This window comes from Ensifer sp. EB106-05-01-XG146, from assembly GCF_058791875.1.
Window position 1 is genome coordinate 2,168,452 of record NZ_JBYTDX010000001.1, and the last position, 53,147, is coordinate 2,221,598.

The 53,147-nt window shown below is 64.0% G+C and carries 60 protein-coding genes and 1 pseudogene (2 of these 61 only partly in view); 31 read left to right on the top strand and 30 right to left on the bottom strand.

Annotated features, from left to right (window positions below; translation table 11 throughout):
* Nucleotides 1–308, bottom strand: the 5' portion of a protein-coding gene (locus AC3WVQ_RS10800; protein ID WP_060516178.1) for a DUF1272 domain-containing protein. It extends 7 nt beyond the left edge of the window; 308 of the gene's 315 nt are visible here — the first part of the coding sequence; the start codon lies at nt 306–308; its stop codon lies off the left edge, out of view.
* Between the two features lie 70 nt (nt 309–378).
* Here AC3WVQ_RS10800 and AC3WVQ_RS10805 point away from each other — a divergent pair, with 70 nt between their 5' ends.
* Nucleotides 379–1,365, top strand: coding sequence for a GlxA family transcriptional regulator (locus AC3WVQ_RS10805; RefSeq protein WP_110818669.1), 987 nt, complete (start codon nt 379–381; stop codon nt 1,363–1,365).
* Nucleotides 1,366–1,384: 19 nt separating this feature from the next.
* Here AC3WVQ_RS10805 and AC3WVQ_RS10810 read toward each other — a convergent pair whose 3' ends face one another.
* Together AC3WVQ_RS10810 and AC3WVQ_RS10815 are read right to left on the bottom strand one after the other, a co-directional pair.
* The gene (locus AC3WVQ_RS10810; RefSeq protein WP_090294239.1) at nt 1,385–1,978 is read right to left on the bottom strand and encodes an isochorismatase family protein; all 594 of its coding nucleotides are present in this window, start codon (nt 1,976–1,978) and stop codon (nt 1,385–1,387) included.
* Between the two features lie 6 nt (nt 1,979–1,984).
* Complete coding sequence (locus tag AC3WVQ_RS10815; RefSeq protein WP_043622517.1) at nt 1,985–2,449, bottom strand: Lrp/AsnC family transcriptional regulator; 465 nt, start codon at nt 2,447–2,449, stop codon at nt 1,985–1,987.
* A 189-nt stretch (nt 2,450–2,638) separates the two neighbouring features.
* Between AC3WVQ_RS10815 and AC3WVQ_RS10820 the strand changes: the two genes are divergently transcribed.
* A complete protein-coding gene (locus AC3WVQ_RS10820) occupies nt 2,639–3,358 on the top strand; it encodes an aspartate/glutamate racemase family protein (protein ID WP_090294241.1) in 720 nt (239 codons plus the stop codon).
* Between the two features lie 62 nt (nt 3,359–3,420).
* Here the strand turns inward: AC3WVQ_RS10820 and AC3WVQ_RS10825 are convergent, their stop codons facing one another.
* The 4 genes from AC3WVQ_RS10825 to AC3WVQ_RS10840 form a co-directional block, all read right to left on the bottom strand.
* On the bottom strand, nt 3,421–4,311 hold the full coding sequence (locus tag AC3WVQ_RS10825; RefSeq protein ID WP_090294243.1) for a GrpB family protein: 891 nt from the start codon (nt 4,309–4,311) through the stop codon (nt 3,421–3,423).
* Nucleotides 4,312–4,704, bottom strand: coding sequence for a VOC family protein (locus AC3WVQ_RS10830; protein ID WP_090294244.1), 393 nt, complete (start codon nt 4,702–4,704; stop codon nt 4,312–4,314).
* Between the two features lie 52 nt (nt 4,705–4,756).
* Complete coding sequence (locus AC3WVQ_RS10835) at nt 4,757–6,037, bottom strand: FAD-dependent oxidoreductase (protein ID WP_492382718.1); 1,281 nt, start codon at nt 6,035–6,037, stop codon at nt 4,757–4,759.
* A gap of 431 nt (nt 6,038–6,468) precedes the next feature.
* On the bottom strand, nt 6,469–6,873 hold the full coding sequence (locus AC3WVQ_RS10840) for a winged helix-turn-helix transcriptional regulator (RefSeq protein ID WP_060605391.1): 405 nt from the start codon (nt 6,871–6,873) through the stop codon (nt 6,469–6,471).
* Nucleotides 6,874–7,073: 200 nt separating this feature from the next.
* Between AC3WVQ_RS10840 and AC3WVQ_RS10845 the strand changes: the two genes are divergently transcribed.
* The gene (locus tag AC3WVQ_RS10845) at nt 7,074–7,958 is read left to right on the top strand and encodes an SDR family oxidoreductase (protein ID WP_060516005.1); all 885 of its coding nucleotides are present in this window, start codon (nt 7,074–7,076) and stop codon (nt 7,956–7,958) included.
* A 207-nt stretch (nt 7,959–8,165) separates the two neighbouring features.
* The gene (locus AC3WVQ_RS10850) at nt 8,166–8,549 is read left to right on the top strand and encodes a VOC family protein (protein ID WP_034792755.1); all 384 of its coding nucleotides are present in this window, start codon (nt 8,166–8,168) and stop codon (nt 8,547–8,549) included.
* Between the two features lie 108 nt (nt 8,550–8,657).
* On the opposite strand, the gene AC3WVQ_RS10855 is transcribed toward AC3WVQ_RS10850, so the two are convergent.
* The 3 genes from AC3WVQ_RS10855 to AC3WVQ_RS10865 form a co-directional block, all read right to left on the bottom strand.
* Nucleotides 8,658–9,872 (bottom strand): multidrug effflux MFS transporter, encoded by a 1,215-nt coding sequence (locus AC3WVQ_RS10855; RefSeq protein WP_090294248.1) that lies wholly within the window; start codon nt 9,870–9,872, stop codon nt 8,658–8,660.
* 99 nt (nt 9,873–9,971) lie between these two features.
* Entirely contained in the window at nt 9,972–10,604 is a 633-nt protein-coding gene (locus tag AC3WVQ_RS10860) for a histidine phosphatase family protein (protein WP_090294249.1), read from the bottom strand.
* Nucleotides 10,605–10,616: 12 nt separating this feature from the next.
* A complete protein-coding gene (locus AC3WVQ_RS10865; protein ID WP_492382719.1) occupies nt 10,617–11,369 on the bottom strand; it encodes a pyridoxine 5'-phosphate synthase in 753 nt (250 codons plus the stop codon).
* A 473-nt stretch (nt 11,370–11,842) separates the two neighbouring features.
* On the opposite strand from AC3WVQ_RS10865, the gene AC3WVQ_RS10870 reads away from it, so the two are divergent.
* From AC3WVQ_RS10870 to AC3WVQ_RS10880, 3 genes are all read left to right on the top strand, one after another.
* Nucleotides 11,843–12,955 (top strand): hypothetical protein, encoded by a 1,113-nt coding sequence (locus tag AC3WVQ_RS10870; RefSeq protein ID WP_034792748.1) that lies wholly within the window; start codon nt 11,843–11,845, stop codon nt 12,953–12,955.
* Nucleotides 12,956–13,352: 397 nt separating this feature from the next.
* Nucleotides 13,353–14,027 carry a MerR family transcriptional regulator gene (locus tag AC3WVQ_RS10875; RefSeq protein ID WP_034792747.1) on the top strand — a complete coding sequence of 225 codons (675 nt, stop codon included), beginning with the start codon at nt 13,353–13,355 and terminating at the stop codon, nt 14,025–14,027.
* Between the two features lie 253 nt (nt 14,028–14,280).
* A complete protein-coding gene (locus AC3WVQ_RS10880) occupies nt 14,281–14,955 on the top strand; it encodes a spermine/spermidine synthase domain-containing protein (RefSeq protein WP_060605403.1) in 675 nt (224 codons plus the stop codon).
* Between the two features lie 20 nt (nt 14,956–14,975).
* Here the strand turns inward: AC3WVQ_RS10880 and AC3WVQ_RS10885 are convergent, their stop codons facing one another.
* Together AC3WVQ_RS10885 and AC3WVQ_RS10890 are read right to left on the bottom strand one after the other, a co-directional pair.
* Nucleotides 14,976–15,335 carry a VOC family protein gene (locus tag AC3WVQ_RS10885; protein ID WP_090294251.1) on the bottom strand — a complete coding sequence of 120 codons (360 nt, stop codon included), beginning with the start codon at nt 15,333–15,335 and terminating at the stop codon, nt 14,976–14,978.
* 38 nt (nt 15,336–15,373) lie between these two features.
* Nucleotides 15,374–16,501, bottom strand: a complete 1,128-nt coding sequence (locus AC3WVQ_RS10890; RefSeq protein ID WP_034792744.1) for an ATP-dependent DNA helicase — start codon at nt 16,499–16,501, stop codon at nt 15,374–15,376.
* 451 nt (nt 16,502–16,952) lie between these two features.
* Here AC3WVQ_RS10890 and AC3WVQ_RS10895 point away from each other — a divergent pair, with 451 nt between their 5' ends.
* Complete coding sequence (locus AC3WVQ_RS10895) at nt 16,953–17,993, top strand: AbrB family transcriptional regulator (RefSeq protein ID WP_371273166.1); 1,041 nt, start codon at nt 16,953–16,955, stop codon at nt 17,991–17,993.
* Nucleotides 17,994–18,039: 46 nt separating this feature from the next.
* Nucleotides 18,040–18,462, top strand: a complete 423-nt coding sequence (locus tag AC3WVQ_RS10900; RefSeq protein WP_090294255.1) for a hypothetical protein — start codon at nt 18,040–18,042, stop codon at nt 18,460–18,462.
* Between the two features lie 38 nt (nt 18,463–18,500).
* Here the strand turns inward: AC3WVQ_RS10900 and AC3WVQ_RS10905 are convergent, their stop codons facing one another.
* On the bottom strand, nt 18,501–19,391 hold the full coding sequence (locus AC3WVQ_RS10905; RefSeq protein ID WP_090294257.1) for a LysR family transcriptional regulator: 891 nt from the start codon (nt 19,389–19,391) through the stop codon (nt 18,501–18,503).
* A gap of 97 nt (nt 19,392–19,488) precedes the next feature.
* Here AC3WVQ_RS10905 and AC3WVQ_RS10910 point away from each other — a divergent pair, with 97 nt between their 5' ends.
* The 4 genes from AC3WVQ_RS10910 to AC3WVQ_RS10925 all read left to right on the top strand — a co-directional run bounded on the left by AC3WVQ_RS10910 (nt 19,489) and on the right by AC3WVQ_RS10925 (nt 22,471).
* Nucleotides 19,489–20,472: a quinone oxidoreductase family protein gene (locus tag AC3WVQ_RS10910; RefSeq protein WP_090294258.1), complete on the top strand. Its 984-nt coding sequence runs from the start codon at nt 19,489–19,491 to the stop codon at nt 20,470–20,472.
* Between the two features lie 256 nt (nt 20,473–20,728).
* Nucleotides 20,729–21,106, top strand: coding sequence for a COG4315 family predicted lipoprotein (locus AC3WVQ_RS10915; protein ID WP_034792736.1), 378 nt, complete (start codon nt 20,729–20,731; stop codon nt 21,104–21,106).
* Entirely contained in the window at nt 21,090–21,641 is a 552-nt protein-coding gene (locus tag AC3WVQ_RS10920) for an RNA polymerase sigma factor (RefSeq protein WP_090294260.1), read from the top strand. The genes AC3WVQ_RS10915 and AC3WVQ_RS10920 overlap by 17 nt, the downstream gene beginning before the upstream one ends.
* On the top strand, nt 21,638–22,471 hold the full coding sequence (locus AC3WVQ_RS10925; protein ID WP_090294262.1) for an anti-sigma factor family protein: 834 nt from the start codon (nt 21,638–21,640) through the stop codon (nt 22,469–22,471). The genes AC3WVQ_RS10920 and AC3WVQ_RS10925 overlap by 4 nt, the downstream gene beginning before the upstream one ends.
* A 145-nt stretch (nt 22,472–22,616) precedes the next feature.
* On the opposite strand, the gene AC3WVQ_RS10930 is transcribed toward AC3WVQ_RS10925, so the two are convergent.
* Nucleotides 22,617–23,252: a TetR/AcrR family transcriptional regulator gene (locus tag AC3WVQ_RS10930; protein WP_492382720.1), complete on the bottom strand. Its 636-nt coding sequence runs from the start codon at nt 23,250–23,252 to the stop codon at nt 22,617–22,619.
* A 90-nt stretch (nt 23,253–23,342) separates the two neighbouring features.
* Here AC3WVQ_RS10930 and AC3WVQ_RS10935 point away from each other — a divergent pair, with 90 nt between their 5' ends.
* The 3 genes from AC3WVQ_RS10935 to AC3WVQ_RS10945 all read left to right on the top strand — a co-directional run bounded on the left by AC3WVQ_RS10935 (nt 23,343) and on the right by AC3WVQ_RS10945 (nt 26,631).
* Nucleotides 23,343–23,996: an O-methyltransferase gene (locus AC3WVQ_RS10935; RefSeq protein ID WP_060515991.1), complete on the top strand. Its 654-nt coding sequence runs from the start codon at nt 23,343–23,345 to the stop codon at nt 23,994–23,996.
* 71 nt (nt 23,997–24,067) lie between these two features.
* Nucleotides 24,068–24,961 carry an SDR family oxidoreductase gene (locus tag AC3WVQ_RS10940; RefSeq protein WP_090294264.1) on the top strand — a complete coding sequence of 298 codons (894 nt, stop codon included), beginning with the start codon at nt 24,068–24,070 and terminating at the stop codon, nt 24,959–24,961.
* Between the two features lie 200 nt (nt 24,962–25,161).
* Complete coding sequence (locus tag AC3WVQ_RS10945) at nt 25,162–26,631, top strand: MltF family protein (protein ID WP_060515989.1); 1,470 nt, start codon at nt 25,162–25,164, stop codon at nt 26,629–26,631.
* 54 nt (nt 26,632–26,685) lie between these two features.
* Here AC3WVQ_RS10945 and AC3WVQ_RS10950 read toward each other — a convergent pair whose 3' ends face one another.
* The 3 genes from AC3WVQ_RS10950 to nthA are packed head-to-tail and all read right to left on the bottom strand — an operon-like array spanning nt 26,686 to nt 28,338.
* Nucleotides 26,686–27,075: a nitrile hydratase accessory protein gene (locus tag AC3WVQ_RS10950; protein ID WP_090294265.1), complete on the bottom strand. Its 390-nt coding sequence runs from the start codon at nt 27,073–27,075 to the stop codon at nt 26,686–26,688.
* Nucleotides 27,044–27,703 carry a nitrile hydratase subunit beta gene (gene nthB / locus AC3WVQ_RS10955; protein ID WP_090294267.1) on the bottom strand — a complete coding sequence of 220 codons (660 nt, stop codon included), beginning with the start codon at nt 27,701–27,703 and terminating at the stop codon, nt 27,044–27,046. The genes AC3WVQ_RS10950 and nthB overlap by 32 nt, the downstream gene beginning before the upstream one ends.
* Nucleotides 27,700–28,338, bottom strand: a complete 639-nt coding sequence (nthA, locus tag AC3WVQ_RS10960; protein WP_090294269.1) for a nitrile hydratase subunit alpha — start codon at nt 28,336–28,338, stop codon at nt 27,700–27,702. Before nthA ends, nthB begins: the two co-directional genes overlap by 4 nt.
* Before the next feature lie 236 nt (nt 28,339–28,574).
* Here nthA and AC3WVQ_RS10965 point away from each other — a divergent pair.
* Nucleotides 28,575–28,721 (top strand): annotated as a pseudogene (locus AC3WVQ_RS10965) (DoxX-like family protein); the annotation flags it as partial.
* A gap of 2 nt (nt 28,722–28,723) precedes the next feature.
* Complete coding sequence (locus tag AC3WVQ_RS10970) at nt 28,724–29,200, top strand: DUF2269 family protein (protein ID WP_090294456.1); 477 nt, start codon at nt 28,724–28,726, stop codon at nt 29,198–29,200.
* Here AC3WVQ_RS10970 and AC3WVQ_RS10975 read toward each other — a convergent pair.
* On the bottom strand, nt 29,192–29,785 hold the full coding sequence (locus tag AC3WVQ_RS10975; RefSeq protein ID WP_090294271.1) for a LysE family translocator: 594 nt from the start codon (nt 29,783–29,785) through the stop codon (nt 29,192–29,194). The two genes, AC3WVQ_RS10970 and AC3WVQ_RS10975, sit on opposite strands and share 9 nt — an antisense overlap.
* A 543-nt stretch (nt 29,786–30,328) precedes the next feature.
* On the opposite strand from AC3WVQ_RS10975, the gene AC3WVQ_RS10980 reads away from it, so the two are divergent.
* Entirely contained in the window at nt 30,329–30,568 is a 240-nt protein-coding gene (locus AC3WVQ_RS10980) for a hypothetical protein (protein WP_127889203.1), read from the top strand.
* Nucleotides 30,569–30,655: 87 nt separating this feature from the next.
* Here AC3WVQ_RS10980 and AC3WVQ_RS10985 read toward each other — a convergent pair whose 3' ends face one another.
* The gene (locus AC3WVQ_RS10985; RefSeq protein ID WP_210187430.1) at nt 30,656–31,558 is read right to left on the bottom strand and encodes an MBL fold metallo-hydrolase; all 903 of its coding nucleotides are present in this window, start codon (nt 31,556–31,558) and stop codon (nt 30,656–30,658) included.
* A gap of 122 nt (nt 31,559–31,680) precedes the next feature.
* Here AC3WVQ_RS10985 and AC3WVQ_RS10990 point away from each other — a divergent pair, with 122 nt between their 5' ends.
* Nucleotides 31,681–32,589, top strand: a complete 909-nt coding sequence (locus tag AC3WVQ_RS10990) for a LysR family transcriptional regulator (protein WP_090294273.1) — start codon at nt 31,681–31,683, stop codon at nt 32,587–32,589.
* Between the two features lie 171 nt (nt 32,590–32,760).
* Nucleotides 32,761–33,606, top strand: a complete 846-nt coding sequence (locus tag AC3WVQ_RS10995) for an aldo/keto reductase (protein WP_090294459.1) — start codon at nt 32,761–32,763, stop codon at nt 33,604–33,606.
* Nucleotides 33,607–33,739: 133 nt separating this feature from the next.
* Here the strand turns inward: AC3WVQ_RS10995 and AC3WVQ_RS11000 are convergent, their stop codons facing one another.
* Complete coding sequence (locus AC3WVQ_RS11000; protein ID WP_090294274.1) at nt 33,740–34,489, bottom strand: glucose 1-dehydrogenase; 750 nt, start codon at nt 34,487–34,489, stop codon at nt 33,740–33,742.
* A gap of 94 nt (nt 34,490–34,583) precedes the next feature.
* Here AC3WVQ_RS11000 and AC3WVQ_RS11005 point away from each other — a divergent pair, with 94 nt between their 5' ends.
* On the top strand, nt 34,584–35,480 hold the full coding sequence (locus AC3WVQ_RS11005) for a LysR family transcriptional regulator (protein WP_090294276.1): 897 nt from the start codon (nt 34,584–34,586) through the stop codon (nt 35,478–35,480).
* A 159-nt stretch (nt 35,481–35,639) separates the two neighbouring features.
* On the opposite strand, the gene AC3WVQ_RS11010 is transcribed toward AC3WVQ_RS11005, so the two are convergent.
* The 3 genes from AC3WVQ_RS11010 to AC3WVQ_RS11020 all read right to left on the bottom strand — a co-directional run bounded on the left by AC3WVQ_RS11010 (nt 35,640) and on the right by AC3WVQ_RS11020 (nt 39,494).
* Nucleotides 35,640–36,671, bottom strand: a complete 1,032-nt coding sequence (locus tag AC3WVQ_RS11010; RefSeq protein ID WP_492382721.1) for an NADP-dependent oxidoreductase — start codon at nt 36,669–36,671, stop codon at nt 35,640–35,642.
* 449 nt (nt 36,672–37,120) lie between these two features.
* Nucleotides 37,121–37,693: an acetolactate synthase small subunit gene (ilvN, locus tag AC3WVQ_RS11015; protein ID WP_034792687.1), complete on the bottom strand. Its 573-nt coding sequence runs from the start codon at nt 37,691–37,693 to the stop codon at nt 37,121–37,123.
* Nucleotides 37,694–37,715: 22 nt separating this feature from the next.
* A complete protein-coding gene (locus AC3WVQ_RS11020; RefSeq protein ID WP_034792684.1) occupies nt 37,716–39,494 on the bottom strand; it encodes an acetolactate synthase 3 large subunit in 1,779 nt (592 codons plus the stop codon).
* Nucleotides 39,495–40,018: 524 nt separating this feature from the next.
* Between AC3WVQ_RS11020 and AC3WVQ_RS11025 the strand changes: the two genes are divergently transcribed.
* The gene (locus tag AC3WVQ_RS11025; RefSeq protein ID WP_210207567.1) at nt 40,019–41,392 is read left to right on the top strand and encodes an MATE family efflux transporter; all 1,374 of its coding nucleotides are present in this window, start codon (nt 40,019–40,021) and stop codon (nt 41,390–41,392) included.
* Nucleotides 41,393–41,438: 46 nt separating this feature from the next.
* Here AC3WVQ_RS11025 and AC3WVQ_RS11030 read toward each other — a convergent pair whose 3' ends face one another.
* On the bottom strand, nt 41,439–41,807 hold the full coding sequence (locus tag AC3WVQ_RS11030) for a hypothetical protein (RefSeq protein WP_090294279.1): 369 nt from the start codon (nt 41,805–41,807) through the stop codon (nt 41,439–41,441).
* A 398-nt stretch (nt 41,808–42,205) separates the two neighbouring features.
* On the bottom strand, nt 42,206–42,832 hold the full coding sequence (locus AC3WVQ_RS11035; protein ID WP_090294281.1) for a TetR/AcrR family transcriptional regulator: 627 nt from the start codon (nt 42,830–42,832) through the stop codon (nt 42,206–42,208).
* Between the two features lie 116 nt (nt 42,833–42,948).
* On the opposite strand from AC3WVQ_RS11035, the gene AC3WVQ_RS11040 reads away from it, so the two are divergent.
* Nucleotides 42,949–43,560: a class I SAM-dependent methyltransferase gene (locus tag AC3WVQ_RS11040; RefSeq protein WP_090294282.1), complete on the top strand. Its 612-nt coding sequence runs from the start codon at nt 42,949–42,951 to the stop codon at nt 43,558–43,560.
* A 24-nt stretch (nt 43,561–43,584) separates the two neighbouring features.
* Nucleotides 43,585–44,595 carry an NAD-dependent epimerase/dehydratase family protein gene (locus tag AC3WVQ_RS11045; protein WP_110818672.1) on the top strand — a complete coding sequence of 337 codons (1,011 nt, stop codon included), beginning with the start codon at nt 43,585–43,587 and terminating at the stop codon, nt 44,593–44,595.
* An 18-nt stretch (nt 44,596–44,613) separates the two neighbouring features.
* On the opposite strand, the gene cax is transcribed toward AC3WVQ_RS11045, so the two are convergent.
* On the bottom strand, nt 44,614–45,708 hold the full coding sequence (gene cax / locus AC3WVQ_RS11050; protein ID WP_034792668.1) for a calcium/proton exchanger: 1,095 nt from the start codon (nt 45,706–45,708) through the stop codon (nt 44,614–44,616).
* Nucleotides 45,709–45,872: 164 nt separating this feature from the next.
* A complete protein-coding gene (locus AC3WVQ_RS11055) occupies nt 45,873–46,340 on the bottom strand; it encodes an Lrp/AsnC family transcriptional regulator (RefSeq protein ID WP_090294285.1) in 468 nt (155 codons plus the stop codon).
* A 107-nt stretch (nt 46,341–46,447) separates the two neighbouring features.
* Here AC3WVQ_RS11055 and AC3WVQ_RS11060 point away from each other — a divergent pair, with 107 nt between their 5' ends.
* From AC3WVQ_RS11060 to AC3WVQ_RS11075, 4 genes are all read left to right on the top strand, one after another.
* Nucleotides 46,448–46,996: an RBBP9/YdeN family alpha/beta hydrolase gene (locus tag AC3WVQ_RS11060; protein WP_090294286.1), complete on the top strand. Its 549-nt coding sequence runs from the start codon at nt 46,448–46,450 to the stop codon at nt 46,994–46,996.
* A gap of 126 nt (nt 46,997–47,122) precedes the next feature.
* On the top strand, nt 47,123–47,641 hold the full coding sequence (locus AC3WVQ_RS11065) for an ABZJ_00895 family protein (RefSeq protein ID WP_034792648.1): 519 nt from the start codon (nt 47,123–47,125) through the stop codon (nt 47,639–47,641).
* Nucleotides 47,642–47,776: 135 nt separating this feature from the next.
* The gene (locus AC3WVQ_RS11070) at nt 47,777–49,804 is read left to right on the top strand and encodes an ATP-binding protein (protein ID WP_089043633.1); all 2,028 of its coding nucleotides are present in this window, start codon (nt 47,777–47,779) and stop codon (nt 49,802–49,804) included.
* A gap of 352 nt (nt 49,805–50,156) precedes the next feature.
* Complete coding sequence (locus AC3WVQ_RS11075) at nt 50,157–50,852, top strand: class I SAM-dependent methyltransferase (RefSeq protein WP_492382722.1); 696 nt, start codon at nt 50,157–50,159, stop codon at nt 50,850–50,852.
* Nucleotides 50,853–50,897: 45 nt separating this feature from the next.
* Here AC3WVQ_RS11075 and AC3WVQ_RS11080 read toward each other — a convergent pair whose 3' ends face one another.
* The gene (locus tag AC3WVQ_RS11080) at nt 50,898–51,311 is read right to left on the bottom strand and encodes a winged helix-turn-helix transcriptional regulator (RefSeq protein WP_244546700.1); all 414 of its coding nucleotides are present in this window, start codon (nt 51,309–51,311) and stop codon (nt 50,898–50,900) included.
* 157 nt (nt 51,312–51,468) lie between these two features.
* Here AC3WVQ_RS11080 and AC3WVQ_RS11085 point away from each other — a divergent pair, with 157 nt between their 5' ends.
* Nucleotides 51,469–51,870: an MAPEG family protein gene (locus AC3WVQ_RS11085; RefSeq protein WP_090294289.1), complete on the top strand. Its 402-nt coding sequence runs from the start codon at nt 51,469–51,471 to the stop codon at nt 51,868–51,870.
* A gap of 30 nt (nt 51,871–51,900) precedes the next feature.
* Here AC3WVQ_RS11085 and AC3WVQ_RS11090 read toward each other — a convergent pair whose 3' ends face one another.
* Nucleotides 51,901–52,188 (bottom strand): hypothetical protein, encoded by a 288-nt coding sequence (locus tag AC3WVQ_RS11090; RefSeq protein WP_090294291.1) that lies wholly within the window; start codon nt 52,186–52,188, stop codon nt 51,901–51,903.
* Nucleotides 52,189–52,361: 173 nt separating this feature from the next.
* Between AC3WVQ_RS11090 and AC3WVQ_RS11095 the strand changes: the two genes are divergently transcribed.
* On the top strand, nt 52,362–52,763 hold the full coding sequence (locus AC3WVQ_RS11095) for a VOC family protein (protein WP_060515969.1): 402 nt from the start codon (nt 52,362–52,364) through the stop codon (nt 52,761–52,763).
* A gap of 19 nt (nt 52,764–52,782) precedes the next feature.
* Here the strand turns inward: AC3WVQ_RS11095 and miaA are convergent, their stop codons facing one another.
* Nucleotides 52,783–53,147, bottom strand: the 3' portion of a protein-coding gene (gene miaA / locus AC3WVQ_RS11100; RefSeq protein WP_034792634.1) for a tRNA (adenosine(37)-N6)-dimethylallyltransferase MiaA. Its footprint extends 547 nt past the window's final position; only the last 365 of its 912 coding nucleotides appear in the window; its start codon lies beyond the right edge, outside the window — the gene reads right to left on this strand; it ends in the stop codon at nt 52,783–52,785.

Here is a 53,147-nt window from a genome sequence, read left to right on the forward strand (position 1 = left end):
TCGTTCGGCGCGAGATGCCGGATCCGCGCTACATGCGCCGCAATATCCTTAGCCGTAAACGGTGAATGGCGACGTACGTCGCTGGCGGGATCAAAGCCGAGACCCAACCGCTTTTCCGGGCGAAAGGACTGCTGGGGCCGGATCGGCCTTGGCGCAAATCCGCCGCCGCAGGTCGGGCAGACATTGTGAAGCACCGTTTCCACGCAGCTTGCGCAATAGGTGCATTCGTAAGAGCAGATGCGCGCGTCCGCGGACGCCGGCGGCAGGTCGCGGTCGCACAGTTCGCAGTTCGGTCTGAGTTCAAGCATGGTCGGCTCCATCGGTTGCGGATGATGTCCCCGCTTGCTCCCATGAAAAGCCTTTGGCATAAATGACAATATGCCCTCGTTTTATGCCAACCCCGAGAATGCCGCGCGAACCGTCGCGATCGTGCTCTTCGATCGCACCAAGCTGATCGATGTGACCGGCCCGCTGCAGGTCTTCAACGACACCCGCACCGCGTCGGGCTCCCGGGCCTATTCCATCGCGCTGGTCTCTGAGTTCGGCGGCCCGGTCGCAACGGACACAGGCGTTGCGCTCGATACCCGTCCGTTCTCCGATTGCACCGCGCCCGACACCCTGCTCGTCTCGGGCGGGCAAAGCGCGCTCGAAGCGGCGAATTCGGAAGGGCTGCAAGCATTCCTGGCGGCCATGGCCGGCCGATGTCGGCGCCTCGGCTCCATCTGCCTCGGCGCCTTCATTCTCGCGCGCGGCGGCCATCTTGATGGGCGGCGCGCAACGACCCATTGGGAAGATTGCGCCCAGCTGCAGCAGGATTTCCCAGATATCGACGTGCGCGAGGATTCGATCTACGAGCAGGATCGCGGCATCTGGACCTCCGCCGGCGTGACCGCCGGCATCGACATGGCGCTTGCGATGGTCGAAGAGGACCTCGGCCGCAGCGAGGCCCTGCGGCTCGCGCGCTCCCTGGTGCTCTACGTCAAGCGCACGGGCGGCCAGCGCCAGTTCAGCGCCGCCCTGCACCAGCAGATGACGAGCCGAGGCGACCGCTTCGATGCGCTGGTGGCCGAGATCCGCTCCGATCTGGCAGCCGACCTCTCCGTGCCGCGGCTTGCGGACATGGCGCGCATGAGCGAGCGGAATTTCTCCCGCCTGTTTACGCAGGAGGTGGGCGCAAGCCCGGCGCAATTCGTCGAGGAACTGCGGGTCGATGCGGCCTGCGAGGCGCTCCAGCGCGGGGACGTGCCCGTCTCGCAAGCGCCGTTTCTCTTCGGCTTCGGCAACGCCGAGCGCATGCGCCGCGCCTTTCAGCGCCGCAAGGGCATCGCGCCCTCGGACTATGCGGCACGCTTCGGCCCGCCCTGACGGACGCCCCCGGAAGAGCTTACGAGGACGACGCGGCCGCGAAGGCGATGTCTTCCACCGCATCCGTGAGCACGATCTCGTCACCGAGCGACCATTCGGCCGCGCGTGCGGCGAGACGCGCAGGCACCATCGGCGAGCGGCCAGGACCGGGCGGCACGTCATAGGTGGCGTGTGCGTCATTGGCGAGGATCACGGTGAAGTCCTTAGCCATGGCCGTGCGGGCTGTCGCCGCCAGGCACATTTCCGAAAGCATGCCGCAGATCGCGATCGTCTCGACCTTGCGCGCCCGGAGCTGGTCTTCGAGATCGGTGCCGTCGAAGCCGTCGTCGTGCCGTTTGCGCACGACCACCTCGCCTGACTTGGCGGCAAAGAACAACTGCCAGCCATCGGTCTCCGGTTCGTCGACAGCGCCCTTGGGCCCATCGTTCTGCAGGAAGATCACCGGCACGCCGGCCGAACGCGCCTTCTGCAGAAGCAGGCCAACGGCCCGTTGCAGATCGACATGGCCGGGCACGGCTTCAGGCCCGGAAATAAAGGCCCGCTGCACATCGACAATCACCAGCGCATCGGCAACGTCGCCACCGACCGCCTTGCTCACAGCGTCATTCGTCATTTCGCCTCACACCGCATAATCGACCGGCACCGCCGTGCCGCTCTTCAGGATTTCCATCGAGATCGAGGCGGAGACGTCGAAGAGTTCGACCTTGCGCACGATCTGCTTGTAGACCACGTCGTAGTGCTCGACACGCGGCAGCACGACCTTGACGATATAGTCATGATTTCCCGTCAGACGATGGGCCTCGACGATTTCGGGGATGTCGCTGATCGCCCGGCGGAAGGTTTCGATCCATTCGTCCGAGTGGTGCGCCGTCTTGATCAAGGCAAACACGGTCGTCGGCACGCCCATGCGCTCGCGGTCGAGCACGACGATGCGCCTGGCGATGTAACCCGCCTCCTCCAGCCGCTGGATGCGGCGCGAACAGGCCGAAAGCGACAGGTTCACCCGCTCCGCCAATTCGCCGACGGCCACACTCGCATCCTGCTGCAGCAGCGCCAGCAGCTTCCTGTCTCTATCGTCGAGCACGCCGATCCCTCCCATGATCAGAAATTCATACGCTACATAATTGCACATTCACTCCAACATGCGCAAACCATTCGCGCGCATGGCCGCTTTTGCTCCCATCAAAGCGAACCATTGCCGCCGACCCTGCGGCATAGTTCAGCCCATCAAACGACGGTCGCCACGGACGGCGGCGGTAGCGGACAGAGAGGAATGGTTATGCGCAAGATCGGTCTTATCGGCGGCATGAGCTTCGAAAGCTCGGCGGTCTACTATCGCATGGTCAACGAGGCCGTTCGCGACCACCTGGGCGGGCTGCATTCGGCCGAGGTGCTTTTGCATTCCGTCGACTTCCAGTCGATCGTCGACCTGCAGAAGGCCGGCCGCTGGGAAGACGCTGCCAAGCGGCTTGCCGATGTCGCCCAGGGCCTCGAAGCGGCCGGTGCGGACTGCGTGCTGATCTGCACCAACACCATGCACCTGATCGCCGATCAGGTTCAGGCAGCAATCGACATCCCCCTCATCAACATCATCGACGAGACGGCAGCGCGCCTGAAGGCCGCAGGCAGCCGCCGGCCGCTGCTGCTTGCCACCCGCTACACCATGGAGCACGGCTTTTATGCCGAGCGCATGAGAAGCCACGGCATCGACATCCTGGTGCCGGATGCGGACGGCCGCACCCTCGTGCACGATGTCATCTTCGACGAGCTTTGCGCCGGCAAGGTGCTGCGCTCGTCCCGCCGGGCGCTGATCGAATTGATCGACAAGGCCGAAGCGGAAGGCGCGGACGCCGTCATCCTCGGCTGCACCGAAATCTGTCTGACCCTCGACCCGAGAGCCTTGCCGCTGCCGGGCTTCGATTCCACCGCGATCCACGCGGAAGCTGCCGTCGAATTCGCACTGGATGGGGTTTGCCTCAAGCGGGCCGCGTAGCTAGCCGAGGGCTAGGCTAGGCTGCCCAATCGCGCCACATCGATCAGCCGCCACAAAGACGGCTATCGGCGGCGCGCAAGCGGCTGCAGGAAGACGCGCTCATAGCTCACGAACGGCGGATCGTCGGCGTAAAGCGCGTTCGCTGCCATCCCATCGGGATCCGCGGCCACATCGCTGCGATAGCGCAGATACGCCGCCTCGTCCGCAAAGGTGAAGAGCGCGACGGCGATGTCGCCGGCTCCGTCTTCGCCCACCCCCGGAAAACTGGCGCCGACGCCCTCAGGTTTTTCGCGCGGCACGAAATAGCCGTGATGCGTCCCGCCGTGCCGCTCGATCAGCGTCATCCAGGTTTGCGCATAGGCCTCGAATTCCGCCAGGCGGCCCGGTTTCAGCCGGTAACGGATCTCGCAAGTGACTGTTGCTTGCACCATGGCGGACCGATCTCCTGTCATCCGGTCTTCGCGGTCGACGATCGCGTTGATGAAGCGCGTCTTCTCAGCGGTGTAGCGATCGCCGTCATATCGATAGGCCTCGGCGAGGCGTGCCTTCAGCGCCGCGTAGGCCAAGGCGGTGTCCGCATGGCTGCGCAGATGGTCGCGGAAGACAAGACGCCGTCGATGGGTCTCGTTGTCCGGCGGGCAGAGATAGACGCGCCGCTTCGACTCGACCCCCTGCAGCATAAAGGCCCAGACATCGTCGTCGTACCGGTTGCCGCGCGCCTGGTAGCCGGCCGCAACGAGAAGCGCGCTGGCAGCCGCAATGTCGGGCAGCCCCCTCAAGGTCACATCGATATCGATGACGGCCTTTGCCGCCATGCCGGGAACGGCCGTGCTGCCGATATGATCGACGGCGATGACCAGCGCATCCAGGATGCGCCTGAGATCCTGCGCGATCTCCCGGTAGCGCTGCGGCCAGTTGGGATCATAGGCAACGATTTCCACCCGCGTCGCCATTCAAAGCCCCGCCTCGTTGTCGATGCCGCCCTCTCCCGGACGCGGCCCGCGAAGGCCGATACAATTGCCCCAGGGGTCGCGCACCTGGCACATCCACAGCCCCTCCTGGATCGCCATCGGCCCGCGATAGAGATGCGCGCCGAGCGCCTCGAAATGGGCGAGCGCCCGATCGACGTCCGCGACCGCCCAGTAGACGACGGAACCGGCAGCACCGCTCGCCACCTTCTCGTCGGCCTGGACGATCTCGAGATCGATGGTGCCGATCCGCAGATAGGAAAAATCAAAGGCGGCAAGAAACCGATGTTCAGCGTCAGGAAATGCGCGCTGATACCAGGCAAGACCCGCCTGCGTATCGGCCACATGCACCAGAATGGCCGCCACGCCGTCCGCCATCACCCCCTCCATCCGCCATCCGGATCGCCTTGATACAGGATTCGCGGCCGTCTCAGGTGGAAATCGCCGGAGCGGCCGCTTGGCCGCGCCCGTCCGCGCCGCCCCGCACCGCCTGCCAATCGCATTCGGCAAGCCCCGCCGGCTTGAACGGGTCAATCAGCGTGCCCGAGACGATCGAGGCGAGCAGCCCCTGCATCGGCGGGGTGCGCGCAACTGTGGCTACCAGCCTGTCGCGCAGCCAGGCGAGAACCGTCGAGTCCGACTGGTAGAAGGGCGTGAAGAGAAGCGACAGCAACTGGAACAGCGCGACGTGGTTGCGGCGTGCGGCGGCATAGGCGGCAAGTGCGGCATCGAGATCGCCAGCCGTCTCCAGCGCATGCGAAAGTGCTGCGACGTCGAGCAGCGCCATATTCGCCCCCTGCCCGAGCTGCGGGCTCGTCGAATGGGCGCTGTCGCCGACAAAGGCGATGCGGCCGGCGACCGGCGGGCGCATGGTGCGGTGCGCATAGCGCGCCAGCGTCAGTTGCTCCCAGTCACTGATCTGATCCAGCAACGGCGCACAATCCGGCCAGTAATCGAGAATGCGCGCCTTCCAGCGATCGAGCCCGGCCTGCCGTATCACGTCTGCGTCCGCTACCTTGAGGCTCCAGAAGAAGGCGACGCGGTCGCGCTCGCCCATCCGCGCGCGGCCCGCCGGAAGGATGCCGATCATCACCTTCGCCCGGTCGTAGCGCTGCACCAAAGCGTGCGCATCATGATTGAGGCCGTCGCTGTCGAGCGTCGCCCAGAAGGCGCCATAGGCAAGCTCGCGCACCTTGGGCGCGGCGGTCGAACCGGCTGCCAGCGCCGAGCGTGCGCCGCTTGCATCGATCACCAGATCATAGGCGCCCGCCTCATGCCCTTGCGCGTCCAGCATCACCGCCTTGCCGCCAGCCATGCGAACCTCGGTCAGCGTGACGCCGGTCTTGACCGGCAGCCCGGCCGCGGCCACGGCATCGTGAAGCGTATTGAAGAGGGCCGCGCGCTGCACCGCCAGCCCGAAGCGCCCACCGGCGAGCGCATCATAGCGCACGTCGAGCACGGTGCGCCCGGATCTGGCATCGGCGCCATAGAGCCGATCGATCCGGCTGCCGAGGACCAGCATCGGCTGCAACAGGCCGAGTGTGTTCAGGACCGTCAGCCCCGTCGGCTGCAGCATCAACCCGGAACCGACAGGTGAAGCTGCGTCGAACCGCTCGAGGATCTCCACCCGATGACCGCGCCGCGACAGCATCAGTGCCGCTGCCAGCCCCGCCGGGCCGGCGCCTGCTATGCCGATATGAAGTGTCTTCATGGTTCCCCGAGGTGATGCGGATGATCGGCGAAACTATAGGGAAAATCAAAGTGCTAGGGCAAGGTCACGCTACCGGGACACGACGTCGCGCGTGGCGCATGACGTTGCGTCATGCTGCAAAGGAGTGGCCGCGCCTCATCCGGCCTGCCGGCCATCCTCTCCCCGCAGGCGGGCGAAGTGGCACCCGCTCGTTCCATCGTCGCTCCCGCCAGTTGCGTCACCGTAGGAACGATCGGCGCGCCTTCGGTCTCATCTGACGGCTGCCCCACTCGGCAACGCTCCGACCGGGCGCGTCCCCTCTCCCCGTCTGCGGGGAGAGGGTTAGGGTGAGGGGCAAGCCCCACGAAACGATCACCGGACACGAAAATAGCAGGCGCGCCACAGCGCAACCAACCCGCGACTAAGGGGCATCATCGCCGCTACGAAACGCCCTACCCCTCCGCGTCATACACCTCGCGCGCGGCCCGAATGGCGCCGTGGTTTTCCACAGACCAGTCGACGAAGTGCTTGAGCAGGCCGAGCAGCGAGCGCCCGAGATCGGTCAGCGCATATTCGACGCTCGGCGGCTGTGTGGGGTAGACGGTGCGGTGGATGTAGCCGTCGCGCTGCAGGTCCCGCAGCGTCTGGGTCAACATGCGCTGGGAGATGTCGGGGATCAGCCGGCGGAGCTGCGAGAAGCGCAAGGGGCCGTCGGCGAGCGACAGGATCATCAGCGAGTTCCACTTGCCGCCGATATTGTCCATGACGTCGCGGACCGGGCAGTTTTCCATATCCATCGGCACGCCGCAGACGATCGCCACGCGCTTGCCCTTCATGTCCCCGGTCGGCTTGTTCATCGGCGGTACCCTTTTTGTAACCACAGCAGAAAAAACTGCCTCCTTTACAGCCCTACTGCGATTACGCGATAAGAGCAAGTCTCAAAAAGAGACCATGTGCCGAAGCATCTCCCAGGCAACGGCAGGAGGAGCCGGCGAGGCCTGCGCCGCGGCGTTCTGCGCGCGTTTCCGTCTCGGCCAAAACAGAAAAGGTAAAGACCATGTCCGATACATTGCTCGTCACCGGCGCAACCGGCCAACTCGGCAAGCTCGTGCTCGACCAGTTGCTTGCGTCCGGCATCGCACCGGCCCGGATCATCGCCACCAGCCGCGATACGGCGAAGCTCGCCGATTATATCGCCAGGGGTGTTCAGGCCCGCGTCGCCGATTTCGACGATCCCGCTTCGCTCGACCAGGCCTTTGCCGGCGCCGACCGGATCCTGATTATCTCTACCGACGCGCTGGACCAGCCCGGCAAGCGGCTGAAGCAACATCTGGCCGCCGTTGCGGCTGCGAAGAAGGCCGGCGCCAAGCACATCGTCTACACCTCGATGCCGAGCCCGGAAACCTCGGTCATTCCCTTCGCACCCGATCATCTCGGCACTGAAAACGCCATCAAGGCGACCGGCATTCCCTATACGATCCTGCGCAACGGCTGGTACATGGAGAACCTGTTCATGGCGCTGCCGCATGCTCTTGAGACCGGGCAATGGTATTCTTCTTCGGGCGAAGGCCGCCTCGCCCACATCGCCCGCGGTGATGCCGCCAAGGCCGCAGCCGCAGCCCTTGCCGCCTCCACAAGCGAGAGCCACACCTATACGCTGACGGGCGGCGAGCTGCGCTCGACGGACGAGATCGCAGCCCTCGTCGCCAAGGCGACCGGCAAGTCCCTCAACGTCGTGCACATCTCCGACGAGGCGCTCGCAGGCGGCCTGAAGAGCGCCGGCCTGCCGGACTTCCTGATCCCGATCGTCGTTTCCTTCGACGCCAACACCCGCGGGGGCCACATCGACATGGTGACGGGCGATGTCACCGCGCTGACCGGCGCGACGCCGGTGACGCTCGCCGCCTTTCTCGAAGCGAGCAAGGCGCGACTTGCCAGCTAAGCGGTAAGCCAGGCAGCGGGAGCCCGGCCGTTTGCGTCGGGCTCTCGAAACGACCTTTGCCATGCTGTCGGCACCGGGAGGGCACGAGCTGCCCGCCCTGCCGGCCAGACAATCTTCGCCATGGTCGTCACCGCCATTTGTTCTTGCTTTGTTCACGTTTTCGCTCTATGAATTCTCCTGGCTTCACCGCTTAAAAAAGGGGAAATCATGAGCGTTTATCTGACCGTCGGTGCATTGGATTCCGCCAGGTCCAATGCCTTCTACGATGCCACCCTGGCGACGATCGGCTGGAAGGCGCACACGGACTTTCCGGACTGGCGCGCCTATTCCGAAGGCGGAACCGGCAATGGTCCCGTGCTGTGGGTCTGCAAGCCCTTCAACAATGAACCGGCAAGCGCTGGAAATGGTTCGATGGTCGGCTTCATGGTCCAGTCCCGTCAGGACGTCGATGCCTTCTACCAGGCAGGCATGGCCAATGGCGGAACGGATGAGGGCGCCCCCAATCCGCGGCCGCATTATGGGCCGCACTGGTACGCGGCCTACATGCGCGATCCCTCCGGAAACAAGATTTCCGTCGTCTACAACGGTTAGCCCATCGCTGCCTTGGCGGGACACAGTAGCCGGGCATCCCAAGCACCGCGCTCGTCGGCATGGGAAGGCTGATGCCTGGCACGCGGGCTTGGCAGCTTTTGCCGTCGCCTACCGGAAGGCCTCCACCGGCGAAGCATCGGCCCTCAGCGCAAGCTCGGCCAGAACGAGCGCGCCGACACCGGCGAGAAAGAAGCCGGCCGAAAGGTTAAGTGTCGTGCCATCGTAGAAGGCGCCCACCGCGATCGAAAACACCGTCGCCACGAGGCTGGAGCCGGAGGCGATCAGCGATGCGCCGAGCCCGGCCACCTGCCCGAGCGAACGCATGGCCATGGCGTTGAGATTGCCGAACAGCACGCCGACCGCAAAGAAGGCGGCAAAACCGAGCACCAGCAGCACCGCAAGCGGCGGCCGCCCGCCCCAATAGAGCGATGCCGCAAGCATCGCCAGCCCTGCCGCGGCCAGGCCCACAAAACCCCGGTGCGCCATCGCCTCCGCGCCGAAGCGCTGCACGAGCTTGGCATTGAGGAACGAGGCAAGCCCGATGCCCGTCGCCAGCATGGCAAAATAGAGCGGGAAGGTCTCACCGATCCCGTAGGCGTCGAAGAAGAGGTCGGCCGCCGTGCTCAGATAGAGAAGCTGCGCGCCGAAGACGAGCCCGGTCGCGACGATCAGCAACGTCACCCGCCGATGCGACAGGATGCGCCGCCCGTTCGATACGAGCAGCCCCAGGCGAAAGGGAATGCGTTTGTCGGCCGGCAATGTTTCCGGCTGCCGCATCACCAGCCACAGGCCGAGAACGCCCGCCGCCGCGAGATAGACGGCAAAGATGCTGCGCCAGCCGGCTACAGTGATGATCCCCTGCGCCAGTGTCGGCGCCAGCATCGGCACCAGAATGAACAGCGTGAACATGAACGACATGACGCGGGCCATCGCGTCACCCTCGAACTGGTCGCGGATCATCGCCCTCGTCGCGATCTTCGGCCCGGAGACGCCGACACCCTGAAGAAACCGGCCGAGGATGACCATTTCGAGCGAGTTCGCCACCATGGCGATGACCGTTCCGAGCGCATAGACGCCAAGGCCCAGGACCAGCGCCCTCTTCCGCCCCATCGCATCGGAAAGCGGCCCGAGCAGCAGTTCGCCGAACGCCATGCCGAGAATGAACAGCGAAATCACATGCTGGGTGGAAAGCGGCGGCGCGACGCCGACGTCGGCGCCGATCTGGCGCAGACCCGGCAACAGCGCGTCGATGCTGATCGAGGTCAGCGATGTCAGAAGCGCATAGAGAACGATGCGCTCGCGAAAACTGGTCTGAATGATCATGGGCCGGAGATGGGCGAGAGGACGGGCTTACTCTATAGCAGCCCCCGTTGCAGATTGCATTGCGTTCGCGCCTGCGTTGCCCTGAGTATTTTCAGGATGTTACAGCGTCTCATTTGCCAGATGCGCGGCATCCGCCAGGCGGACGACGGCGCGATTCCTGAAAAAATCATCCTCGCGCAGATGAGTGATGCTTCCGGATTTCGCCGGGAAGCTCAAGAAACCGGCGGCCTCGATCGGAACCTTCATCCAGGCCGCCATCACCAGCGTCAGCGTGAAGCCGTGGGTAACGATGATCTGCGTCGGACAGGGCCTGGCGACGATCGCCTCGACGCAAGGGTAGACCCGAAGCGCCACGTCGCGGCGGGTTTCCGCGCCGTCGATACCGCAATCATGATCCAGCCGATTGTCGTCCGGCGCCGCGGTATAGCGCGCGTCGAGCCAGGCCTGCGGCCTGCCGCCGGCCACGCCATAGCTGATTTCGCGAAGAGCGGCGGTTTCCGTCACGGGCGCGGCAAGGCGCGCGGCGATCGCCGCCGCCGTTTCAGCGGTGCGCAAAAGGTCGGAGCTGAAGATCTCGACCTGCCTCCCGCCGACAAGGGTCGCAAGACGCTCGGCCGTGGCCGCCGCATCCTTTCGGCCGCGCTCGGTCAGGCCGGTATCGTACCAGCCGCCCACCCTGCCCTCGACATGGTGGACGGACTGCGTGTGGGTGACGACGAAGAGTTCCTTCATGGCGAAGGCGCCTCAGACCTCCTGCCCGCAGGCGCGACGGAAGCGGCGCACGGTCTCGGCCATGCCGTATTCCAGCGCATCGGCGGTCAGGCCGTGGCCGATCGACACTTCGGCAAGGTTCGGAATGTGCCTGGCAAGCAGTGGCAGGTTGGCGACCGTCAGGTCGTGGCCGGCATTGACGTCGAGACCGAGCTCGGCCGCCATCGCCGCCGTGCGGCCAAGCTCGCCGGCGATCTTCTCGGCCTTTTTCGGATCGTCATAGCAGCCGCCATAGGGGCCGGTGTAGAGTTCGATGCGGTCCGCACCCGTTTCCTTGGCGATGCGCAGCGCCTCCATGTCCTCGTCGCCATCGGCAAACAGCGAAACGCGAAAACCCTTCTTCTTCAGCCGGCCGACCACATGGCCGAGCAGATTGTGGTTCTTGCGGAAATCCCAACCGTGGTCGGAGGTCGCCTGCGCCGGATCGTCGGGCACCAGCGTCACCTGTTCCGGCCGGTGCGCTTCGACGAGACCGAGAAACTCCTCGTTCGGGTAGCCTTCCATGTTGAATTCCGTCTCCGGGAATGCGCCGTCGATCAGGTCGCGGATCGGCTGCAGGTCGGAAAAGCGGACATGGCGCTGATCCGGCCGGGGATGCACCGTCAGGCCGGCGGCGCCGGCTTCGAGCGCAATGCGCCCGAGTGCGGTGACGGAGGGCCAGGGTAGATCGCGCCGGTTGCGAAGCATTGCGACGGCATTCAGATTCACGGACAGTTTTGCAGGCATGTCTGAACTTTCCAGAGGCGGGGCCGCTCACGGCCCGATGCGGGCAATGTGGATGCAATGTTCTACTGCATATTTAACGAAAGCAGAAACGGTTTGAGGTCGGGATTATGCAGCAATTCCAAGGAGTACCAATGCAATATCCGCGTCAATGGCGCGCAGTGCGTTTGCCCGCCTTGTCTTGATCAAATCTTGACAATCGATCTCTCTAATATGCAGGAAAGCTCAATCACAGGAACGAGACCTTCGGGCCGCCGGCACGCCGGCACCGGGCGAGCGAGCACCGCTACGATCTGTCACAGGGATTGAGGACGCAATTTTTACGTTTATTTCAGAAAAAACTCAAATTTGGCGTCTATCACCCCTGACAACCACTTCTTTTGGCCTTAAATTTCCGAATCAGATCGAATGGCCCTGGCCTACGCCGCGATCGCCTTCATAGATTTTTAGATCACATGACCCTGGAGCAAGCACCGATGACGACGGTCGAAAGACCCTGCGATGAGACGATACGGCGGACGCTCCGTCGCATCCTCGAAAGCAAGGCTTTCGCGCGCTCCGAGCGCTTGCGGGCGTTCCTCGCCTATGTCGTCGAAAAGGAGATGATCGGCGAAGGCCATCAGCTCAAGGGGTACTCGATCGCCATCGACGTCTTCGACCGGCCACAGGCCTTCAACGCCGACAGCGACCCGCTGGTGCGCGTGCATGCCGGCAAGCTGCGCAAGCTGCTCAAGGCCTTCTACGAGGGCGACGGCGCCGACGAGGATTGGCGCATTGCCATTCCCAAGGGAACCTACGTTCCGGAATACCGCCACGCGCGGACGGAAGTGGCCGAAACTGCCGCCCCCGCGCCGCGTCAACCGAAGCCGGCCAAGCGGCGCTTTGCCGGGCATCGCCCCGCCTGGCCGCCAGCCCCGCTCTCCTCGCCGCTCTCCGTTCTGAGCGTCCTGCCGCTGTTGCTCTTTGCACCGATGCCGTCGCAGGAAATGACGCTGGACCTCGACGCCCAGGCCAAGCTCTTCAACGCCCGCCACGCAACCGAGCGGGTGCTGCCCGCCGTTACCGTGAAGCTCAGCGGCGCCGAAAACAGCGATGCTAAGGCCTTCGCCACGGCGCTGCGGCTTGCCGCCCAGCGTCACAAGACGCTGGCGCGCGCCACCGATGGCGACACCGGCCGCCCCGTTTCGCGCAACTCCGCCCTCTCCTTCACCGTGCAGGTGACCTGGTACGACGCACCGGCCCAGGGCATTCGCGTCACCCTCTCCCATGACGGCGAAAACGTGCCGATGCGCCAGGACTTCATCACCTGGAAGCGGCTCGAGACCGAGCCTGACCTGCTTTTCGAGAGCATGTCGCTCGCCGCCGAACTGTTTTCGCTCGATGGCGAGATCTATAATCACGCCCGCGAAGAGCAGATCGAAAGCCCGCTGATGGGCTGCATGGCCGCCACCCAGCGCTATCGCAAGCACCTCACCCGCGACACCTTCGAGACCGCCTGGTCCTGCCAGCAGAAACTCTCGCCGCTGCGCGGCGACGAGCCGCTGTTCATCCTCAGCGCCAACAGCCCGCTCAAGGTCATCGGACACTGAGCCTGCCCGGCGGGGCGGGCAAAGGCCGGTCCGCATGAAGCGGCTGCGACCCCCGGTCCGCCACATTCGCCTGCCATACTGGGACTGGTCATATTAGCGATTCGCGTATACGGTACACGCATGCGTTGGGAATGGGTGCCTGGGTGCTCGTCAGGCAAGCATCGCTGTCCTGAGTAAACCGTGCCTTGCGCGCGGAGGTGCCCCAACCGAGCAGCAGGTATTGTCGTTGACGATCAACGAGTGCCTCACCGCGCGGATCCGTCCGCACCTTTGAGACCCGGCGATCGCCACCGCTTCCGGACGCGGATTGCGCGCGCCCCTGGGTCGGTCTCGATTCAGGAAATTGCAGAAACAGCGCGTCGAAAGACGCGCAGGCTGTAGACCGGGGACCTTCGACATGCCGCGAGACCACTGGAAATTCGAGGGCGTGCTGGCCGCGCCCGATCGTGTCGGCTTTCTGCCCGACCTGCCGCTTCCCCACCACGACCCCACGACGCCGCTGGCGATCGCCGACATGGCCGACGCTTTCGGCGTCACCCATCGCACGCTGCACTTCTACGAGGAGAAGGGGCTCCTGACCGCCGCCCGCATGGGTCCGATGCGGGTCTACAACGAAGATCACATTCGCCGCATGGCCGTCATCAACGCCTGCCGCGAGATCGACATGCCGATCTCGACCATCCTGGAACTGCTGACCGGACTTGCGGGCACCGAGGAGCAGGCCGAAGCCGACAAGCTGTTTCGCGACGCCCTGCTTGCACGACGGCGTGAGCTTGCCGCCCAGCAGGCAAACCTGCGCCGGCAGATGCAGCGCATCACCGAGCTGCTCGAAACCACCGACGGAGGCGAAGCCACCGATGAGGACGGCCATGTCCATCTCTCGCCGATCGAAAGCGAGTGCCTGACCTTCATGGCCGACGGCTATCCGGCGGCGCGCATCGCCGGGCTAATGGATATGGACGTGGCGGCAGCGCTTACCCTTGAAGCCGGCATCATCCGCAAGTTCGGCGCCAACAACCGCTTCCAGGCGATCGCCAAGGCGGTGCTTTCAGGCATGATCTCGCCGGAATAGCGAGAACACGGCAGCCGCCCCCGATGCCTTGCCGTCCGCATCCTCGTGCGTGAAGAGGACGAGGTCGCGTTGCGCCTCGCCTAGGTCACGACGCTCTGCTGCAGCCCCTGCCCGCAGGCCTGCCACAGTAAGGCGCGCCGAACAGTTTGCAGGTCCACGCGGCACAATTCTCTTGAACGGCAGACATTGCGGTGTCGCCATTATCCCGCACGTGTTACGAGGGCGCCTGAACAAATACGGACGAGAGACCCCGATGCTTCCCTGGATAGAGCTGGACCGCGCAACCATTCCCGGTGACGGCGACGAGCTGCGCCTGAAGCAGCGCGGGCAGGAATTCTCGATCATGCTCGGCTCGAACGAGCTGATGAACAGCCGGTTGAGCGGCTCGGAAGAAGCGCTGGCGACACTCGCCCATGAGCGCATCGCCGGCGGCAAGAACCTGAGCATGCTGATCGGCGGCCTGGGCATGGGCTTTACCTTGCGCGCGGCCCTTGCCGTGCTGCCAGGCGATGCCCGCGTGACCGTCGCCGAACTGGTTCCGGCCGTCGTCGACTGGGCGCGCGGCCCCATGGCCGATCTGCACAAAGGCACACTCGACGATCCCCGCGTCGATATCCATGTCGGCGATGTTGGCGCGCTGATCCGCTCGAAGAAGGCCGCCTACGACGCCATCCTGCTCGATGTCGACAATGGTCCGGATGGCCTGACGCGTCCCTCCAACGACAGCCTCTACAGCCACACCGGCCTTCGCGCCGCGCAAGCCGCCCTTCGGGTTGGCGGCGTGCTTTCCGTCTGGTCGTCAGCACCCGACAGCGCCTTCACCCGCCGCCTGCGCGAAGTCGGCTTTGCCGCCGACGAGGTGAACGTGCGCGCCAACGGCAAACGCGGCGGCGCCCGCCATATGATTTGGATGGCAACGAAGCGGTAACAGCTCAAGACGGCTGCACCTCAGATCTTGCGGAAGGCGCGGCTCGATATCGAGATCGGATTGCCTGATGGGTCCTTCGCATTGGCGAACTGATAGCCATCGGCCTGATGGATGGCCCCGAATACCAGCCCTTCCTGAGCGCACCCTCGGCTGAAGGCTTCGACATCCTTGACATCGAATACCAGCTTGATGAGGGATTGGCCTTTCCGCGCGCCCTTGGCGGTCGGATGGACCATCAGGCTGGCGCCACCGTCTTGCGGGATCAGCTCGACGATCCGGTCGCCCGCCTCGCGCGATGCCTGAAAGCCGAAGTGTTTTTCGTAGAAGCGAACGGTCGCTTCCACGTCATGCGCGTAAAGGATGATCCTGTTGATCGGCAACGACGTCCCTTCCCTCAGGTCGCGCCCGGCTCAATCACTCAACGAACGATGGTCAGCCGCTCCGCAGCGCGAGTAATCGCGGTATAGAGCCAGCGCTCGCGGGTATCGCGGAAGGCCCAGCTTTCGTCGAACAGCACGACATTGTTCCACTGCGAGCCCTGCGCCTTGTGCACCGTCAGCGCGTAGCCGTAGTCGAACTCGTCGTAGCGCTTGCGCGTCGTCCAGGGGATCTCGCCCTCGACATCCTCGAAGGCCGCCTTCAACAGCTTGATCTTGGCGGCACCGCGATCCATGTCGTCGTCTTCGGGCCGGATCATCAGGTTGATGCCCGGCTTCACCGTTTCCTTCGACGAGCTCATCACCTGCCACAGCGAGCCGTTGAGCAGGCCCTTGGCCGGGTCGTTCCGGAGGCACACGAGCTTGTCGCCCGATTGCGGATACTCGCTGGTGAACCCTTTCAGTTCGCGCAGGCGCTGGTTGTAGCGCCGGCGGGTCTTGTTGGTGCCGACCAGCACCTGGTCGGCTTCGAGCACCAGTTCCTGGTTCACCTGGGAGCGACCGATCACATGCGTGGTGCCATAGTCGCCATGCATGATTTCCTTGCCTTCGCGCACCTGCATGGCGAGCTGGATGATCGGATTGTCGCGTGCCTGGCGGTGAATGTCCGTCAGCAGGTAGTCCGGCTCCTGATTGGTGAAATAGCCGCCGCCCGTAACCGGCGGCAGCTGGCCGGGGTCTCCCAGCACCAGGATCGGCGTGCCGAAGCTCATCAGGTCCTTGCCGAGTGCCTCGTCCACCATCGAGCATTCGTCGACGATGATCAGCGCCGCCTTGGCGACCGGGCTCTGGCGGTTGATCGCAAACATCGGCGCGATCGAGGTCTTGCCGGTTTCCTCGTCAGAAACCTCCTCTTCGCCGCGCGGCCGGTAGATCAGCGAGTGAATGGTCTTGGCGTTGCTCGCGCCCTTGGAGCGCAGCACCTGCGCCGCCTTGCCGGTAAAGGCGGCAAACAGCACGTCGCCATCGACATGCTCGGCAAAATGCCGGGCCAGCGTCGTCTTGCCGGTACCGGCATAGCCGAACAGCCTAAAGAGCGGCGAGCGGCCCTCTTTCAGCCATTGCGAAACGGCCTTCAGGGCCTCGTCCTGTTGCGGTGCGAATTGCATGAGGCTGAGTGTCAGGATTCGGGCCGCACACGCAAGCCCGGAATTGCGGCCCCACCGGAGGACCAGGAGCCGCCAGCTTCTCGAGCGTCACCGCCGCGCGCAAAATTACCCCGTAAAATCAAGGCCGCGCCTCGTGACGGTTCCTTCCGGCGCGGCTTACGCCCGGTGGAATTTGTTCACGTTTTTTTCTCATTTCGCCTCCTGCCCGCACGGTGCTCGCATTGCCCGCTGTCGATCCTGTGGCACTTTCTTGCTCTGCCCCTTGAATGCAACGCCGCATTGTTGCTAACGAGCGTGACGTGATGGCGCCCGCGCTTCTGCTGGCGAAGACCATCGCTCGAAGCCCGTCAAGGCCGGCCCCGGTGGCCGTTCCCGCCTTTCCGGGCCATGCCGGAGAGTGCCCGTGAAAACCGACAAGCCAGCTGCGCCGCCCGCCCCGGACAAGGTCGGCATCGGACGGTTCGCGCCCTGGCTGCAATGGAGCCTGCTGCTTGCGGTCTCCATCGTCCTTGCCTCGTTTTTCGAATTCATCGGCCTTCCGGCCGGGCTGCTCATGGGCCCGATGCTGGCCGCCGTGCTCGTCGGCATGAATGGTGGCACGATACGCCTGCCGCGCCAGCTGTTCTTCTGCGTGCAGTTCATCCTGGCAATGATGATTGCCGGTGCCATGACGCCGGGCATGCTCGCCACCTTCTCCGGCAACTGGCCGCTGTTTCTCGCCGTCATCCTCTCGGTCATCGCCGTCAGCACGCTCTGCGGCTGGGTCATCACCCGCATGCGCATCCTGCCGGGCACAACCGCGATCTGGGGATCGTCGGCAGGCGCCGCCTCGACCATGCTGCTGATGGCTGACGCCTATGGGGCCGATGCACGCCTCGTCGCCTTCATGCAGTATCTGCGCGTGATCTTCGTCGCCAGCACCGCGACCGTGGTCGCGCATATGTGGGTCACCGGCGCCGAAGCCGAGCAGACCACCCACTGGTTCGCACCGATCGACGGCCTGCTTTTCCTCGAGACAATCGCCGTCGGGCTTGGCGCAGCGCTCGCCGGCCGCTTCCTGCGCGTGCCCGCCGGTGCCTTCCTGCTGCCCTTCCTTCTCGGCGCCGTGCTGAACGTCTCAGGCGTCATGACCACCGCGCTGCCGCAATGGCTGCTGGCGATCTGTTTTGCCATGCTCGGCTGGAACATCGGCCTCGGCTTCACCCGCCAGATCCTCATCCATGCCCGCCGCGCGCTGGTGCCGACGATCATCTCGATCGTCGTGCTGATCTCGTTCTCCGGCCTGCTTGCCCTGCTTTTGATCAAGGTGGTCGGCATCGATCCGCTGACCGCCTATCTCGCCACCAGCCCCGGCGGCCTCGACTCGATCGCCGTCATTGCCGCCTCGAGCAATGTCGACCTCTCCTTCGTCATGGCCCTGCAGACCGCCCGCCTGCTGATCATCACCATGATCGGGCCGGCGCTCGCCCGCTTCGTCGCCGACCGGGCTTGACGATGTTGGCCCGGCACGTTTCCAATGCGCTGCCGGGAGAACGCTCGTGAAGACGCTCAGAATCTATGGACCTCCGGAAGCCGCGCTTCCCTTCGACCTGCGCGACATCCTGCAGCGCCTCGCACCCCGCACACTGAGAGCGTCGTGGAGAGTTTCCGCCGTCGACGCAGGTTATCAATGGTTCGATGCCACCGGCCCCGGCGGCGACGTTCTGGAGAGTTGGGCCCAGTCCGGGAGCATGATCGAGGGCCGGCACCTGGCCGCCGCTGTGCAAGACGTTCTCCAGATCATCTGGGGAGAGTTTACCGGTTTCCTGCCCGGCACCCCGAACAGCCCCTGGATCGTCATTCGCGCCATCGACAGCACGTTTTACGAAATCACCACGGACGACGAGACGGTTCTCCAACGGGTGGAGACCGGTTTCCAGGGCGCTCGCCGTTCTGATGCCCCGTGGAAACCGGCCGACTAGCACCATCGGCCGCTCCCTCACGAAAGCGTCTGCAATCCTCAGGCGCTTTCCGCCGATCGCGCAGCGAAGCGCGCCATCACGGTGGAGACCGCCTCCTTGGTGAGCCGCACGCGCGGCAGTTCGGCCGATTGTTCATGGACCAGCAACCAGAGATCCGGGGCCAATGGCGGCGCCTCCGGCAGCAGCGGCGTGAATCCTGCCGCCTCGGCCGCAAAGGCAGGAAGCACGGCAAAGCCGAGCCCGTTTTTCACCGCCGCCATCTGCGCGCCGAGCGAGGAGAAGCGCATCGCCGGCTGCAGGCCGGGGCATAGGGTTTCCAGCCAGGCGACCATAATCAGGTAGCTCAGCTCCTCGCTCCAGCCGACCAGCCGGTGGCGGTAGAGGTCGGCAGGTGCGCTCGGCATGCCGTGACGCGCGATGTAGCCAGGCATCGCATAAAGGCCGAAGGCGAGTTGGCCGAGCCTGCGCTGGCGATAGTTGCCCTGCTGCGGCCGCACCAGGCGCAGAACGATGTCGGCCTCTTCGCCGGCAAGCCGCACCGGGCGCACGCTCGAATGCATCTCCAGGCGGATTTCCGGATGCTCCAGCAGGAAACCGACGAGGCCCGGCAACAGGACCTCCTGTCCCAACAGTTCAGGCACGTCGATGCGCACCGGGCCGGCAAGGTCGTTGTCCTTCTCCCGCGCCGTCCGCTCGAAGACCCGCATCTGCGCCTCGGCCCGCTCGGCCGGCGCCAAAAGCGCCTCGCCCGCCGGCGTCAGGTCGTAACCGTCGCGGTGCGGCCGGAAAAGCCTGACCTGCAACGCCGCCTCCAGCACCTCGATCCGGCGTGACACGGTCGATGCGCTGACACCAAGCCTGACGGAGGCCGCAGTCAGCGAGCGCGCATTGGCAACGGCCAGAAAGAATTTGAGATCGTTCCAGTCCATATTGTTTTCCATTTTTGGAAATCAGAATTGCGGAATGGTTTCTCGACCGAAGCCAGGAAATCAAGCAGTTTCTTCTGAAACCCGGAGAGAAACCAGCATGACGCCCAACATCGATACCGTTCGATTTTCCGAATTTGGCGAGCCGTCGGTGCTCGCCTTCAAGGCCGAGACGCTGGGCGAGCCCGGGCGCGGCGAAATCCAGATCCGCCATCTCGCCATCGGCGTGAACTACATCGACATTTATCACCGCCGGGGTTCGGCACCCCTGCCCCTGCCGAGCGGGATCGGCGTCGAAGGCGTCGGCGTGATCACCGCGCTTGGCGAAGGCGTCGAAGGCTTTTCGATTGGCGCACGCGTCGCCTATGTGGGCGGCCCGCCCGGCGCTTATGCCACCCACCGCAACCTGCCCGCCGCCCGGGCGCTGGCGCTGCCGGAGGAACTGGACAGCCGAGAGGTCGCAGCCCTCGTCTTCAAGGGACTGACCGTCGAATACCTGATCCGTCGCTGCATCGAGGTGAAGCCCGGCGACACGGTGCTCTTCCATGCGGCGGCCGGCGGTGTCGGCTCGATTGCCTGCCAGTGGCTGAGCCACATCGGCGCGACTGTCATCGGCACCGTCAGCTCCACAGAGAAAGCCGAAATCGCCCGGGCCAATGGCTGCCATCATGTCATCCTCTACAGCCAGGAGGATTTCCGGGTCCGCGTCGGCGAAATCACCGGCGGCAAGGGTGTCGGCGTCGTCTATGATTCCGTTGGCGCCGACACCTTCGCCAGGTCGCTCGACTGCCTGCGCCCGCGCGGCACGCTGGTTTCCTTCGGCGCCTCCTCCGGTCCGGTTCCCCCGCTCGACGTCGCCTCGCTCTCGGCCAAGGGCTCGCTCTATGTCACTCGTCCCTCGATCGCCCACTACACTGCCGAGCGAGGCGAGTACGAAGCGGCGGCGCGAGAGTTGTTCGGCGCCATGCAGGCAGGTGTCGTTCGTGCCCCAGCCATCACCACCTATCCGCTTCACGACGCCCGCAGGGCTCACGAAGACCTGGAGGCCCGGCGGACGACCGGATCCGTGGTCCTGCTGCCCTGAACGGCTGTCGCCTCCAACTGGTCAGCGCCCTATTCCCCCTCTCGTCGGCCGCGCGATGAACGTCGCGTGGCCGGATGCGTCCTGTGGCCGACCTGCAAGAACCGAACCGAAACTTCCGCCAGTTCTCCGGGAATAAATCCTGTGCTTGCCGTGTCTTACGGTTGGATCTGCACCATGCGGCTCCCGCGGAAACGGGACGAGGAGGCTTTTCGCCCGTTTCCGGACAGGAAAACCATCTTGAGGAAGGACAACTGCCATGAGAACGTTTCCACTGACGATCGCCATGCTGCTTGCGGCCAGCGTTACGGCTTTCGCCGCGCCGCCGGTCAAGGAAGTCGAGACCGCCAAGGGCAAGGTGCTGGCCGGAGAAAACGGCATGACGCTCTACACCTACAAGGACGATCATGGCGGCGTGTCCATGTGCTACGATGATTGCGCCAAGAACTGGCCGCCCTTCTTCGCGGAAGCCAGCGCCAAGGCAGATGGTGCCTATACGGTCGTCGAGCGCAAGGACGGCAAGAAGCAATGGGCCAAGGACGGTATGCCGCTCTACTTCTTCATCAAGGACAAGAAGATGGGTGACATGACCGGCGACGGCATGAAGAAGGGCGAATGGAATGTCGCCAAGCCGTAACGGCGGCAACGAGGATGCGGGGGCACCCCCCGCCTCCGACCGGTTCGAAGAGGATGTGCTGGCCCTGGTGCCGGCACTGCGGCGCTATGCCCGCAGCCTGGTGCGCTCGGACCCGGATAGCGAGGACCTGTTGCAGGATTGCGTGGAGAAGGTGCTTTCGCGCCGCGCGCAGTGGCGCGGCGTGAACCTGCGCGCCTGGGCCTTCACCATCATGACCAATCTCGGCCGCAACCGGCACCGCTATGTGGCGATGCACCCGCAGGTGGCGCTGGACGAGGACCTGGGCCTTGAGGCCGAGACCCACGAGAGCGACCCGCTGGAGCGCTCGCGGCTCGAACGGGCGCTGAACGGGCTTTCCACGGAGAACCGCTCGGTGCTGATGCTCGTGGTGATCGAAGGATACCGCTACCAGGACGTGGCCGAGATGATGGCCATACCGATCGGCACCGTGATGTCGCGCCTGTCGCGCGCGCGGCGCCAGCTTGCAGAAGCCATGAAGGACGACAATGTGATCAGCATGCGGAGACCGAAATGACGGAAGGCCACAACACCGTCTCCGAAGACGACCTGCACGCCTATGTCGACGGCGCCCTTGGCCCGCGCGAGCGGTTGCGGATCGAGCAATGGCTCGAGCAAAACCCCACGCAGGCCGAAGAGGTCCGGCAATGGCGGGCGCAGGCGGTCGAGTTGCGCGCGCTCTTTGCCGGCTATGCCCGCAGCGACGCCGATGACCGGGCTCTGCTTCTGAGCAACGGCAGCGAACGCCCGCAACCGGATCCCGGCAAGGACACCCGATCGTTTGCCAGCATCGCCCGCGCCGTCGCCGCCGGCCTGGTGCTCTTTGCGGCCGGCGGCCTCACCGGCCTTTACGCGCCCTCCTTGCTCGCACCCGAGCAAAGCCCCCGGCCGACGCAGACGGCCGACAGCCTGCCGCGCCAAGCGCAATCGGCCTTCCTGGTCTATGCCAGCGAAGTGCGCCATGCCGTCGAGGTCGGCGCCGACGACCAGACCCATCTCGCGACCTGGCTTGGCAAGCGCCTCGATCATCCGCTCTCGATCCCTGATCTCTCCTCGCTCGGCTTCTCGCTGGTCGGCGGCCGGCTGCTGCCGGTCAACGGCAAGGCAGGCGCGATGTTCATGTATGAGGATGGCACCGGCCGACGGCTGACGGTGCTGCTCGGCCGCAACGACGACAACCGCGAAACCAGCTTCCGCATCGACGAGAACGACGGCGTCGAGACCTTCTACTGGATCGACGGCCCGCTCGGCTACGCCGTCACCGGCGAGGTGCCGCGCGATCTGCTGCAGCAGGTGGCGGATGAATGCTACCGGCAGTTCGAAAAGAGCGAGGCGACGAAGAGCTGAGGGGGAACCCGGTCAACGCCGATCAGGCTTTGTCGGCAAGGTATTTCAAAGAGTTACAGTCGAGCCCGCACATTCGTCTCACCCTGCGTGACCCGAGACGCCCTGCGCTCAAAATCGCCGGGACGCTCACAATTTTCGGGATGCATCAGGTGCCGGCGCCCTTCGCCACGAGATAGGCCGAGAACATGTCGGCCATCGCATCCGCATAGGCCTCGATCTCCGCATCGCTGCGCGCCGTTCCCGAAAAATCCTTCCCCACCGTCGTCATCGTCGTCATGATCAGGTCACCGGCAAGTTCCCTGAGGTCGGTGGGTGCGTTCGGAAGAAGCTCGATCATGAACTGGTCGATGAGCGGATCGTTGGCCTCCTTGGCTTCCCGGGCTTCGGGCGCATCGCGATAAAGGGGTGCCGCGTCGCCCAGGGCAACCCGAACGGCCGCTTCCTCGCATTCCGAGCGCAGGAAGGCGTGAACCAGCGACCGCAGCCGATCGAGCGGCGGCCGCGACCCGTCACTGAGGATCGTCGCCAGCAGCCCCGACGTCTGCCGCCATTCGTCGCTTTGCAGGCGGAACAGGATCGCGCCCTTGTTGGGAAAATACTGGTACAGCGACCCGACGCTGACGCCCGCCCGTTCCGCGACGCGGGCAGTGGTAAATCGCTGCGCTCCCTCCTCCTCCAAAACCTGAACAGCAGCCTGGAGAATGGCCTTCACCAGCTCGTTCGAACGCGCCTGCTTGGGCGCTTTTCGTGAAGAAATACGGGCACTTGATCTGTTGGGCATTGGCACCGTCCGCAATGCGATTAGCGAATGCGACGAATTATTCGTATTTTCCTCGTGAACGCAAGCCCATCGAAAACGAAGGAACATCCGATGACCACGCTCACCAGCCAGCCTCTCAAGGGCCTTCTCGACCGCCTGTTCGACGAGGCCGATGCCGCGACCAGCCCCGCAGTCGCGCAACTGCCCGCAAGCGAACGCGAACGATTGCTGCACAGCAAGACCGAATATCTGCAGCTCTACGGGCTCTTGAAGGATCTGTGGCTTCCGGTTTCGCGTGAGACCGGCAACCTCCTCTACATGCTCGCCTGCGCAAGCCGCGCCCGCCGGATCGTCGAGTTCGGAACGTCCTTCGGCATTTCGACGCTCTTTCTCGCAGCGGCGCTGCGCGACAACGGCGGCGGCGAGCTGATCACCAGCGAATTCGAACCGGCGAAGGTGGCGCGGTCCGGACAGAACCTCACGGCAGCCGGTCTCGAGGATCTCGTCGAGATCCGGCAGGGTGACGCGCTGACGACTTTCACCGACCTTCCCGACGCGATCGATCTGGTGCTGCTCGACGGGGCAAAACCGATCTATCTCGACGTCTTCAAGCTGATCGAGCCTCGCCTGCGTCCAGGCGCCCTGATCATCGCCGACGACGCCGACAGTTGCCCGGAATATCTCGACTACATCCGTTCGGCCCCCGGCACCTACCTGTCGACACCGTTTGCCGAGGACATCGAAGTGACGATGCGCCTCGCCTGATCGGCGCCATCGTTTCGGTTGAGCGCCGGCGCTTACGCCCACGCAAGGGCACCACATCAAGGAGAACTGCAATGCATGTATTCGTAACGGGCGCGACCGGCTGGGTCGGGTCGGCCGTGGTCAAAGACCTGATCGCGGCGGGGCACAGGGTGTCCGGCCTGGCGCGCTCCAGGGAAAAGGCCGCAACCCTCGCCGCAACCGGGGCTTCGGTCGTCGAAGGCGGGCTTGAGTCCGCGGCGATCCTGCAGCGGGCCGCAGGGCAAGCCGATGCCGTCATTCACACGGCCTTCAGGCATGACTTCGTCCACGGCCCGCTCGACCAGGACTTTTCCAGTTTCCTGGAAAGTGCGGCCGAGGATCAGCGCGTCATCGCGCTTCTGGGTGAGGGTCTCGCCGGATCGGATCGGCCGCTACTCGTAACCTCGGGTCTCGCCGGGCTGCCGCTCGGTGCCACGGAAACCGATCGGCCCAATGCCGCCGTGCCGCGCAAATCCGAAGCCGCTGCCCGTGCCCTTTCCGAGCGCGGCATTCGGGCGGCAACGGTCCGGCTCGCGCCTTCGGTTCACGGCCTGGGTGATTATGGCTTCGTCCCGATCCTCGTGCGTCTTGCGCGCCAGACGGGCGTTTCGGCGTATCTGGATGATGGCGCCAATTGTTGGTCGGGCGTCTACCGGGATGATGCAGCACGGGTCTATCGGCTTGCGCTCGAAAGCGGCACGAGCGAGGACGTCTACCACGCCGTGGCGGACGAAAAGATCCCGTTCCGACAGATCGCCGAGATCATCGGCCGAAATCTCGGCCTGCCGGTCGAAGCCCGCCCGCCCGCGCATTTCGGCTGGTTTGCCGGCATGGCCGGCGGCAACATGGCCGCGTCCAGCGCCCGGACGCGAGCCTTGCTCGGGTGGAAACCTGTTGGGCCTGACCTGCTCACCGATCTGGATCAGGCAACCTACTACGGCACCTGACAAACACGTCCCTGCCGATGACGTCTCGGCAGTTCCCGCGCCGCGACAGTGTCCGTGCACGACTGCAGCCACCGAATGCCACATATTCCAAACTGCTTGTTTACGGTTGCAGGGAGCGTAATCTCAATTCATCCAGTCTGGGCCAGAGCGTGGCAACTTTGGCTGTGGCCGACTAGAGAGCAACTTTGGGGGTCTGGGCAATGTTCACGCTTCTCGCTGTCGTCGCGCGGGTCGAATTGGCGCGCGCCTTTTTTATCCTTTCCGCCCTAGGTCTTGCAGGCCTTTCGCCCGGCAACTCTCGGGCCCAGGAGCAGACACCCGGCTACCGCGCCTGGACTGGCGATTTCGACGGCATGCAGCAACGCCGCCTGATCCGCATTCTCGTCCCCTTCAGCAAGACGATCTACTTCATCGACCGCGGCGAGCAATTGGGCACAGCGGTGGAGACCGGCAATGCGCTCGCAGAGGAACTCAACAAGGACCAGAAAAAGGAGATCGACAGGATCAAGGTCGTCTATGTGCCAACCAGCCGGGATCTGTTGCTTCCGGCCCTTGTCGAGGGACGCGGCGACATCGTTGCCGCCAACCTGACGATCACGTCCTCGCGCAAGGAGGTCGTCGACTTTACCGATCCGCTGGCAACGGGCGTCAACGAAATACTAGTGACGGGTCCGTCGGCCCAGTCGATCGCAACGCTTGACGACCTCGGCGGAAAGACGGTGTTTGCGCGGCAGAGCAGCAGCTACTTCGAACACCTCGGCGCGCTGAACGCCCGCCTGAAGGCATCCGGCAATACCGGGATCGATATCCGGCCGATCGACGAAAACCTGGAAGACGAGGACCTGATGGAGATGGTCAATGCTGGCCTTCTTCCCTGGTGCGTCGTCGATGATCACAAGGCGCGCATATGGGCAACCGTGTTCGATCGCGTCGTTCTGCATGAGGATATCGCCATTGCTGCGGAAGGCGAGATCGCTTGGGCCATCCGCAGGGACAGCCCGAAGCTCGCGGCCACCTTGAATGCCTTCATCAAGACCCACAAGGTCGGTACCGCCTTCGGCAACGTTCTGAAGAAGCGCTATTACCAGAGCGAGAAGATGGTGCGTGCCGCCTACGAGCGCTCCGAGCTTGAAAAGTATCGCACCCTGCGTGGCTTCTTCGAGACACACGCCACCACCTACGACTTCAACATGCTGCTGCTTGCCGCGCAGGGCTATCAGGAATCGCAACTCGACCAGAGCAAGCGCAGCCCGCGCGGCGCCGTTGGCATCATGCAATTGCTGCCGACAACGGCCGCCGACAAGTCGGTCGGCATTAACGGCGTAGAAAAGGATCCGAACCGCAACATCGAAGCCGGCGCCAAATACATGCGCTATCTGATCACCACCTATCTCAATGAGCCGGGCCTCGATCCCGTCAACCGGACATTGCTTGCTTTCGCCGCCTACAATGCCGGCCCCGGAAACCTGCGCAAGATCCGCCGTATCACCAATGAAATGGGGCTCGATCCGAACATCTGGTTCGGCAATGTCGAGAACGGGGCGGCGAAGGTGATCGGCCGCGAGACCGTGCAGTATGTCGGCAACATCTACAAATATTATGTCGCCTACTCACTCTTCACCGATCTGGAAGCCCGCAGGGCCGAGAGCGCCGCACAGTCACCGCAATGATGCGATGCCTTTGCAGCGCACCGAGTTGCCATATGATGGAACCGGCAGGCCGCCTCACCGCAGCGGATCGTTCTCGATCACGATCGGTTGCCCATGCGGCGTTGCCTCCGCCGCGCGCTGCCAGCTCAGCGTCAGGTCTTCCAGTTCTCGACCGGAGGCGAGCGAAAGCTCCGTGACGAGGCGCGAGAGTGCGGCCACCCAGCAGTCGTAGTAGTCGCTGGCATCGGCCTTGCGGCCGGGTTTGTAAAGTTCGGCCGAAAGCGCTTCTGCCCATTCGGGCCAGGAGAACACACCCTTTTCGTGCAGGCGCACGGTCATGGCGAAGGCGTTCGCCTGCCAGGGCTCGGCAAAGACCGGATCGCCCTCCGGTGACTTCGGCAGTTCGGCCGAGGCAATCAGCGGCGATGTCACCTTACACGTGCTCAAGATAGCTCTCCCAGGCATCGATCGAGACGGTCAGCGTCGGGTCGGCGCCCTCGCCCCAGATCTCCGGCCCATCGAAAACGACCGTGTAGACCCATTGTGGATTTTCGCCGCGGCCATGGGCGTTGTCGTCAGGAAAGACGAAAGAGCCCTGCACCGCCTCGACCCGGCCGAGCTTGGCACGGGCATAGCGTGGCAGGCGCGTATGGGTCTCCGGATTGAAGTTTTTCGTGCGCACACGGTCGCCGGCGGCAAAGCGTGGGCACCCCTCGACCGGACGATCGCAGGGGCCGCCTTTGGCGAGCACGCCCGCCACCATGTCGGCCTTCAGCACCCGTTTCGGCGCCGCACCCTGTTCCAGCCTGTGGCCGCCGTCGAGTTCGGCCTGGGTTACGAAGCCGTGGCGCTTCAACAGGGTTTCGAGCGCCCGCGTCCAGATCTCGTAATAGCTCGCCGAAAGATAGGTCGCCGGGGCCAAGTTTTCGCGCGCATGCCGGCTTTCGTCGATCGTCCAGGCGCCAAAGGCGCCGCAGGAAAGCGTGACGCCGAGCGCCCGCTTTTCCCACGCCGCATGGAAGTAGGGCTCGTCCTTTTCAGGCGCCACCGGGCCGAGGCCGTGGGCGCCGCCGAGATCGTGTGGACCGTTCATCGAAGCACCTCCGCGGAAAGTGCCAGGCCCGTGCCGATCATCGCGTCGCGGGTGACGAGGGCAGCAAGCTCGTCCTCGCTGAACCCTTCCGTCCCTGCCGGGCGCTCGGGGATCACGAGATAACGCAGTTCCGCCGTCGAATCCCAAACGCGAATGCGCGTCGTCTCGGGAAGCGTCAGGCCGAATTCCTGGAGCACACCGCGCGGATCGATGACGGCGCGCGAACGATAGGGCGGCGCCTTGTACCAGACCGGCGGCAGACCGAGCACCGACCACGGGTAACAGGAACAGAGCGTGCAGACGACGAGGTTATGGGTGTCAGTGATGTTGAATACGGCGCGCATATGCTCGCCCTGCCGGCCGGTGTAACTGAGGCTGGCGATCGCCTCGGTCGCATCCCGCTTCAGCCATTCGGCGAACTCGGGATCCACCCAGGCCTTTGCCACCACGCGCGCGCCGTTGCGCGGCCCGATCTTCGTCTCGTAGGTCTCGACGATGGCATCGATCGCCGCCGGATCGATCAGCCCCTTCTCCGTCAGCACCGTCTCCAGCGCCTTCACCCGCGCTTCCATGTCGGTGAAATGGTTGTCGTGGTGGTGGTCGTGATCGTGGTGATCGTGATGGTGTTCGGACATTGCCTGGCTCCTCGCAACGCCGTGCCATCACAGGCACAAAGATGGCGCTGCCTCCTCATAAAGTCGTAGCGCATAAACCCCGGATTCGAAATCGATTTCAACGCCCGCGGGTACCCGCAATTGTCACCATAACAAGTCTGGCCCGATGCGGTTCGTACCAGGCCACCGAGTAAGCCGGCTACCGCTGCCGGCGATCATTTGCCACGCAGCTCCGAATGTATCACGTCCGCCATCTAGGCATGCTCGCACTGTCGGTCGCCTATCTCGCCTCCGCTACCCTCGTCGAACCCCAACTTTGGGCCGATCCGCTCGGGCCGCTCGTCAAGGTGCTGCCGTCGCTGCTTCTCACGCTGGCGACGCTGACCATACTGGATGAACGCTGATGATGCTCGAAGATCTGCTGCGCCTTGCCCATGTGATCGGTGCCGCGGTGCTCTTCGGCACCGGCGCTGGTATCGCCTTCTTCATGCTGATGGCCAGGCGCACGCGCGATGCCCGGCTGATCGCGCACGTCGCCGCAACGGTGGTCGTCGCCGACACGGTCTTCACCGCGACAGCGGTGCTGCTCCAGCCGATCACCGGTTACCTGCTGGCGACGAGCATCGGCTGGTCGCTGACGGAAGGATGGATCGCGCTGTCGCTGATCCTCTATGTCGTCACCGGCCTCTTCTGGCGGCCGGTCGTTTGGATCCAGTTGCGGCTGCGCGATCTCGCCCGGCTTGCAACGGCCAACGGTGCGCCTCTACCGCCGGAGTTCGACCGGCTCTATGCCATCTGGTTTGCCTGCGGCTTCCCGGCCTTCCTTGCCGTCACCGGTATCTTCTGGCTGATGCTGATGAAACCACAATTCGCACTATTTTAGCATCGGCCAGAGGCTGATGACGAGAAGCACCGCCATGGTGATGTTGAACCATTTCAGCCGCGAGGGTTCCGAGAGCCATTGGCGCAGCGCCGAACCGAAGCCCGCCCAGGTGGAAACGCTCGGCACGTTGACGAGCGCAAAGACGACGCCGACGACGAGCACGCTGAAGAGGTAGCTTTCGCTGCTGGTATAGGTCGCCATCGCTGACACCGCCATGACCCACGCCTTGGGATTGACCCATTGGAAGGCGGCAGCCCCGATGAAGGTCATCGGCTGTGTGCTGGCCTTGCCTTCGGACAGCGAACGCGAGGTGCCGATCTTCCAGGCGATCCAGATGAGATAGGCACCGCCTGCGAACTTCAGCGCCGTGTAAACGACCGGCACGGAATGGAGCAGCGCACCGAGGCCGAAACCGACGGCGATGAGCAGCAGGAAGAAGCCGACGCCGATGCCCAGCATATGCGGGATGGTGCGCACGAAACCGAAATTCACGCCCGACGCGAACAGCATCATGTTGTTCGGCCCCGGCGTGATCGAAGTGGTGAATGCGAACAAAAACAGCGCCAGCAGCGTATCGGCCTGCATGGTTTCCTCCCGGTCAATTGGGTCAGCATAATTGACCTATTAGCCGGCATCAGCCGCGAACTTGTCATGGTGACAAGTTTCCCCTCGGCGATAAATTGCCAAAAAACCGTTATAATACAGCAATTTGGCTTTAACGTTCGTACGACTTTGGACCTAGGGCAGCGCTAGGGTATCCGCCTGGGCCCTGCGTCCCTCAGACCCCGTTATGTCGTGCCGGGCCCCGGTGGGATGGGCCTGGCGGAATCTTACTTGAGGCCATCAGGGTCCCTACACGCCTCTCGGGCTCCGGCTCAACGGTAGATGGTCGGAGCAAGGAAGCGACCAGTCGGGTCGATTGAGCGGCCTGCCGAGAGGCCTCGGTTGATGGGGGGGCAATGCGATGACAACGCGCCCAAGCCCGTCGTTGTCCAGCCTCAGCCGTGTGTGTACTCTCGCTGTCATACACGTGGGTAGGAGGCCACAATGAGGAGGACGATTATTGCCGCTCTCGCCACTTTCGTGTTCACGGCCCCAGCCATGGCGCGATCAGAGGAGAGGCAGTCTATGACAACGCCATCCTTCACCGAATGTCAGAAGGTGCAGCAGGAGGTCATGCGCCTCGTCACAGGTGGAAGGGACTGGAAACTGGTGCCGTGGGACGGTGGCGCCGTCGCTCTATTTCTCCAAATCGACGGCACAATCGCCATCACATGCAGCAGCGACGGCACAGCCGAAATCTACGCGACGGGCGTCGCTACCAATGCGTTTCCGGGATTTGTTCGCGCCTTTGAACTCCTAAAGTAACAGTGTCCTTGGTCTTGGTGCGCACCGTTTTCAGCATCCGTACATTCATGTGACCGGTCGCCGCCAGGCCTGTGCAAGAACGCGGCCTCAGCCCCACTTCATCTCGCCCTTGGCGACCTTGGCGCCGAGCTCGAGCGTCGAGACGCCGGGCAGATCCGGATAGCGCTTTGTCATCGCTGCGATCAGCTCGCCGCTGTCCTTGGCGGCGGCCGCCGCTTCGTTGAAGGCTGCGAGATAATCGCGGGCGAAGCGGATGGCCTCGACGCCCTCCGGTCCGCCCGCGCTCTTGTGCGCCGGCACGACGATCGCGGGCTTGCGCGTCGCCATGGCATCGAGCGCCTCGATCCATTTCTGCCGCCCTTCCGCCGTCGCCTCGTCGGCCACCCAGACATGCGAGCCGGAATAGACGAGCACGCCACCGAAAATCGCCTGCAGTTCCGGCACAAAGAGATAGCGCCGGTCCTTCATCCCCTCGATCGTGACGATCTCGATCGTGCTGCCTTCGAGCGTCAACGCGGTGCGGTCGTCGGGCGTTGGCATCACCACATCGGCGAGCGTCTGCGGGCCATTGTCCTTCAACTGCGGCCCCCAGGTTTCAAGCTTTCCTTCAACATTGACCTTGATCGCCTCGACGGTTGCCGAAGCGGCGATGACCTTCGCATCCGGAAAGGCCTCGACGATCGGCTTGAGGCTGAAATAGAAATCCGGATCGTTGCAGCTGACATAGATGGTCGTCAGCCGCTTGCCCGTTGCCTTGATTGCCTCGGCCACCGCCCGGCCGTCGGAAAACGTGAAGCCGCCATCGATCAGGATCGCCTCGCTCTTTCCGGTCAGCAGCACCGGTGTACGGTTGAAGCCGGCATCATCCGCCTGGAAATAGCGCCATTCGAGCACTGCGGCCGCATTGGCAAGACGGCCACCGATCGACTGAATAAGGATGGCGGCGCCGGCCGCCGCTAACGTCTTGAGTGCGGTCCGCCGGGTCTGGATCTGCATGGGGTCTCCTTGGGCTTTTGTCGTGCCCGGCAGGATGAAGGCATGGGCGCTCTTGAAAAAGCCCGGCAGTCCGAACAGACTGTCTGACAACTTCAGACAATCGCGAAGAATTTCGAATGACTGTAAATTTAAATCGCCTCTCGCATTTTGTTGCCGTGGTCGAGTGCGGCTCTTTCACCGCGGCTGCCGAGCGGCTCGGGCTTGCCAAAGCCGCCGTCAGCCATCAGGTCGCCCAGCTCGAAAAGGAGCTGGGCACCACCCTGCTCGTGCGCACCACCCGGCGGCTAAGCCCGACCGCCACCGGCCAGCGCTTCTACGAGCGCTGCGCGCTGATCCTGCGCGACGCGGACGAAGCCGTCGGCGCGGTCTCGGCTGAAACCGAGATCCCGAGCGGCACGCTGACCCTGACGGCACCGCTCGACTATGGCGCCAAGGTCGTAACCAACGCCGTCGCCGCCTATCTCGCGGCCTATCCCGCCATGCGGGTGGAGCTGAACTTCAACGACACGGTTCTCGACATGATCGAGAACCGCCTCGATCTCGCCATTCGCGCCGGCTGGCTGGTGGATTCCAGCGAACGGGCAAAACGCATCGGCACGTTTCAGCAGCACCTCGTCGCAGCGCCCGCCTATGCCGCAAAGCTCGGGGACATCACGCACCCCAATCAATTGATGGAGGCAGACTGGATCGCCAACGGCGCGCTGAAGGCGCCGCTGGAATGGACCTTCACGCATGCTTCCAGCAACGGGGCGGCAATCCACGGCAAGGCGCTGGTGACCGCCGACAGCACCGATTCCGCCCATTGTTGCGCTGTCGCCGGCATCGGGCTTGCCGTGCTGCCGGACTATCAGGTGCGAACCGACATCGCCGAAGGCCGGCTGGTGCGGTTGCTTTCCGACTGGTCGCTGCCCTCGGGTGGTATCCATGTCGTCTATCCCCCCTCCCATTTCCGCCCGGCGCGCGTGCGCGCCTTCGTCGAGATCCTGCAGCGCATGGAAAAGGAGCGCGGGCGGCTTGCCGGATGAAGGCTCGAAAGACCGGCGGGATGCGCTAGATTGCCCGCTACCCGCCGATTTCCTGAAAGCGTTTCCGCTTTTACGGATAGCAACAGGGCGCACGTCAAAGTGCTACAGCGTGAGAGGCGCATCTTGAAAGCTGCGGCCGCTGTGGGCAATTTCGGCCGCGAGGAGAAAAGCATGCACGATCCGATCCCGACGACGACACTTCCCGACGGCCGCTCGATCCCGGTTCTCGGCCAAGGCACCTGGCGCATGGGCGACAGCGCAGCACGCAAGACCGATGAGGTGAAGAGCCTGCAGCTCGGCCTCGATCTCGGCCTGACGCTGATCGACACGGCCGAAATGTATGGCAACGGCGCCTCGGAGCGCGTGGTCGGCGAAGCGGTGCGCGGGCGCCGCGACGAGGCCTTCATCGTCAGCAAGGTGCTGCCGTCCAACGCCAGCCGCATTGGCACCGAGGCCGCCTGCGCGCGCAGCCTGAAGCATCTCGGCGTCGACCATATCGATCTCTACCTCCTGCACTGGCGCGGCGGCTACCCGCTGGCGGAAACGGTTGCCGCCTTCGAGGCGTTGAAGAAATCAGGCAAGATCGGCGCCTGGGGCGTCTCGAACTTCGATGTCGACGACATGGAGGAGCTGCTGGACGTGCCGGATGGCAAAAACGTCGCCGTCAACCAGGTGCTCTACAACCTGTCACGCCGCGGCATCGAATACGACCTTTTGCCCTGGTGCCAGAGCCAAGGCATCGCCATCATGGCCTATTCTCCGCTCGACGAGGGTCGGCTCTTGCGCCACCCCGATCTCATTCACATCGCCAAGGCGCATCAGGCGACGCCCTCCCAGATCGCCCTTGCCTTCCTCAAGACCCGCCCCGGCGTCATCTCGATCCCCAAGACCGGTTCGGCCGACCGCCTCCGCGAAAACCGCGACGCAATGGACATCCACCTGACCGCCGAAGACCTCGCCGCCCTCGACCACGCCTTCCCGCCGCCGAAGCGCAAGCGGTCGCTGGAGATGATTTGAGAGAAGCCTCGCGATAACGTTGACCGCGCCCTCAGCCGCTCGGCCCGACTGCGCGCCGGACGCGCAGTCGGTGCAACATCGATGACGGTTCAATCAAACGCCCTCGCTGCTGTTCGGCGACATCCGCTATCCGTCAGACAAGCAACATTCCGCCGTCGACGTGGAGTTCGATGCCGTTGACGAAGCGACCGGCATCCGAAGCGAGGAAGAGTGCCGCACTGGCAAGCTCCCCGGACGTGCCCAGCCGTCCAGCCGGGATCGTCTCGGCCATGTGCTCGATAAAGGGTCCGCGTTCAGCCTCGGAAATTCCGAGCTTTCCAAGGATCTCCGTGTCCGTCGGCCCCGGGCTGAGAACATTCACGCGAATGCGGCGCGACTTGAACTCGATCGCCCAGTTGCGCGCGAACGCCGCTGCGGCAGCTTTGGAACCGGCATAGACGCTATGGTTCGGGAGAACCTTGGTCGCCGCCAGCGAACTGGTGATGATGATGCTCCCGCCCTCGTTCATGATGGGAGCGATGGCTTGAACGCCGAAGAAGACGCCCTTGGTGTTGATGGAAAAATGCCGGTCATAGGCTTCTTCGGAGATTGCGTCGGTCGGTTTGAGGTCGATCACGCCCGCGTTGGCAAGGTAGATATCGACCGCGCCAAATCGTTCCGCAACTGTGCCCGCGACCGCCCGATGATGGGCGAGATCAGCCACGTCACCCTGGATGCCGATCGCGCCGAAGCCGATTTCCTGAACGGCTTGATCTAGAAGGTCCTGGCGTCGAGCCGTGATGATGACCTGGGCGCCTTCTTCGGCAAAGAGCTTGGCGGTCGCCTTTCCGATGCCGCTGTTGCCGCCAGTAATGACGGCGACCTTTCCTTGAAGTGTCTTCATTTTCGTCTCCATGTTAGGTGTCATGGAGATAGAGATGCCTTGGACGGCGCATTAGCGGGTTCATGAGCACATGACATGTGCCTGCGAGGTGTAGATGCCCAATCTGCTGAACGAGACGCCTGGCTTGATCGCGTTCGTCAGGACCGTGGAGAGCGGTTCGTTCAGCGCTGCGGCCAAGATCCTGAGGACATCGCCGTCTGCCGTCTCGAGGAGCGTCGGAAGGTTGGAGACCTTGGTCAGGGCCCGCCTGTTTCTGAGGTCAACGCGAGCATTGGTTCTAACCTTCGAAGGGCAATCCTTGTTCGACAAGGTTGCTCCTCTCCTGCGCCAGCTTGATACGTCGGACGAGGTCGCCAGCCGTGAGGACACGCTCGCCGGCAGAATTCGGTTCAGCATGCCAAGCGACCTTGCCCGCTACTTCTTGACCCCGATATTTCGAGATTTCGCATCGGCCTTTCCCGCCATCAAGCTGGAGGTGGGGCTCGCAGACCGGCAAGTTGATTTGATCCGGGAGGATTACGACGTGGCCTTCCGCGTGGGCGGCAGTGGCCAAGGCGAACTGCGCGTACGAAAGCTAGCGAATGTCAACATGGTGATCGTCGCGTCTCCGGCTTACCTCGAGAAACACGGCAAGCCGCGTTCAGCAGACGAGGCGTCGGCTCTTCCCTTCGCCCGGTACATCGTGCGTGGTCATCCGAGCCCGATGGTCTTTGCGGGCGGCAAGCAGTTTTCACCGCAGGGCCGCGTGGATTGCGATACCGGGCAGGCACTGCGGGCAGCGGCACTCCACGGTCTGGGGGCGGCACTGCTCATGAAGTGTGTGGTTCAGGACGAGTTGAACGACGGCCGGCTGATCGATATCTCCACTGAACTGGACCTGCCGCCGCAGCCTCTCAACGTGGTGCACGCCTTCGGCTCGATGATACCGCTTCGCGTTCGGCGATTTTGCGATTTCATCGCCGACCAAACCAAGAGCATACCAGGTCTGTGACGGCCTAAGGCCAGCGGACTTGCGGTGAAATGGAAATACGCATTTGCCGTTGGCAACCTGCCCGTCCCTGAGAGAAAGGGAGTGAGGGACCATCCTCACGAAACGTCGGCCTTCTGCACGCTGCGGTTTATCGCAAAGAACCGCCACCGCAAGCGTCGATCACGCAGTGACGCCCGCAATCTCCACCACCACCTTGCCCTTGGCGCGGCCGGATTCCAGATAGGCGAAGGCTTCGGCGACATTGTTCAGTGCAAACACGCGGTCGATCACCGGCCTGACCGTCCCGGCGTCGATGAGGCCTGCGAGTTCGGCAAGCTCGGCACCATCAGGATGCATGAAGAGGTAGCGGTAGGAGACTCCGTGTTTCCGGGCGACGGCGCGTATCTTATAGGACGCAAGCCAGAACAGCGCCCTCAAGAACAGACCGCGGCCGAGATCCTTTCGCGCGGTTTCGGGCTCGGGCATGCCGGCGATGGAAACCACCTTGCCGCCGCGCTTGACGACGCCGAAGGATTTTAGGAGCGTCTCGCCGCCCAGCAGATCGAAGGCGCCGTCCATGTCGCGCAAGCGCTCCTCGAAGCGCTCCTTCGTGTAGTCGATCACCACGTCGGCGCCGAGCGCCTCGACGAGCGCGCGGCCGCGGGGCGATGCGGTCGTCGTGACCTCCGCGCCCAGCCATTTCGCCAGCTGAATGGCGAAAGTGCCGACACCGCCGGCGCCACCGGGGATGAAGATCCGGCTGCCCCGCCCCACATGAAGCTCGTCGCGCAGCGCCTGCAAGGCGGTAAGGCCGGCAAGCGGCACGCCGGCTGCCGTGTTGAAGTCGATCGATGCAGGCATCTTCGCCAGGAATTGTTCGGGCACGACGGCATACTCAGCAAGGCCCCCCATGGTGTCTTTGGGCATGCGCGCAAAGACCCGGTCGCCCGGCGCAAACGACGCGACGCCTTCTCCCAGTTCCTCGACGACGCCTGAGAGTTCGTTGCCCATGACGACAGGCAAGGGATAGCGCTGGACGACTTTCAGCATGCCGTCGCGCGTCTTGTAGTCGACCGGATTGAGGCCGGCGGCATGCACTCGGATAAGCACCTCGCCGCGCGCTGCGCGTGGGCGCCGCACGTCGCGCAACTCCGCGGCATCGGAACCACGATATCTCGTAAGGACCAAGGCCTTCATCTTGGTAGAATTCATCGGGTACCTGCGATCGTGAGAAATCTTCTGAGGGAATACTCGGCGAGAAATGCCGTGCGAAGTCAACCACGCGCGTGACGTCTGGCGGCTTCGGTCGCAAGCGCGTGCACCGATCATCCGGCCGGCCGGGAGGTTTCGGCTGCAACTGCGGCGGCCCCTCATCCTGCCTGCCGGCCACCTTCTCCCCGCAAGCGGGGAGAAGGAAACGTGCAGCGGGCGCCCGGTTCCCTTGAGTCGCGAGCGCTTAGCATCTTCAGCAGAAGCGTGCCTTTGATGGACGGTCATCATGAAGGAGAAAAGAAACGGCTCGCTCGGTGCGAGCGCCCCCTCTCCCGCCTGCGGGGAGAGGGCTGGGGTGAGGGGCAGCCTCCGCACAAAGTACGAGGAGCAATTCCGCTCGGAAAATCTCGCGCGCAAGAATGCACGCGAGCCCCCTCACCTCGGCAAAATCACATGCCCTGCGGGCCGCGGTTCATCGCTGCGATGCCGGTGCGGCAGACCTCGATGAGGCCGAGCGGCTTCATGATGGCGATGAACTGCTCGATCTTCGACGGCTTGCCGGTGATTTCGAAGACGAAGTGATCGATGTTGGCGTCGATGACCGAGGCGCGGAAGGCGTCGGCAAGGCGCAGAGCCTCGACGCGGTGGTCGCCCGAGCCGTGTACCTTGACGAGCGCCAGTTCGCGCTCGATCGGCCGGTCGTGGCCCAGGCTGGCGGCGCGCACGGTCAGGTCGACGACGCGGTGGACCGGAACCAGCCGTTCCAGCTGGTTCTTGATCTGGTCGAGCACGTGCGGCGTGCCGCGCGTCACGATGGTGATGCGCGACAGGTGCGCCTCGTGTTCCGTTTCCGAAACCGTGAGGCTCTCGATGTTGTAGCCGCGGCCGGAGAACAGGCCGATGACGCGGGCAAGGACGCCCGGTTCGTTGTCGACGAGAACCGAAAGCGTGTGGGTTTCGGCGACTTCGGTCTCCTTGGCGATGAAGTAGGCGGAGCCGGTCGGTTGAAGGTGTGCGTTCATGTGAGTGGTTCCTCTACCTATCTCAGACCAGCTGACGGCCCTTGGCGTCGATCGCGTTGGCGACCGCTTCGTCCGTGGCTTCGTCGGGCAACAGCATCTCGTTGTGGGCCTTGCCCGAGGGGATCATCGGGAAGCAGTTGGCGAGGTTGGCGACGCGGCAATCGAAGATAACCGGCGCCGGCGTGTCGATCATCTTGCGGATCGCTGCATCGAGCTCGCTCGGCTTGTCGCAACGGATGCCGACGCCGCCATAGGCTTCCGCCAGCTTGACGAAGTCAGGCATCGCTTCGGTGTAGGAATGCGACAGGCGGTTGCCGTGAAGCAGCTGCTGCCACTGGCGCACCATGCCCATGTACTGGTTGTTGAGGATGAAGATCTTGACCGGCAGGCCGTACTGGACCGCGCAGGACATTTCCTGGATGCACATCTGGATCGAGGCGTCACCGGCGATGTCGACGACGAGGCTGTTCGGATGCGCGACCTGCACGCCGATCGCCGCCGGGAAGCCGTAGCCCATGGTGCCGAGGCCGCCCGAGGTCATCCAGCGGTTCGGCTGTTCAAAGCCGAAGAACTGGGCTGCCCACATCTGATGCTGGCCGACTTCCGTGGTGATGTAGGTGTCGCGGTCCTTGCTCAGCTCATAGAGCCGCTGAATCGCATATTGCGGCATGATGACGTCGTCGTTCGGCGCATAGGCGAGCGAATTGCGGGCGCGCCACTTGGTGATCATCTCCCACCAGTCCGAGAGACGTGCCTTGTCGGTCGACTTGGAAGCGGCGCGCCAGAGGCGAACCATGTCTTCCAGAACCGTGCCGACATCGCCGAGGATCGGCACGTCGACGCGGACGTTCTTGTTGATCGACGACGGGTCGATGTCGATGTGGATCTTCTTGGAGTTCGGCGAGAACGCGTTGAGGCGGCCGGTGATGCGGTCGTCGAAGCGGGCGCCGATGCAGATCATGACGTCGCAGTCATGCATCGCCATGTTGGCCTCATAGGTGCCGTGCATGCCGAGCATGCCGAGCCAGGCCTTGCCGGAGGCCGGATAGGCGCCAAGCCCCATCAGCGTCGAGGTGATCGGGAAACCGGTGAGCTCGACCAATTCGCGCAGCAGATGCGAGGCTTCGGGGCCGGAATTGATGACGCCGCCGCCGGAATAGATGATCGGCTGGCGCGCATTGCGCATCAGTTCGACCGCTTCCTCGATCTTCTTCAGATCGCCCTGCTTCTTCGGCTGGTAGCTCTTCTGGGTCGGGACGGCAGACGGCGGCGTGTAGGTGCCGGTCGCAAACTGGACGTCCTTCGGGATATCGACAACGACAGGACCCGGACGGCCGGACTGAGCGACGCGGAAGGCCTCATGGATGATGCGGGCGAGATCGTTGACGTCGCGAACCAGCCAGTTGTGCTTGGTGCACGGCCGGGTGATGCCGATCGTGTCGCATTCCTGGAATGCGTCGGAGCCGATCAGCGAGGTCGGAACCTGGCCGGAGATGCAGACGAGCGGGATCGAATCCATCAGCGCGTCCTGCAGCGGCGTCACCGCATTGGTAGCACCTGGGCCGGAGGTGACCAGCATGACGCCGACCTTGCCGGTGGAGCGGGCATAGCCTTCGGCCATGTGGCCGGCGCCCTGCTCGTGGCGAACGAGGATGTGCTGGATATCGTCCTGCTGGTGGATTTCGTCGTAGATCGGAAGCACGGCGCCACCGGGATAGCCGAAGATATGCTCGACGCCATTGTCCTTCAGTGCCTGGAGAACGATCTCCGCGCCTGTCATCTGGTTTTCTGTACCGCTCATTGACTTGCTTCCGTCCCTTTTCCCAGTTGGGTGCTTAGCTTGTTTGAAGGCATAAAAAAAGGCCCCGTCAGGAGCCTCGTTCAGCGCATGGGTGGCTACCGCCGGATGGTTACACCATCCTGCCCATGCGCCGTCCCACCACAAGAATAACCGCAAAATTTTTCATGGGCCGAGTTGATAAACACAAATGCCTGAGGCGTCAACGGCTTTTCGTTACACGATCCGGCGCTTTCTCGGAACATTGTTGCGCAAACCGTCCGAGAAAGCTGCGCGAACAGGCCCATAGCGACTACGGCAAGGCACCGCTTGTCTCATGACGCGCAAGGGTCATCGTCCCCCGGCTTGACGGCGATGCGGCTTGGCGCTACCTCCCTTTCCGGGCTTCAGATCCCCGCCGCTCGCAGGCTTCCAGTCTCGGTGAAATCTGACTTCTGACGATATCCTCTCGCCCCGATCGCATTTCGTGTGGCAGGCAATGCGAGCCCCTCCTCTTCCCAATCGAAATGCGAGAACAGGAGTGCGGGATGTCCAAGGACACCTCCAAGCCGAATGCCTACTTGACCGCGCCGCTCGGCGCGATCTTCTTGAAAACGGCGCTGCCGATCATCTTCGTCATGGGCATGAACGGGCTGTTGACGGTGGCCGATGCCATCATGCTCGGCATCTATGTCGGCGCCGAAGCCGTCGGCGCCGTGACCACGGTGTTTCCGATCTTCATTCTCACCGTGGCGCTGGCCACCCTCGTCGTCAGCGGCATGGCGAGCCTGCTTGCCCGCCATCTCGGCGCCGGCCGCTTTGCTGAAGCCCGCGGCGTCTTCGCCGGCGCCCACATGCTGGCGCTGACGATCGCTGTTGCACTGATCGCGCTGTTCGCAGCCTTAGGCGACCGCCTGGTGCTGACGCTCACCAATGGTCCGGGGCCGCTCGCCAGCATGGCCGAGCGCTATATCGCGATCATCATCTTTGGCGCGCCCGTCCAGTTCCTGCTGGCAGTGCAATCGGATGCGCTCCGATGCGAGGGACGCGCCGGGCTGATGGCCGGCCTCAGCCTGCTGGTCTCGCTCGCAAACCTTGCCCTCAATTATGTGCTGATCGCGCTGCTGGACATGGGTGTCGCGGGGTCCGCGACCGGCACCGTGCTGGCGCAACTCCTCGCGCTCGGCCTCATCGCCCTCTTCCGCCTGTTCGGACGCACGGAACTGCGGCTCTCCGCCCTCCTCCGGCATAATCCGCTGACGGGATGGAGCCGCATGATCGCGCTGGGCAGCCCCCAGAGCCTCGGCTTCATCGGCATGGCGCTGGTGTCGGTGACGATCATGGCGGCGCTGCAGAAGACGGCGGCCGAAAACTACGCCACCACGGTCGCCGCCTACGGCATCATCACCCGCATCATGACCTTCGCGCTGCTGCCGCTCTTGGGCCTGAGCCAGGCGATGCAGGCGATCGTCGGCAACAATGTCGGCGCCGGCCTCGCGGACCGGGCAGAAAGGATGCTGCGGCTTGGCATGCTTGTGGCGTTCTTCTACTGCCTCGCCGTCGAGGTGCTGCTCCTCGGCTTTGCCAGGCCGATTGGCGCGACCTTCGTCGACAACGATGCGGTCATCGCCGACGTCGCGCGCATCATGCCGGTGATGGTCGCGATGTACGTCTTCTCCGGACCGCTGATCATGCTCGGCAGCTATTTCCAGGCGATCGGCGATGCGCGCCGGGCGGCGATCCTGGGGCTTGCCAGGCCCTATCTCTTCACCATGCCGCTGGTCGCACTCTACGCGTCGACCTTTGGCGAACCCGGCATCTGGTTCGCCATGCCGACTGCAGACGCGCTGCTTCTCGCGGTCGCGCTGCTGGTGTTGTGGCAGGCCTCGCGGCAACGACCCGCAACGGCTCCGTCAGGCTGATCTGCGCGCGACGCGCCGGCTCTCCGGCGCGTCGCAGTCCGTGTCGCTAGAACCGCGAGAACCCGACAAGCGACGGCATGATGGAACCGCGGCCATCGTTGATGAACGGCGCCAGCCCCGCGGCCACCTCTTTGCTCGGATTGCCATAGACCTCGAGCCGCTCCACCGTGCAGTGGGCGGAGACGTCGTTGATGTGTGCATCCGACATTTGCCAGTGCCGGAGCACGTCCTCAGAATTGCGGTAGAGCTGGATGCTCACCGCCTGCATCTCTTTCTCGTCGATGAACGTCCGCACCATCAACTGCGGCGCATGCTCTTCGACGAAGGCGATCGCGCTGCGCACCGCCTCGCGGAACGGTTCGAGATGGCCGGGAGTAATCCTCATCAGGTTTCGGAAAAGCAGTTGCTCGGTCATGCATCCTCCATGTCGCGTATCGCTGGCTCCTCGGGCCGGATCCGGGCCGAAGATGGCGTTCGGCCCAACGCCGATGGAGAGGTTTGTAAGAGCTCAAGCTTGGTTGAGGTCAAGCGGCAGATACCAGAGCAATTTTGGAGGTCGGCCGCGTCCGCATGCACCGGCCATTAACACTTGACGTGGCAAATTAGCTTGGCTGCATGATGCAGCTTAAAAACAAAGGCAATGAGATGCTTGACCTTTCCGTGCTCACACCTCTCCTCCTCAGTTTCGGCGCGATCTACCTGTTCTTCCGTTGGGTCGTGTTCGATATGAACGCCCCAAAATAGACCCCCGCGCTCCAAGCCTGCCTCCGTGAGAGGCCTGCGATCCCTGCCGGAGCGCACGGAGGCACCCCCCTACTCATCGACAAGCCTGGCGACGAGATCACCGAGCAGGCGCTCGAGCTCGGCGTCATGCCCCTTGTTCAGCGCTTCCAGCCCCACCACCTGGCGCATGATCTGCACGCCGGCGACAAGCGACATCAGCAGCGCCGCGCGCTGACCTGCATCCGCGCCTGAAAGCGCCTCCGTGACGTTCTTCTGGTGGTGGCTTTCGACCACCTGTCGCGCGATATCGACCGCGCGCTCGTTGGAGATTGAGCGGAGCATGATGAGGAAGCCGTCGAGCGCGGTTGCCTCCGGCTCCGTCACCTTCAAAAGCGCGCTTGCGATGCGCGCTGCCCGGTCCGGTGCGCTGAGCGTCTCCGGCGTGGCGATGATCGGCCGTTGGTTGGCGGTCGAAAGCACTTCGGCAAAGAGCCCCTCCTTTGAACCGAAATAGCGGTTGATCAGCATCGCCGTAACCCCGGCCCCTTCAGCGATCTCGCGCACACCGGCGCCTTCATATCCCGAGGCGATGAAGGCGGAGCGTGCGGACTCAAGAATTGCGGCGCGCGTGGCGTTCGCGTCGCGGCGGCGCCCGTCCTTTTCGGCAGGCCGCTTTTCTGCGCCCCCTTTTTCAGCAGCCCCCTTTTTGGCAGGCATGGCCCCTCCTTAGTATACACCTGTAGACATGATCATGAATCGGAAGTATACAGACGTAGACTTGCCGCTGCAACGCGCCTTGCAAGACAGCCTTCATTCCATCCACGGAGCCTCACGTGACCAGCATTTGCGCCTATGGCGACAGCCTGCATTTCTTCCGCTCCTGGCTCGCAGATCCACTGCGCGTCGCCTCGGTCACGCCGTCCTCCCGGTCGCTTGCCCGGTTGATCACGCGCGAGATCGACCCTCGCTATGGCCCGGTGCTCGAACTCGGTCCCGGCACCGGTGTCTTCACGCGCGCGTTGATCGAGCGGGGCGTGCGCGAGGAAGACCTTGTGCTGGTCGAATCCGGCCCTGACTTTGCTGCCGTCCTGAAGGCGCGTTTCCCGGCCTCCACCATTCTTTCGATCGACGCGGCGCGGCTTGCCGATGGTCATTCCGAAATTCCCGCAGGCATCGGCGCTGCGGTCAGCGGCCTGCCGTTGCTCTCCATGCCCACCCGCAAGGTTATGGCAATCCTTTCCGGTATTTTCCTGCACATGCGGCCGGGTGGCCACCTCTACCAGTTCACCTACGGTCCGCGTTGCCCCATCCCGCGGCCGCTGCTCGACCGGCTCGGCCTTCGCGCCCGGCGCATCGGCGGCACCATCAGAAACTTCCCGCCCGCCTCCGTCTACCGGATCAGCCGGCGCAAGCCCTTCGCGGCCATGCACAGGACCTGCGACTGACGCAACGAAAGAAGATGAAAACCGATGAATGAATGTGTTCTTGTCACCGGCGGCACCGGCTTCGTCGCCCGCTGGTGCATCGTCTCTCTGCTCGAAGGCGGATACCACGTTCGCGCCACCTTGCGCGATCTCGCAAAGGCCGACGCCGTCAGGCGCTCGATCGCCGCCGTCAGCGACGCGACAGACCGACTGTCCTTCGCCAGGGCCGATCTGACCGGAGATGACGGCTGGGCCGAGGCGATGGAGGGCTGCACCTATGTCCTGCACGTCGCGTCGCCGCTCGGCGGCATTCCCGGCGGCGGTCGCGACGCCTATGTTACGCCGGCTCGCGAAGGCACGCTGCGGGTGCTTTCCGCCGCCGTCGATGCCGGCGTCCGGCGTGTGGTGATGACTTCGGCGGCCGCCACGACCCGGCCGCCGCTGGACTCAGGCCTTGCTAGCGACGAGACGCGCTGGGCCGACCCCGACGACCCGCAATTCGACAATTACCGGGTCTCCAAGATCCTCGCCGAACGTGCCGCCTGGAAGTTCATGGAGGGCAAGGCAACGGAGTTCGCCACGGTGCTGCCCGGCGCCGTCTTCGGTCCCGTGCTTTCGAGCGAAAATCTCGGCTCGGTGAAGATCATCGGGGACCTCGTTGGCGGCCGGCCGCGGTTCCTGCCGCGCCTCGGTTTCTGGGTGGTGGACGTACGCGATCTCGCCGACCTGCACGTCACCGCCATGACCGCGCCTGAGGCCGCAGGCGAACGCTTTCTCGCCGCCGGCGACTTCCAATGGATGGAGGAGATCGCCGCCACGCTGCGCCTGGGCCTCGGCGTCGATGGCCGCAAGGTGCCGACGCGACGGCTGCCGACCGCGCTCGTGCGGCTGCTGGCCCCGCTCAGCGCCGATTTGAAGCCGCTGGCCCCGCTGCTCGGTCGCAAGTTTGCGCTGTCATCCGACAAAGCCCGGCGCCTGCTTGGCTTTGCGCCGAGGCCGGTGAACGCCACCATCCTCGACTGCGCCCGCAGCCTGATTGCGGCCGGCGGGCGCTGATTTCAGCCGACCGCAGGGCTACACCTGCGGCGGCAGCAGGAACAGCGTCATGGCGAAGATCACGTAGACGGTGAGCGCCAGCACGCCCATGTACCAGGCAGACCGCCCCCCGTTGGAAAGCAGCGTCGCGGCCATGGTCGCGACCAGCATCATCACGATCGCCCCCGGCCAGAACTGCAGGTCCATCGGCTGCGGCCCGAGCACGTAGCTCAGAAGCACCAGCAGCGGAGCGACGAAGAGCGCAATCTGCACGGCGCTGCCGAGCGCTATGCCGACGCTCAGGTCCAGCCGATCCTTGCGCGCAGCGGAGAAAGCCGTCGCCATCTCGGCCGCAGCACCGACGAGCGCGACGACAACGAAGCCGACGAAGGCCGGCGTCATGCCAAGCTCTTCTGCCGCAACCTGCACCGAGCCGACGAAAACTTCGCTGACGAGCGCCACAAGAACGGTCACCACCAGCAGCACGATGATGCCCGTCGCCAGCGGCCAGTGCGGTTCATCACCGCCATGCTCGGAAGTGGCCGAGACGAACAGCTCGCGATGGGTCTTCAGCGAAAACAGCATCCAGAGCCCATAGGTGATGATGAGAAGGACGGAGAGGCCGGCGCTCAGCTGCTGGGTGAAAGCCGTCTGCGGCTGGCCGTCGGCAGCACCGATCAGCGAAGGCACGAGCACGGCGATCGTCGCCATGAACAGGAGGCTCGCCAGAAAGCGCGCATTCACCCGGTTGAACTCCTGCAGGTGAAACTTGAGCCCGCCGAGCAGAAACGAACCACCCAGCATGAACAGCGTGTTGGTGACGATCGCGCCGGCGATCGAGGCCTTGACCAGCAGATACTGGCCGGCAGCAAGTGCCATCAGGGCGATGACGAGCTCGGTCAGGTTGCCGAGCGTTGCATTCAAGAGCGCGCCGACCGTGTCGCCGGTGCGGGCCGCAACCGCCTCCGTCGCCTGGCTCAGGAGCGCCGCCAGCGGCACGATCGCCGCCACCGACAGCAGGAAAAGCAGCGTATGGGCGTCCGGCCAGATGTGCTCGCCGGCGATCGCGATCGGCACGAAGACGATCAGCCAGAGTATGGGTGTCCGACGAAAATAGGCAATTGCATCGCTCATGGCTTCCCCTCGCCCGCTTCCCGCTCGCCCTTCGAGCGTCCGTGGCCGGCAACGCCCCTGACGGTCACCCGAACGGACGTGCCTGGCCTATGGTTGAATTATCCCGCGTCCTCTCGCGTTCTGCATTGACTTTCATCAAGTCGGAGCGTGCCCGGCGCCCAGTCTCAGACCCGCTGGATCAGCGCCCGCCCGATCGGCTTTTCCGGCTCGCCGCTCAAGACAAGCGACGTCGTCACGGCGCCATAGCGCGCGATCGTGTCGACGATCGTTTCAAGCTCGCCCGGCGTCGGCACCAGCACCTTGAGAAGGAAACAGTCCTCGCCGGTCAGCCGCAGCACCTCGATCACCTGCGGCATCTCGGAAAACTGCTTGAGGCATGCACGGATATGTTCGTGCGTCGTCTTCAGGCGGATCACCGCCATCATGCCAAGCCCGAGGCGTGCCGCATCGATGCGTGCGCCATAACCGGAAATGATGCCGCGCTCCTCCAGCCGCTTGACCCGCTCCGAGGTCGCCGGCTGCGACAGACCCATACGCCGCCCGAGCTCCGAGATCGCGATGCGTCCGTCTTCCTGCAATACCTCGATGATCGCGATATCGGTCGGGTCGAGGGCAGAACAGTCAACCGCCATATTTCACCTTCAATCCATCGGCAAACGGCCGCACTTTCCGATGATTGCGCATTCAGATGGTCAAGGGAAGCTGGCAGTCTCCCCCATGTTGAAGATGAGAGGACGACATGAACGATATCATCATCCTGCCCGGCATCGGCGGTTCCGGCGAGGCGCACTGGCAAACCCGATGGGAGTATGCAGACTCTCAGATGCGCCGTTTCCAACCGGGCGATTGGGATCGTCCGCAGCTTGCCGACTGGATCCAGGCGCTCGACAGCGCCATTGCCTCAGCAAGCGAGCCGCCCCTTCTCGTCGCCCACAGCCTTGCCTGTCTGCTCGTCGCCCATTGGCATGCGGTCCGCACCCGTCCGATCGCCGGCGCTTTTCTCGTGGCGGTTCCCGATCCGACGTCTGCGGCCTTCCCGGCGGAGGCTGCCAGCTTCGCCAAGGTCCCGACGGAACGCTTCCGCTTTCCCTCCCTTATCGTCGCGAGTTCCAACGACCCCTTCGGCACCATCGGCTACGCGCAGATGCGGGCGGCGCAATGGGGCAGCCGGTTCGCCGAAGCCGGCGCCGTCGGCCATATCAACGGCAAGAGCGGGTTGAGTGACTGGCCGGAAGGGCGGGCGCTGTTCCGGTCGTTTGCTCAGGGCATCAAACCATCGGAGGGCTGAGGCGTCACACAGTCCGGCCAACGTCGGCGAGCTTTCCCGACAGTTTGCTCAGGGAGAGCGCACAATCTTGCAAGTTATGCGCTAATCATGCCAAGTGGCGCCACAACCGCCCGCCAGGAACCACGCATGACGCCGACCGTGTCGCTGACGCCATATTACCGCTACTTCGCCCTCGTTTGCCTGGCGTTGACAGGAGTCTGCGTGGCCGGGATGTTCGCCTACGAGACCCTTGTTGGCCCGATACCGAAGGGAACTGCATACGGCGTCTGGTTTGCGCAGACATTGTCATCGGCTACCGCCACAGCCAGCCGTTTCGTGCAAAGGCATCGCCGATGCCCGACGGAAGAAGAGAAAGCGAAACTGGCCCGCGTCTCCTTGGGCTTAGCCACGGCAATTAGCATTCTGCCGGGTGTTGCAATTGCTGCTTGGGTCTACGTCATGGCGTTTGTATTTGGCGACCCAGGCTATGAGATCGCCTACTACGTCAACCGGCAGCAGTTCGTCTCCCTGCTGATGTCTCTGGACATGGTTCTCTGTCTCGTGATCGCAGGCGGTATGGCCCTCCTCCTGACCGTCTCGTACTTCATGATGCGCTGGCAGTACGGTAGCTCGGCGAGGAGGATGGCCGGCCGGCTATCGCTCTGACAGGGAACTAAATCGGAGTGCGCAAGTCGCCATGCCGCTGCCCGTGCCCCGCGTGCTCGAGCGTGCAACATCTCGAAACCACTTGTTAAATCCCCTTGGCTAACATGAAGCGCCGTATTGCCGGGGTTTCTCGCGTTGCTGAACAATGAACTTCATTCCTCGATCCGTGCCGGAGAGCAGGATCGCCGTGACGGCCTGAAGCCCGGCAACCGGTTCCTCGGACGGGTGGTTGCCTGCAACGGCGCGCGCGCGACGATCGCTGCGATCGCAGAGAGCGGCGAGACGTCGCTGACCGAACTCTGGTCCGTCGGCCGGCTGATTTCCATTTCCGTCGGCAGGAACCGCGTGGTGGCGCTGGTCTATTCGATGCAAACCGCCTCCAGCGAATGGGGCGAAGAGACCAACAACACCTTCCGCATCGAAGTCGAACTGATGGGCGAGGTCCATAGGGGACCCGACGGTCGTGAAGAGTTTTCCGCCGGTATCAGCCAATATCCCTATCTCGGCGCCATCGCCCACCGCATCCGCGGCGCCGACCTTGCGCGCATCTACGATTCCGGCCGCAACGACAGCTGCATCATCGGCAAGCTGACCCAGGACGAGAGCCTCGACGCAACCATTCACGTGCCCTCGATGCTCGCCAAGCATTTCGCCATCGTCGGCACGACCGGCGTCGGCAAGTCGACCGCCGTCACGCTGCTGCTCAACAAGGCGATCATTGCCGATCCGAAGCTGCGCGTGCTGATCCTCGACCCGCACAACGAATTTGCCGCCGCCTTCCCCGACCTTGCCGTCGTCATCGACACCGATACGCTCGACCTGCCCTTCTGGTTCTTCCGACTGGAGGAGTTCGCAGAGGTGATCTTCCGCGGCCGCCCGGCGCCGCCGGACGAGCTCGACATGCTGCGCGACATCATCCCCGAGGCGAAGAAGGCCTTCCGCGGCGGCGGCGACGCCGGCATCGTGCGGCGCCAGACGGAAAAGAGCTCGATCACCGCCGACACGCCGGTGCCTTACCGCATCGCCGACCTCTTGGCGCTGATCGACGAGCGCATCGGCCGGCTCGAAGGGCGCAACGACAAGCCGCATCTGCGCTCGCTCAAGGTCAAGATCGTCTCGGCGATCAACGATCCGCGCTATCATTTCATGTTCTCGTCGAACACCATCACCGACACGATCCAGGACACGATCGCCCGGGTTTTCCGCATTCCAGGCGACGGCCGGCCGATCGCCACCTTCCAGCTGGCCGGCATCCCCTCGGAAGTCGTTAATTCCGTCGCTTCGGTGCTTTGCCGCATGGCGTTTGAAATCGGGCTCTGGAGCAATGGCGGCATCCATATGCTGGTCGTCTGCGAGGAAGCACACCGCTATGTGCCCGCCGATCCGTCGCTCGGCTTCCTGCCGACCCGCCAGGCCATTGCCCGCATCGCCAAGGAAGGCCGCAAATACGGCGTCTCGCTCGGCATCATCACCCAGCGCCCCGGCGAACTCGACCCGACGATCCTGTCGCAGTGCTCGACGGTCTTTGCCATGCGGCTTGCCAACGACCGTGACCAGGACATCATCCGCTCGGCCATTCCGAACTCGTCGACATCGACGACCAGCTTCATTTCCTCGATCGGCAATGGCGAGGCTATCGCATTCGGCGAGGCGGTGGCCGTGCCGATGCGCATGCGCTTTTCTCGCATCGCCGAGGAGCGCCTGCCGCGCGCCCACGGGATCATCGACCGGATCGACGAGGACCATCCGCCGACCGTTGACCTGCGCGCGATCGTCAGCCGCATGCGCGCCATCAACGGGCCGGATATTTCGAACTTCCAGCAGAGCTACATGGCGGCGCAGACCGTGAGCGAAGAGCAGCGCTGGGAGACCGAACTGGGCGCCACGGCAGAAGCCGAGCCGCAACCGGGCCTCAGCGAGCCGCAGGTCGAGATCGAGCCCTATCGTCCGGACATGCTTCCGCGCGCGCCTGCCCCCGTCAATCCGGAGCTGGAGCGCTTCAATCAGATCCGCCAGCAGCTCTTGAACGAGCCATCCCCGGCCGATCAGGCCCAACGCCGTTCGCAAACGGCTGACCCGGCGTCCGGCGAGCGGCCGCGCCAGGGCTCGCTGCGCGAAAGCCTGTTGAAGCGGCCCCTCGGCAGCATCATCCGCAAGACCTAGGCAGCGAACGCGTGAAACTGCGGGCGCCCCATTTGCCCGATGACAACCAGAGATGTAAAAGCGTTTTGTCCAGACATGCGCTGCGGGCCGCAGTGCGTGAACAACTCTGGAGTGGAATAGCGGCTCGCTGGGTGGTCGCACGCGTCCTTGCGACCGAAGGGCCTCCAGGGGCCGCTCCACGTTAACGCGATTGGCATGCTTCGGCCCGCCCCAATGCGGCCGTGGCTCCGGGCACCCGAACAGAACGGCACAAGCAGCGTTGCCCGATGGCGTCGCAGACCGATAGAATAGAAGTTTCAAGCGCTTCGACATCTGATCGCGCACGCCTTTCGGTGGCAGCGGAGAAAAGACCTTGCCAGAGAACGACTACGATGCCTTTGCGGCAGCCTATGATGCCGACAACGAGAACAACGCCTGGAACGCCTATTACGAGCGGCCGGCGACTTTGGCACTCGCCGGCGACGTCGCCGGGCTTCGGGTGCTCGACGCCGGTTGCGGCGGCGGAGCGCACGCGGCAGCGCTCATCGAGCGCGGCGCCACGGTGACCGGCATCGATCGCAGCGCCGGTCTTCTGGACATCGCCCGTCGACGCCTCGACGGGCGTGCGCAATTGCTGAGGGCCGATCTGGCCGAACCCTTGCCGTTCGACGACGGTGCCTTCGACCTCATCGTGGCATCCCTCGTCATGCACTATCTGGAGGACTGGTCGCTCCCGCTTTCCGAATTCAACCGGGTTCTGCAGAAGGGCGGCCGCCTGGTGTTTTCCACGCACCATCCGTTCATGGATCATTCCCTTTCCGGTCACGACAACTATTTCGAGACCTATCGCTTCGACGATACCTGGGAACGGGGCGGCAGGACCATCCACATGCGCTTCTGGCACCGCCCGCTGCACGCCATGTTCGATGCGCTCAAATCAGCCGGATTTGCCACCGAGACGGTGAGCGAACCGGAGCCCGATCCGCGTGCCCGCACGCTCTTTCCGGACGCCTACAGGAGCCTGACGACCAAACCGCGCTTCCTCTTCTTCTCGGCCGTGAAAGCGTGAGCGCGACAGCCTTCTCGACGTTTTGAAGGGCCGAGCAGGAGGAAGTCATATCCCGAGGATTTGCTCGTGCGCGCCCGTTGCGCCCCAGCGGACGATTTCGGCAAGGATCGGCATCAGCGCCCGCCCATGGTCGGTCAGGCTGTACTCCACCTTGCGCGGCACCACGGGATAGTCCCGGCGACTGATCAGGCCCCGCTCCTCCAGTTCCCGCAGTTCGCGGCTGAGAATACGCGGGGTGATCGGCTTACCGAGCCCGCCACGAAGCAGCGACCGTCCGATTTCGCCATAGCGGTGCGTCCCGCCTTCGAGCACGCAGAGGATGTGCAGCTTGTAGCGCCCGCCGACGATCTGGTTGAAGGCGATGGCGGGGCAGAGCCGGATATGGCTCATGTCGAGACCGGTCAGGCTGGACACTTTCGGCCCGACACCTCGGTCCGATGCCACGGCTTGTTCCGTCATGTCGGCGCCCCCCGTACTATCCTTTTTGTCCGTATTTACGATATCGTACCAGAGAGTTAGCGTGCTTTCAGCAAACAATGCCGGAGGAAAGCACGATGGCTGACATGGCGCAGGCACACGCGACAGTAAAGTTCGAGACGGCTTTCGGAGCGCGGCCATGAGCGTGGAGATGACCGTGCTGGCGCTCGGCTGCATCTTCGGCATCATCCAGGTTTTTGTCGCGGCGCAACTCCAGACGCGCCAGAACGGACTGGCCTGGTCGCTCTCTTCGCGCGAAGCGGCCGGGCCGCCGCCAACGCCCCTCGTCGGACGGCTGAAACGCGCGCAGGCAAACTTCCTCGAGACTTTTCCCTTCGCCGCGTCCGCGCTGCTTGCAGTCGAAGTCACCGGCGCAAACAACACGACGACGGAACTCGGTGCGATCGTCTGGCTTTCGGCACGGCTCGCCTTTTGGCTCGCCTATGCGATCGGCATTCCCGTGCTGCGCTCGGCCCTGTTTGCGACCAGCATCATCGGGATCGGACTGGTGCTGTGGCCGCTGCTGGCGTGGCTGGTGTGAGCCGATCAAGCGTAGGCACAAGCAGGCAAATCACCCCCTGAGGTCAGGGTAATCCCACGATGGCGCCAGACGGCGGCGTGCCGCTTTCACCGCTTCGCCGTAGTCTTCGCGAAAGGGTGCGACCAACTGCTTTTGAAGGTCTGCCAGCACTGCGAGCAGCACCGCGCATTCGGCCGTGCTTTCGAAACAGGAGGCGTCCGGCGTTGGAACTGCGTTCTCCTCGCTCCAACGCGACAGAAGTTCAAAGAGCACCAGGGCTTCATCGGGAGACAGACGGATTTCCGCGCTGTCAGGAGACGTTTTCTGCTCGTCTGTCATGATCGGGACATGGCATGCGCCGCCCGAACCTGCGGGGCCGCCCCGCTCACAGCAAGGCATCAGCGCCTATCCTGCAAGGGAACTTTGCCGCGGGCCGACCGTTGTCGTGGCGACATCCTGGGGTAGGATCAGTCAGCCGGTTTTGTTGACACCGACGACAACGGGAGCGCGCCATGGTCACAAGCATCACGCCCTTTCTGATGTTCCAGGATGGCGTCGCCGACGACGCCATGGCCTTCTACGTCTCGCTGTTCCCGAATGCCGAGGTGCTGGAAGTCGAGCGCTATGGACCGGATGAGCAAGGTCCCGAAGGCAGCGTCAAGGTGGCGCTTTTCCGGCTCGGCGCGCAGCGGGTCAAGTGCATCGACAGCCCGGTCCGGCACGCCTTCGATTTCACCCCGTCGTTCTCGTTCTTCGTGGAATGCCAGAGCGAGGATGAGATCATCACGCTTTATGGCATGCTCGCCGAAGGCGGGGCAGTGCTGATGCCACTCGACAATTACGGCTTCAGCCAGCGCTTCAGCTGGGTCACCGACCGCTTCGGCGTGTCCTGGCAGCTGAACCTCGCCGACTGATCCGCAGCAACGGCGCTCGTCAAAGCACCTCCTCGGCGCTCGAAATGCGCTGCCAGCTGTCGTCGAGCTGGTTACGGAACCAGGTCATCTGCCGCTTGGCATATTGTCGCGTTGCCGCAGCGCCCATCTCGATCACTTCGGCCTCGTCGAGTTCGCCCTTCAAAAGGGCTGCGATCTGGCTGACGCCGATCGCCTTCATGATGGGCATTTCCGACGGCAGCTCGAGCGCAAGCAGCGCCCGCACTTCGTCGATCGCGCCGCCGGCAAGCATCAACTGGAAGCGACGGTTGATGCGGTCGTGCAGGAGCTTTCGCTCCGGCAGCACGACATATTTTGTAGCCCGGTCCGGGTCGACGATCATGGGTCCGGTCTGCTGTTGGAAGA

Bases quoted from the DNA above. Each gene is read 5' to 3' on its own strand.
- AC3WVQ_RS10940 (WP_090294264.1), top strand. From the start codon at position 24,068: ATGCATGTATTCGTAACGGGCGCGACCGGCTGGGTCGGGTCGGCCGTG.
- AC3WVQ_RS10975 (WP_090294271.1), bottom strand. From the start codon at position 29,785: ATGCAGGCCGATACGCTGCTGGCGCTGTTTTTGTTCGCATTCACCACT.
- AC3WVQ_RS10850 (WP_034792755.1), top strand. From the start codon at position 8,166: ATGAGCGTTTATCTGACCGTCGGTGCATTGGATTCCGCCAGGTCCAAT.
- AC3WVQ_RS10880 (WP_060605403.1), top strand. From the start codon at position 14,281: ATGCTTCCCTGGATAGAGCTGGACCGCGCAACCATTCCCGGTGACGGC.
- AC3WVQ_RS10835 (WP_492382718.1), bottom strand. From the start codon at position 6,037: ATGAAGACACTTCATATCGGCATAGCAGGCGCCGGCCCGGCGGGGCTG.
- AC3WVQ_RS11020 (WP_034792684.1), bottom strand. From the start codon at position 39,494: ATGAGCGGTACAGAAAACCAGATGACAGGCGCGGAGATCGTTCTCCAG.
- AC3WVQ_RS11030 (WP_090294279.1), bottom strand. From the start codon at position 41,807: ATGACCGAGCAACTGCTTTTCCGAAACCTGATGAGGATTACTCCCGGC.
- AC3WVQ_RS11035 (WP_090294281.1), bottom strand. From the start codon at position 42,832: ATGCCTGCCAAAAAGGGGGCTGCTGAAAAAGGGGGCGCAGAAAAGCGG.
- cax (WP_034792668.1), bottom strand. From the start codon at position 45,708: ATGAGCGATGCAATTGCCTATTTTCGTCGGACACCCATACTCTGGCTG.
- AC3WVQ_RS10840 (WP_060605391.1), bottom strand. From the start codon at position 6,873: ATGAACAAGCCGACCGGGGACATGAAGGGCAAGCGCGTGGCGATCGTC.
- AC3WVQ_RS11010 (WP_492382721.1), bottom strand. From the start codon at position 36,671: ATGAATTCTACCAAGATGAAGGCCTTGGTCCTTACGAGATATCGTGGT.
- AC3WVQ_RS11000 (WP_090294274.1), bottom strand. From the start codon at position 34,489: ATGAAGACACTTCAAGGAAAGGTCGCCGTCATTACTGGCGGCAACAGC.
- AC3WVQ_RS11055 (WP_090294285.1), bottom strand. From the start codon at position 46,340: ATGGCGGTTGACTGTTCTGCCCTCGACCCGACCGATATCGCGATCATC.
- AC3WVQ_RS11005 (WP_090294276.1), top strand. From the start codon at position 34,584: ATGCCCAATCTGCTGAACGAGACGCCTGGCTTGATCGCGTTCGTCAGG.
- AC3WVQ_RS10920 (WP_090294260.1), top strand. From the start codon at position 21,090: ATGTCGCCAAGCCGTAACGGCGGCAACGAGGATGCGGGGGCACCCCCC.
- AC3WVQ_RS11095 (WP_060515969.1), top strand. From the start codon at position 52,362: ATGGTCACAAGCATCACGCCCTTTCTGATGTTCCAGGATGGCGTCGCC.
- AC3WVQ_RS10925 (WP_090294262.1), top strand. From the start codon at position 21,638: ATGACGGAAGGCCACAACACCGTCTCCGAAGACGACCTGCACGCCTAT.
- AC3WVQ_RS10995 (WP_090294459.1), top strand. From the start codon at position 32,761: ATGCACGATCCGATCCCGACGACGACACTTCCCGACGGCCGCTCGATC.
- AC3WVQ_RS10990 (WP_090294273.1), top strand. From the start codon at position 31,681: ATGACTGTAAATTTAAATCGCCTCTCGCATTTTGTTGCCGTGGTCGAG.
- AC3WVQ_RS10865 (WP_492382719.1), bottom strand. From the start codon at position 11,369: ATGCCTGCAAAACTGTCCGTGAATCTGAATGCCGTCGCAATGCTTCGC.
- AC3WVQ_RS10970 (WP_090294456.1), top strand. From the start codon at position 28,724: ATGCTCGAAGATCTGCTGCGCCTTGCCCATGTGATCGGTGCCGCGGTG.
- AC3WVQ_RS10830 (WP_090294244.1), bottom strand. From the start codon at position 4,704: ATGGCGGACGGCGTGGCGGCCATTCTGGTGCATGTGGCCGATACGCAG.
- ilvN (WP_034792687.1), bottom strand. From the start codon at position 37,693: ATGAACGCACACCTTCAACCGACCGGCTCCGCCTACTTCATCGCCAAG.
- AC3WVQ_RS10890 (WP_034792744.1), bottom strand. From the start codon at position 16,501: ATGCAATTCGCACCGCAACAGGACGAGGCCCTGAAGGCCGTTTCGCAA.
- AC3WVQ_RS10820 (WP_090294241.1), top strand. From the start codon at position 2,639: ATGGTTATGCGCAAGATCGGTCTTATCGGCGGCATGAGCTTCGAAAGC.
- AC3WVQ_RS10935 (WP_060515991.1), top strand. From the start codon at position 23,343: ATGACCACGCTCACCAGCCAGCCTCTCAAGGGCCTTCTCGACCGCCTG.
- AC3WVQ_RS10825 (WP_090294243.1), bottom strand. From the start codon at position 4,311: ATGGCGACGCGGGTGGAAATCGTTGCCTATGATCCCAACTGGCCGCAG.
- AC3WVQ_RS11025 (WP_210207567.1), top strand. From the start codon at position 40,019: ATGTCCAAGGACACCTCCAAGCCGAATGCCTACTTGACCGCGCCGCTC.
- AC3WVQ_RS11085 (WP_090294289.1), top strand. From the start codon at position 51,469: ATGAGCGTGGAGATGACCGTGCTGGCGCTCGGCTGCATCTTCGGCATC.
- AC3WVQ_RS10905 (WP_090294257.1), bottom strand. From the start codon at position 19,391: ATGGACTGGAACGATCTCAAATTCTTTCTGGCCGTTGCCAATGCGCGC.
- nthB (WP_090294267.1), bottom strand. From the start codon at position 27,703: ATGAACGGTCCACACGATCTCGGCGGCGCCCACGGCCTCGGCCCGGTG.
- AC3WVQ_RS11090 (WP_090294291.1), bottom strand. From the start codon at position 52,188: ATGACAGACGAGCAGAAAACGTCTCCTGACAGCGCGGAAATCCGTCTG.
- AC3WVQ_RS10855 (WP_090294248.1), bottom strand. From the start codon at position 9,872: ATGATCATTCAGACCAGTTTTCGCGAGCGCATCGTTCTCTATGCGCTT.
- AC3WVQ_RS10810 (WP_090294239.1), bottom strand. From the start codon at position 1,978: ATGACGAATGACGCTGTGAGCAAGGCGGTCGGTGGCGACGTTGCCGAT.
- AC3WVQ_RS10845 (WP_060516005.1), top strand. From the start codon at position 7,074: ATGTCCGATACATTGCTCGTCACCGGCGCAACCGGCCAACTCGGCAAG.
- AC3WVQ_RS10860 (WP_090294249.1), bottom strand. From the start codon at position 10,604: ATGAAGGAACTCTTCGTCGTCACCCACACGCAGTCCGTCCACCATGTC.
- AC3WVQ_RS11065 (WP_034792648.1), top strand. From the start codon at position 47,123: ATGACGCCGACCGTGTCGCTGACGCCATATTACCGCTACTTCGCCCTC.
- AC3WVQ_RS11080 (WP_244546700.1), bottom strand. From the start codon at position 51,311: ATGACGGAACAAGCCGTGGCATCGGACCGAGGTGTCGGGCCGAAAGTG.
- AC3WVQ_RS10910 (WP_090294258.1), top strand. From the start codon at position 19,489: ATGACGCCCAACATCGATACCGTTCGATTTTCCGAATTTGGCGAGCCG.
- AC3WVQ_RS10930 (WP_492382720.1), bottom strand. From the start codon at position 23,252: ATGCCCAACAGATCAAGTGCCCGTATTTCTTCACGAAAAGCGCCCAAG.
- AC3WVQ_RS10870 (WP_034792748.1), top strand. From the start codon at position 11,843: ATGACGACGGTCGAAAGACCCTGCGATGAGACGATACGGCGGACGCTC.
- AC3WVQ_RS11045 (WP_110818672.1), top strand. From the start codon at position 43,585: ATGAATGAATGTGTTCTTGTCACCGGCGGCACCGGCTTCGTCGCCCGC.
- AC3WVQ_RS10875 (WP_034792747.1), top strand. From the start codon at position 13,353: ATGCCGCGAGACCACTGGAAATTCGAGGGCGTGCTGGCCGCGCCCGAT.
- AC3WVQ_RS10915 (WP_034792736.1), top strand. From the start codon at position 20,729: ATGAGAACGTTTCCACTGACGATCGCCATGCTGCTTGCGGCCAGCGTT.
- AC3WVQ_RS10945 (WP_060515989.1), top strand. From the start codon at position 25,162: ATGTTCACGCTTCTCGCTGTCGTCGCGCGGGTCGAATTGGCGCGCGCC.
- AC3WVQ_RS11060 (WP_090294286.1), top strand. From the start codon at position 46,448: ATGAACGATATCATCATCCTGCCCGGCATCGGCGGTTCCGGCGAGGCG.
- AC3WVQ_RS10980 (WP_127889203.1), top strand. From the start codon at position 30,329: ATGACAACGCCATCCTTCACCGAATGTCAGAAGGTGCAGCAGGAGGTC.
- nthA (WP_090294269.1), bottom strand. From the start codon at position 28,338: ATGTCCGAACACCATCACGATCACCACGATCACGACCACCACCACGAC.
- AC3WVQ_RS10950 (WP_090294265.1), bottom strand. From the start codon at position 27,075: ATGCCTGGGAGAGCTATCTTGAGCACGTGTAAGGTGACATCGCCGCTG.
- AC3WVQ_RS10805 (WP_110818669.1), top strand. From the start codon at position 379: ATGCCCTCGTTTTATGCCAACCCCGAGAATGCCGCGCGAACCGTCGCG.